Below are 55709 nucleotides of genomic sequence, written 5' to 3' on the forward strand. Positions count from 1 at the left end.
TGATATCGCTCCTTTCGTCGAAGCCGATCTTCACCTTGAAAGTCGTATAACCGAGATCGAGGAAGCGCGTCAGCCGCTCCGAGAGACCTTTGGGATCATTGGTGAAGAGATAGGCGGCGGCCTCGACATTCTTGCGCCAGCGGCCGCCCCACATGGCATAAAGCGGCAGGTTCGCCTGTTTGCCGAGCGCATCCCACATCGCCATTTCCATGGCGCAGATCGCCATCACCGCAGCGCGCTTATGGTGATAGAAGCCGGCGCCGAGCACATGGCGGTGGAAGCGTTCCGCATCCGCGACCGGGTAGCCGATCGCCAGTGGTGCGACGACATCGGCGAATACTGCGGGCACGTTGGCGATCAGCGAGATCGTCTCGCCCCAGCCGATGATCCCGGCATCCGTCTCAATCCGGCAGATCAGCCGGGTCGTGCCGATTCGCCGCCCGGAACCCCAGAGAATGTTCTCTGTGAACGGCATACGGACCAGCCAATGGTCCACTTTGGTAATGCGCAAGATATCCTCCCATGGCCGGCAACTTTCTTGCCGCTTCAGTTTCGCTGTTGACATGGAACTTAGTTCCAAGATAACTCTCTTGGCAAGAGCGAGACGGCATGCTGTGGGAGCAGCACTGAAAATCGTCGTCCAGGGAGAGGGCATGGCCAAGGTGCAATTGGAAGCGATCGACAAGGATGTCGCCAATGATACGGGCGGCGTGCCGGGTGTTCAGGCGCTGACGCGCGGCATCCAGATTGTCGATGCGGTGGCGGCGGAAGCCCGCGGCCTGCGGTTCACCGAACTGCTCGACCAGACCCAGTTGCCGAAGGGCACGTTGCACCGGTTGCTGCAGGCGCTGGTGGACGAACGGCTGCTCCATTTCGATACCCGCGACCAGGTTTACCGGCTGGCGCCGCGGCTGTTCCAATGGGCTCACAAGGTGTGGGACAATTTCGATCTGCGCGGCGCGGCCGAACCGGAACTGGCGCGGCTTCGCGACCTGACGGGCGAGGCGATTCGTCTCGGCGTGCTCGACGGCGGCAGCGTCCTCTACATCGACCAGCGGGAAGTGCCGCAACCGCTGCGCCTCAACAATGGCGTCGGCTCGCGCGCAGCGCCGCATGCGAGCGGCCTCGGCAAGGCGATCCTGGCACATCTGTCGCTCGAAAAACGCCGCGCGCTGCTCGACGGCATCGAACTGGAACGGCTGACCCCGAACACGATCGTCAATGCCGAGGAGCTGAGCCGCCAGCTCGACCTTACCAAGGCACGTGGTTATGCCGTCTCGGTCGACGAGCAGCATATCGGTATTTCCTCGGTCGCAGCACCCGTCCTCAATCATCGCGGCGAACCGATCGGCGCGATCGGCATTATCGGCCCGTCCTTCCGCCTGCCGGTCGACCGGCTGCACGCTTTCGGCCGCGACGTCATCGAGGCGGCGCGCCGCACATCCGGCAATTTTGGAGAGTTTCCCATGTCGCTTGCGGTCAAGCCGCGTCCTCTCGGCCCCGATCGCGCCGACGTGCGCTGCGTCATTCCGGCAAGCACGTTTCTCGGCGAAGGCCCGCACTGGTCGCCCGAGCACAAGAAGCTCTATTTCGTCGATATCCTGGCGCCTGCCGTCCATACCGGCGACCCCGCCAAGGGCACCTATACGTCCATGCAGGTGCCGGAACTGATCGGCTTCGTGATCCCTCGCTCCCGTGGCGGTTTCGTTGCCGCCATGCACGGCGAGATCCGCGGCATCGATCTCTCGACCGGCGACATCACGACGATCTCGCGGCCTGAAGCCGATCGTCCCGGCAATCGCTTCAACGACGGCAAATGTGACCGTCGCGGCAGGCTTTGGGCCGGGACGCTCGCGATCGACACGACGCCGGACCAGGGGCGGCTCTGGAGGATCGACCCGGACGGTCGCTCGCGGGAGATGGATCGCGGTTTCCACGTCTCGAACGGGCTTGGCTGGAGCCCCGACGACCGTACCTTCTACTTCACCGACACCAATCGGCAGACGGTCTATGCCTATGACTTCGATATCGAAAGCGGCGAAGTCGCCAACCGGCGTGTGTTCATCACGGTACCGGAGGCCGAGGGCAAGCCGGACGGCATGACGGTCGATGCGGAAGGTTTCGTCTGGATTGCCCATTGGGACGGCTGGTGCGTTACCCGCTACGACCCGCAGGGCAAGGTGGAGCGGGTGATCAACCTGCCGATCCCGCGCCCGACGAGCTGCGTCTTCGGCGGTGCCGACATGCAGACCCTGTTCGTGACATCCGCCCGCATCCGGCTTTCGGCAGCGCAGCTTTCCGAAGCGCCGCTCTCGGGCAGTGTGTTTTCCATCGATACCGGCATCAAGGGCCAGGCAGCCCAGATGTTCGCGGGCTGAGAACTCAAGAGATACCCATGGCCAAGCTTGAACTCAAAGACATCCGCAAATCCTTCGGTTCGGCCGAAGTCCTGAAGGGCATCGACCTGATAGTCGAGGACGGCGAATTCGTCGCTTTCGTCGGTCCGTCCGGCTGCGGAAAATCGACGCTCTTGCGGCTCATCTGCGGCCTCGACGAAATCACCTCGGGCAAGATGGCGATCGACGGGGAACTGGTGAACGATGTGCCGCCGGCCAAGCGCGGCATTGCCATGGTCTTCCAGTCCTATGCGCTCTATCCGCATATGACGGTTGCCGAGAACATGGGTTATGCGCTCAGGCTTGCCGGTACGCCGAAGCCGGAGATCGATGCCCGCGTCGTCCAGGCAGCCAAAAAACTCCGCATCGATACCTATCTGGAGCGCAAGCCCCGCCAGCTCTCCGGCGGCCAGCGTCAGCGCGTTGCGATCGGCCGCGCCATCGTGCGCGAACCACGGATATTCCTGTTCGACGAGCCGCTTTCCAACCTTGATGCCTCGCTGCGCGTCGAGATGCGCATCGAGATCGCCCGGATGAAGGATACGCTCGGCACGACGATGGTCTATGTGACCCACGACCAGATCGAGGCGATGACGCTGGCCGACAAGATCGTCGTGCTCAATTCCGGCCGCGTCGAACAGATCGGTTCGCCGCTCGATCTCTACAACAAGCCGGTCAACCGCTTCGTAGCGGGCTTCATCGGATCGCCGCGGATGAATTTCCTGAGCCTCGGCGCCAGGAAAGGCGAAGGCGTCTTTACTGTTCCGGGCGGAGAAGTGCGTCTGCCGCGCGACCTGTCCTCCACGCCGGCAGAGATCGGCATCCGGCCGGAGCATGTGGAGCTGGTGAGCCGTGGCGCCCCGGATTCGCTCGCTGGGACCGTCACCATGACCGAACATCTCGGCAGCGACACCTATGCCTATGTGGCGCTCGAAGGCTCCGATGAGATGGTCGTCGTGCGCCTGTCCGGCGATCGCGCCGTCAAGCGTAGCGAGCCGATTGGCGTCCATGTCGACCCGGCGATGATCCACGTCTTTTCCGCCGCCGGCCTTTCGCTTGCCTCCGCGCGTCCCGTTGCCCTGGAGGCCGCATGACCATCCATCCCGAACTCATTGCAAAGGTTGAGGTCGAGGCCGCGACATATCCGAGCCTCAAGGGCATGGGCGTGCTGATCACCGGCGGCGGATCGGGCATTGGTGCTTCGCTGGTCGAGCATTTTTGCGCCCAGGGCTGCAGGGTCGGGTTCCTCGACCTTAATGCCAATGTCGCCGACGAGACGGCCGAAACGGTTGGCAAAAGGACCGGCAATACCCCATTCTATCGTGCGGCGGATCTGCGCGACATCGACGCCCTGAAGCACGGGATCGAGGCGCTGCGATCCGAGATCGGCCCTATCCGGGTGCTCGTCAACAATGCCGGCAATGACGACCGCATGCCGCTCGAAGAGGTGACGCCGGACTATTGGGACGAGCGGTTCCAGACCAATTTGCGTCACCAGTTCTTCGCGGTCCAGGCGGTCGTGCCGGAAATGGCGGAGGCCGGCGGCGGGTCGGTCATCAACATGGGCTCGATCTCCTGGATGCGTGGTGCTGCCGGGCTGATCTTCTATACGACCGCCAAATCCGCCGTCATGGGCATGACCAAGTCGCTCGCCCGCGAATTGGGGACACGCAATATCCGCGTCAACTCGATTGCGCCCGGCTGGGTGCTGACCGAGCGTCAGGTGGAGCGCGCCAAGCGTGTCTACCAGGGCAAGTTTTCCGAATACCTCGAGGTTCAGTGCCTCAAGGAGCACCTGCTGCCGCCTGATATCGCCCGCATGGCGCTGTTCCTGGCGGCAGACGATTCCCGCCTCATCACGTCACAGACATTCATCGTCGATGGAGGCGTCGTCTAACGAGGGCAAGGCGGATACGGCGCTCGCCGCTTGACCTTTTTCGGGTTGAAACAGAGTTCCATCATCATCGTTTCGGGAGGATCTGATGAATACCTTTACCAGACTGATCGGCACCGCCGCCGTCGCGCTTGCGCTCGGCTCGGGTGCCGCCAAGGCAGCCGACCTGAGCTTCATGAGCTTCACGTATGCGGAAGAGGCCAACAAGGCGATCGTCCAGGGTGTGCTGGACAATTTTCAGAAGGCCGAGAAGCTGACGGTCGAGCCGCTCGGCTTCGCCTGGGGCGACATGCAGAAGAATATCTTTCTGCGCGCCCGGTCGAAGACCCTGCCCGATATCGCCCAGCTTTCCGAACGCTGGCTGCCGACCTTCGCGAGCCTCGACAATCTTGTCGACCTGAACACGGTCTACGGCAAGGACAAGCTCCAGGCGGCTTTCGCGCCGGATGCGCTCGCCATGGGCAATATCAACGGCAAGCAGCTTGCGCTGCCGCTTCTGTCCGGTTCGATCGGCATGGTGGCCAATAAGGAAGTGCTTGCGAAGGCCGGCATCAATGACGTGCCGAAGACCGTTGACGACTTCAAGAAAGCTCTGATCTCGGTACGCGACAAGGTGCCCAACTCGGTGCCGTACTCCATGGCGACCAAGAACAACGGCTCGATCCTGATCGACTTCATGGTCTGGAACTGGGTACATGGCGGCCGGATCATCGATGACGCCGGCAAGGTCGTCGTCGACAGCCAGCAGAGCCGCGATGCGCTCGGCTTCATGGTCGGCTTGCTGAAGGACCGCCTGGCGGCTCCGGAAATAGACCGCCCGGATTCGCGCCGCCTGCTGGCGCAGGGCGCTTCAGCGTTCTATCTCGACGCGCCGCAGACCCGGACTTTCCTGCGCGATTTCTCCGGCAAAGGCCAGGCCTTCGATGCCAACGTGCTGCCGATGCCGACACCTGTGCTGAAGGCTGGTGACAAGTCTGTTTCTGTCCAGTGGGGACATCTGCTTGTGCAATTCGCCGCCGGCGGCAAGGCCAAGGCCGACGATCCGGCCGATAAATTCCTGACCTACATCATTTCTGACAAGGTGCAGACGGACCTTCCGTTGAAGATGAGCGCGCTGCCGGTCACCAAGTCCGCCCGCGCGGCGGTCGCCGACGACGCCTATCTCAAGAACTGGTCGGCTGCGACGGGAGACGCCCGCCGCAACGAAGTCGGCATCTGGTCCAATGCCGCCGACCTCACCAACATCATCGGCGAGGAAGTGCAGAGCGCGCTGCTCGGCCAGAAGTCTGCCGACGATGCCATCAAGTCCATGCAGGCTCGGCTGACGACCAGCATGGAGAAGGCGAAGAAGTCGGAATAGTTGAGGAGATCCCCCTCACCCGGCCTCCGCTTCGCTCGGCCACCCTCTCCCCCAGGGGAGAGGAGGAACGGAGACGCTACGGCAGGCTCCTTCTTCTCCCCAGCGGGGAGAAGGTGGCCCGAAGGGTCGGATGAGGGGGTGGCTTCCATGCATGGAAGCCTTGGAAGAACCATACTTAGGAAATGAACCCATGGCCGTGATCGAAAACAATGTCGGTGCCTATCCGGTCTCGCCGCATGCGAACCGCGGGGGCCTGAAAGCCGGGCAGAACCGGATCGGGCTGCTTCTGCTGCTACCGGCGGCGATCGCCTTTGCCGCGGTCATCCTCTATCCGTTCCTGTCGGCGCTCGGCCTGTCGCTGTTCGAATACACCGTCGAGATGATGGAGCCGCGCTTCATCGGTTTCGAGAATTTTTTAAAGATTGCGTCGGACCCGGATGTCTGGGCGGCGTTCTGGACGACGGCCATTTACGTGGTGTTGACGACAACGGGCACGCTGGTCGCCGGTCTCGGCTGGGCGCTGATCATGAACCAGCAGTTTGCCGGCCGTGCGCTGCTGCGATCGCTGTCGCTGCTGCCCTGGGTGCTGCCCTCGACGGTCAGCGCCTTCATCTGGGGCTGGATCTTCAATTCCCGTTACGGCGTGCTCAACGCCTTGCTGATGGAACTGGGGCTGATCGACTACCCACAGGCCTGGCTGTCGACGCCTGAAGGCGCGATGCTCGCCGTGGTGCTGACCAAGATCTGGCTCTCCATCCCACTCTTCATGTCCTTCTTCCTGGCCGGCCTGCAAAACCTCGACAAGGAGCAGATCGATGCCGCCCGCGTCGACGGCGCCGGAAACTGGGCGGTGCTGCGCGACCATATCCTGCCGCACCTGCGCCCGGTCCTGATGATCGTCGTGGTTCTCGGCGTAATCGGCAATCTGCAGCAGTTCGATACGATTTATGCGCTGACTGGCGGCGGACCGGTGCGGGCGACGACGGTTCTCTCCGTCGAGGTCTATCGCCGCGCTTTCGAGCAGTGGGATATCGGCTTTGCCTCCGCCGTCGGCGTGCTGTGGGTTGCGGCGCTCCTGCCGCCTGCCTTCCTCTATCTGCGCATGCTGGTGAAAGGAAACTGAGATGTTCGACCTTTCCTCCCGTCAGGCAAAAATCGTCTTTTTTGCCGCCCTTGCGGTGATCGGCTTCTTCCTGTTCTTCCCGCTCTACTGGCTGGTGATCTCGTCGCTGAAGGCGAATGCCGAGCTCTACCGGGTGGTACCGACGCCGTTTCCGACGATGCCGAGTCTCGAGCATTTCATCCGGGCGCTGACCGCCGGCAAACTGCCGATGTACCTGATGAACAGCCTGATCACTTCGACCTGCAGCGCCGCGCTGGTGACGCTGCTGGCCCTCTATGCCGGCTTCAGCTTCGCCAAATATCGGTATTTCGGTCGCCAGCCGGTGATGCTGTTCATGCTCTCGGCGCAGATGTTTCCGTTCGGCCTGCTGCTGATCTCGATCTACCCGCTGATGAGCGAGCTGAACCTGCTCGACACCCGGCCGGGACTGATCCTCAGCTATATCGTCTTCGCGCTGCCGGTCTCGACCTACATGCTCTACAGCTACTTTACCCAGGTGCCGGACGAGCTGATCGATGCGGCGCGGGCGGATGGTGCGAGCGATCTCAGGATCTTCCACACGATCGTCATCCCGATCTCGATCCCGCCGATAGTCACGGTATTCCTCTATTCCTTCATGTGGTCCTGGAACGACCTTCTCTATTCGATGACGCTGATCGTCTCGGACGAGAAGCGCACCATCGGGCCTGGTCTGCTTCTCACCTATCTCAACGAGGTCAATTCCGACTGGGGCGGCGCCATGGCGGCATCGCTGATCGCGTCTGCGCCCATCGTCGCGGCCTTCATGTTCCTCCAACGTTATTTCATTCAGGGCGTCACCGCCGGAGCAGTCAAATGAGCAAGATCCTTGCCGGGGCTTTCCCCGTTCTTCCCACACCCTTTCGCGACGACGGATCGATCGACGAGGCGGACTTCCTGTCGATCATCGATTTCGCGCTGGAGAGCAACGTGGACGGCGTCGTTTATCCCGGTGTCGCCAGCGAAGTGGACACGCTGACGCCGGAGGAGCGCAAGCGCCAGGTGGAACTGCTGGCGGAGCGCATCGGCGGGCGCATTCCGATCATTATCGGCGCCAGCGATCCGGATCCGAGGTCTGCGGCTAGACATGTGGCGCAGGCGGCCGAGATCGGGGCAGGGGCGGCCATGGTGATGGCGCCGCTTTCGCTCGGGAACGACATCGCCGCGCAGACTGCTTATTTCAGGGAAGTCGCTGCCAATGCCGGCGTGCCGATCATGCTGCAGAACCAGCCGAAGCCGATCGGCGCGGGGCTGACGCCGGAAGAGGTGGCGGCGGTTGCCAATGCCGTGCCTGAAATCCGCTACGTCAAGGAAGAGACCGCGCCCTGCGGCCAGCATCTGACCCGGATCAAGGCGGCGGCCAACGGTTCGCTCGACGCGATCTTCGGCGGTGCCGGCGGGCGATATGTCACCGACGAACTGGCGCGCGGTGCGGCCGGCACCATGCCCGCCGCCGAGCTTGCCGATATCCACGCTCAGATGATCCATGCCTGGCAGAAGGGCGATGTCGCGACGACACGAAAACTCTACAACGTCTCTCTGCCGCTTCTGAATTTCCAGGCGATCTTTCGCATGCATATGACCAAGGAAGTGCTGCGCCGCCGCGGTGTCATCAAGCACACCTTCGTGCGCGGCAAGGGGCCGAAATTCGACGAGGGCGATGCCAGGGAACTGGCGTTGCTTCTGGCGGAGGCCGATCTGCCCTATACCAATCACAAGCCCAATTGAGCCGGAACCCATGCCGAAAAACGTCGTCGATGCGATCGTCTCGGTCGAGACCTTCATCATCTCCATTCCCCGCGAGGTGCCCTATCTTGGGCCGCTGAAAGAGGGCGAGGCGATCAACGCGCGCGGTTACCTGATCCGCAAGGGCAACCGCACCATCTATCCCTCGACCGACATGACGCTGCTGATCAAGGTCACCGGCGAAAGCGGCAAGGTCGGCTGGGGCGAGTGTTATGGCATCGTCGCGCCAGAGGCGACCAAGGCGATCATCGACGACGTGCTCGGCCCCGTTATCATCGGCCGCGATCCGGGCGATGCGGCGGTCATCCATGAGGACCTCTACGACCTTATGCGGGTGCGCGGTTTCTTCGGCGGTTATTATCTCGACGCGCTGGCGGGTGTCGATATCGCCCTCTGGGACCTGACCGGCAAGAACCTGAATGTGCCGGTCTCGACGCTGCTCGGCGGGCGGCGGCACGATACGATCCGCGCCTATGTCTCCGGGCTGCCGAAAGCGACGCTGAAGGAGCGTTGCGATCTGGCCGTCCATTGGGTCGGCAAGGGCTACAAGGGCATCAAGTTCGCGGCGGTGGTCTCCGAGGAGGATATCGTCAAGGAAATGGCGGCTCTGCGCGAAGCGGTCGGCCCCGATATCGACCTGATGGTCGACCTGCACTGGAAATTCGAGGCGGGCGAGGCGATCCGCATCATCCGGCGGCTGGAGCCCTACAATCTCTATTTTGCCGAAGCGCCGGTACAGCCGGAGAACCTCGAGGGGCAGGCGCGGGTTGCGGCCGGCATCGGCGTGCCGCTGGCGCTCGGCGAGGAATTGCGCACCACCTATGAATACAGGCCACGGTTCGAAAAGCGGGCGATGAGCATCGTGCAGCCGGAAATGGGGCATACGGGCATTACCGAGTTCATCCGCATCGGCCAGATGGCGCAGGCCTTTCACATGAACATCATGCCGCACGCGTCTATTAGCGTCGGCATTTTCATGGCGGCGAGCCTGCAGGCGTCGTCGGCGCTGCAGAACGTGCCCTATCACGAATACCAGCACTCGATCTTCGACCGGAACCTCACCTATACGAAGGGCGACATGGCGTCAGGCGAGGGCACCTATGTGGTGCCGACCGGTGCCGGTCTCGGCGTCGAGCCGAAGGAGGAAGTGTTCGAGTTTGTCGTCAGACGGTGACAGGATCGACGTCGACTGTTGAAGGGGCTGTCGCCGGACGGCGACTGGGCGCAGCGCCTGAGATCATCACCGTGCGGCATCGCGGAACGCTTCGAAGATCACCCGGTGGCCGGCGTCGTTGGGGTGGGTGATGTCGGGCGAGGCGAGAAGTCCGTCGCCGTGCTCCATCATCCTTTCGTAGACCGGGGCATAGAAAACCGGGAATTGCCGGGCAAGCTCGCGGACCGCTTCCACATAACGCTCAAAGCCCTGGCGAGTCTGGCCGGTGAACCCTGCGCTTCCAACCGAGAACCCGGCATCCGGAATATAGGGCGGGCTGCCGATCGCGATCCTTTGCCCATGTCCGGCGGCGATCAACGCCTTCAGGATACGGCTATAATCCCGCACGAAGCCTGCGACGTTCATGGTCTCCGGAGCCGCGGTGTAGCGGGCGTCATTGTAACCATAGAGGATCAGGATCGCGTCCTCGTGCGGCCGATCAAGAAGTGATTCAAAAAACCTCCCGACTCCATTGTTCGGCCTCGGCTTTCCCTCGGCGAACCTTGAGCCCTGCAACACCGTTCCCGGGATGGCGTGATTGCGGATCGGGAAGCCATCGACCGCACCGGCAAACAGAGCCGGCCAGGCGAGTTCGGGGCGGGAGGCGTTGAAGCCGGCGGTGATGCTGTCGCCGAATACGCGGGTGCCGGAAATTGAAAGCGATTTCAGATGCTCCGCAAATATCATCAACTTTTCCTTCATTTTCCCGCTTGACAGCAGCCGGTGCAATCTTGTTTATACGTATTAGCTGCTAATACGCATTAGCAGTCAAGAGGAGACAGGGAGGATGTTGCGTGGCTGCGCCTAAGCGTTTGACCCAGCACGATATTGCGAAATTGGCCGGCGTCAGCCAGGCGACCGTTTCGCTTGTGCTGAACGGCGCACCGACAGCTCTGGCGCGTATTCCGCAGGAGACCCGCGAGCGCGTCCAGCAGGTCATCCGCACCACCGGTTATGTTGCCGATCCCATCGCGCGCCGGATGGCGAAGGGGCTCAATCGCATTCTCGGCGTGTTCACCTACGAGCCGGCGTTTCCAAGCGCCCAGGCAGACTTCTTCACGCCCTTCCTGCTCGGCATCGAGGAAGAGGCGCAGATCCAGAATTACGACCTTCTGCTTTTGACAGGGGCCGGCGTCGGGCAGGATCGAAAAATCTTTGCCGACGGCAACCGCCTGAGGATCGCCGATGGCTGCCTCGTGCTCGGCCGCGAATTCGACCGCGCGGAGCTGACGCGACTTGTATCCGGCGACTATCCGTTCGTGGCGATCGGCCGACGCGAGGACGCCGGCGGGCCGGTCCCCTATGTCGGCGGCGATTATGCGAACGGCACGCGGGCGCTCGTCGAGAAGGCAGGGGCGCTCGGGCATTCGAAGCTCGCCTATATCGGCCCACCGGGACCGGCGGAATCGACTGCCGATCGGTGGTCGGGCTTTGACGGTGCTCTCGGCGACGGTCTCGAGCTTGTCCTGCATATCGAAACGGCGGGACGTGCGGCAGACGAGATACTGGACGCTCTTTTCGGCAGCGGTGCGACTGTCGCCTTCTTTGTCGAGCTCGCCGATGCGGTGCGTGTCGAGGCGGCTGCGCGCGCGCGTGGCCTGTCCATCCCCGGTGATTTTTCGGCCGTCGTGCTCGGTAGCCATATCCGCGCGGAACGCAGCCATGTGCAATTCACCGCCTTCGACATCCCCCGCGAGGAGATGGGCCGGCAGGCGACAGCCATGCTGGTGCGCCGCATCGAGAGCGGCGATGCCGGCCAACAAATTCTTCTGACCTGTGAACCGGTCGAGGGGGAAACCCTTGGACCCGCAAAAAGACGGACATGATCAACGTGACAGAGATGCATACGGATATTCTGGTGGTAGGCGGCGGTCTCGGCGGTGTTGCGGCAGCACTTGGTGCATGCCGGGCCGGCCGCAGCGTGATCATGACCGAGGAGTTCGACTGGATCGGCGGCCAGCTGACCAGCCAGGCAGTGCCCTCCGACGAACATACCTGGGTCGAGCAGTTCGGCATCACCCGCTCTTACCGGAAGCTGCGGGAAGGCATCCGCCGGTATTACCGCGACCACTATCCTCTGACCGAGGGCGCCCGCGCCTGGGGCGACCTCAATCCCGGTTCCGGCTGGGTCAGCCGCATCTGCGCCGAACCGCGCGTCAGCCTTGCGGTCATGGAAGCGATGCTGATGCCTTATCGCGGCGCCGGCAAGCTGAAGGTGCTGCAGCCCTATCGCCCTGTCGCCGCCGATGTGGACGGGGATACGGTTCGCTCCGTTACCGTTCGGCGCCGCGACACCGGACGGGAGATCACCATCTCCGCCGCCTATATCCTCGATGCAACGGAACTCGGTGATCTCTTGCCGATGACCGGCACCGAATATGTGAAGGGCTTCGAGGCCCAGTCAGACACCGGCGAGCCGAGTGCGCCACCGCAAGCGCAGCCGGACAACGTCCAGGCCGTGTCGATCTGCTTTGCCATCGATCACGTCGACGGCGACCAGACGATCGACAAGCCGGAAAACTACGATTACTGGCGCGCGTACCAGCCGCATTTCTGGGGCGGACCTTTGCTCGGCTTCACCGCCCCGCATCCGCGCACGCTGGATTTCACCACCCGCTCGTTCACGCCCAATCCCAATGACGATCCGCTCGCCGTCGATGCCGACCAACGCAAGGGTGGCGGCGACGAGAACCTGTGGATCTTCCGGCGCATCGCGGCGCGCAATAACTTCGTGCCCGGCGCCTACGCCTCCGACATCTGCCTCGTGAACTGGCCGATGATCGACTACATGGAAGGCACGATCATCGACCTTTCCGAAGAGGACAAGGCGAAACAGCTCAAATCGGCTGCCGACCTCTCCTATTCGCTGTTCTACTGGCTGCAGACCGAAGCGCCGCGCGTCGATGGCGGCCAGGGTTTTCCGGGGCTTCGCCTGCGCGGCGACATTACCGGCACCGAACACGGGCTTGCCATGGCTCCCTATATCCGCGAGAGCCGCCGTATCAAGCCGGTGACCCGCATCGTCGAGCAGGACCTGTCCTATTCGGTGCGCGGGGAGAAGGGCGCGGTCAACTACCGCGACAGCATCGGCATCGGCATGTACCGGATCGATCTGCATCCCTCGACCGGCGGCGACAACTATATCGACGTGCCGTCCTGCCCGTTCGAGATCCCGCTTGGTGCACTTCTGCCTGAGCGGGTGAAGAATCTCATCCCGGCCGGCAAGAACATCGGCACCACCCACATCACCAATGGCTGCTATCGGCTGCATCCGGTCGAATGGAATATCGGCGAGGTCGCCGGCATGCTCGCCGCCCATTGCCTCGACAAAAATCTTACGCCGCATCAGGTCCAGGAAAACGACGAGAAGCTCCAGAATTTCCAGAGAGAGCTCGGCCGTGAAGGCATCGAAATGCGCTGGCCGGATATCGCGGCCTACTAAGGGACGGCCAATGGACTGTCTATCAAAACCAACCTTTGGAGGAGGAACGGGAATGAACTATCATCGGACTTTGAAATCTGCGGTCGCGGCATTGGCCGTGGCCGTGCCGCTCTGCTGGAGCGGCCTCGCCAACGCCCAGGACGCTGTCAACCTGCGCATGACCATCTGGAGCGCCAACGAGGCGCATCTGAAGCTGTTCAGCGACATCGCCGCCGGCTTCAAAAAAGACCATCCGAACGTGACGGTGACCTATGAGTCGCTGCCCTTCGATACTTATACGACGGCACTGACGACCCAGATCGCCGGCGGTAATGCGCCCGACATGGCCTGGATCTTCGAGACGGCCGCCTATGACTTCGTCAATTCCGGCGCGCTCTATTCGCTGAAGGATACGCTCAAGTCCACCAAGGGCTATAACGCCGAAGAACTGAGCGCCACGGCCGCCGAGCGCTGGACCAAGGACGGCAAGCTGTTTGCCTATCCGTTCTCGACCTCGCCGTTTGCGATGTTCGTCAACAACGACCTCATCAAGGCTTCCGGCGCCAAGACCCCGGCGGAAATGATCGCAGCCAATCAGTGGACTTGGGACAATGCGATTGCCACCGCATCCACCGTCGGCAAGACTGGCAAGGGTGGCCTGATCGTCCGCGACTTCAACTATCAGATCTGGCAGAACCTTGCCTCCGTCTGGAACGGCTGGGGCGCATCGCCATGGAGTGCTGACGGCAAGACCTGCACGATGACCGAAAAGCCGATGGTCGACGCGCTGACCTTCATTCATGACGCCGTCTTCAAGAACAAGGCGATGCCGGGTCCCGGTGAAAGCGTCGACTTCTTTGCCGGCAATGCGGCAATGACGATCACTCAGATCAGCCGCGCCTCGTTGCTGCCGAAGGACAAGCCGTTCGCCTGGGATCTCGTGCCGCTGCCGAAGGGTCCGGCCGGCAATTACGCGCTGATCGGCCAGGCCGGCGTCGGCGTCATGCAGTCGGGCAAGAACGCTAAGACGGCGGCCGAATTCGTCGCCTATATGACGAACCCGGAAAACTCGGCCAAGCTCAGCCAGTTCTTCCCGTCGGCCCGCAAGTCGCTGCTGAACGCCGAAGTCCTGAAGAAGACCAATCCGCTGCTGAGCCAGGAGCAGATCGACAAGGTCGTGATCTCCGGCATCGCCACCGGCAAGGTCATTCCGGGCCATACCGGCTTTGCGCAGATCCAGCAGGTGGTTCGTTCGGGCCTCGATGCCGTCTGGCGTCCGGATGCGAATATCCCGGCAGCCCTCCAGCAGATCTGCGGCCAGATCGGCCCGCTTCTGAAGCGCTAAGGGAATAGCTGATGGCTGTCGTGCAGCAAACCGCCCATCCGGAAGGCCGCTCCTCATCGTCGTTCTGGACGGTCGCGCGGCGCGACAGCCTCGCCGGCTTTCTCTTCATCGCCCCGCAGCTGATCGGGATCACGCTCTTCGTGCTGACCCCGCTCTGCCTCGTCTTCTGGTATTCGCTGCACGAGTGGAACGTGCTCGCCAATACCTTCACCTATACGGGCCTCGCGAACTACCAGATGCTTCTCGAAGACACGAGCCTGCCTTCGGTGCTCGGGGCGACGGCGATTTTTTCCGCCGGGCTGGTAATCTTCAACCTGAGCCTAGCACTGCTGCTTGCCGTGCTGCTCAACCAGAAGCTCGCCGGCATCACCATCTTCCGCACGCTGTTCTTCTCGCCGGTCGTCGTGTCGCTGGTCGCCTGGACGATCGTTTGGGGGTTCCTGTTGCAGAAGAACGGCGGGATCAACGGTGTGCTGCTCGTCTTCGGCATCGATGGGCCGAACTGGCTGCGCGAACCGGTAACGGCGATGATCTCGGTCATCGTGGTGCAGGTGTTCAAGAATGTCGGACTCAACATGATCCTGTTCCTCGCCGCCCTCCAGGGGGTGCCGAACGAACTCTACGAGGCGGCCCGTATCGACGGTGCGCCGCGTTTCAAGCAGTTCCGCCGCATCACCCTGCCGCTGATCAGCCCGACCATCCTGCTGACCTCGATCATCACCATCGTCGGCTCGTTGCAGGTGTTCGCGCAGATCGCGGTGCTGACGCAAGGCGGGCCGGGCCTCACGACCACGGTGCTGGTCTATTACCTCTACCAGCAGGCCTTCCAGTTCCATTTCTTCGGTTACGGCTCGACGCTGTCGATCATGCTGTTCGTGATCGTCGCCGTGCTGACCTTTGCTCAGTGGCAGATGCGCAAGAGGATCGTTTTTTATGAAAGCTGAACTCTCCCCGCGCAGACAAGTGTTTCTCTACGGCCTGCTCTGCGTCCTCCTGATCCCCTTCGTTTTCCCGACGTGGTGGATGGTGACATCGTCGGTGAAACCGATCAGCGACATTTTTGCGTTTCCGCCGCAGCTCATGCCGGAAAGCTACGACTGGACGACCTATGCCAAGGTCTTCGAACTGCAGCCCTTCGTGAAGCAGTACTGGAACTCGGCCTACATCGCGGCGCTGGTGACGATCGGAACCATGATCGTCTCCTCCATGGCCGGATACGCCTTTGCGCGGATCAAATTCCCCTTCGCCAATACGATCTTCATGGTCGTGCTGCTGGGGCTCTTGATCCCGTCGGAAGTGACGATCGTGCCGCTTTTCCAGATGTTCCTGAAGGCGGGCATGGTCAACACCCATTGGCCGCTGATCCTGGTGCCTATCTTCGGCGCGCCGAGCGTATTCGCGACATTCGTGATGCGGCAGTTCTTCATCGCGCTGCCTGTCGAACTCGAGGAGGCGGCGCGGGTCGATGGCCTCGGGCGTTTCAAGATCTTTCGCAAGATCGCCTTGCCGCTTGCAAGGCCGGCGCTCGCGTCGGTCGCGATCTTCACCTTCCTGCATTCCTGGAACCTCTATCTGGAACCGATCGTGTTCCTGTCGAGCGCCGACAAATTCACGCTGCCGCAGGCGCTGACACAATATACCGACGCCTATGGCGGGCCGATGTGGAACATCCAGCTTGCCGCGGCGACCCTGACGGCGCTGCCCGTTCTCATCGTCTTCATCATCGCGCAGAAGCAATTCGTCGAAGGGCTCGCGCATACCGGCCTCAAGGGTTGAAAAACTCACCTTTTGAAACACTGGGGCTGAAGAAACGGAAATCTGATTGATGGCTGAAGTTACCCTTTCCAATGTCCGCAAGAGCTATGGCGCCGTCGACATCATCCACGGCATCGACCTCGGCATCACCGACGGCGAGTTCGTGGTGCTGGTCGGCCCGTCCGGCTGCGGCAAGTCCACGCTGCTCAGGATGGTTGCCGGGCTGGAGACAATTACCGGCGGCGAGGTGAATATCGGCGGCCGGGTGGTCAACGACCTCGATCCCAAGGACCGAGACATCGCCATGGTCTTCCAGAACTATGCGCTCTATCCTCATATGACCGTTGCCACCAATATGGGCTTCTCGCTGGAGCATCGCGGCGGCAGCAAGGCGGAGATCGCCGAACGCGTCAAATGGGCCGCCGACATCCTTGGCCTTGCGCCCTTGCTCGATCGCTACCCGCGCCAGCTTTCCGGTGGCCAGCGCCAGCGCGTTGCGATGGGCCGGGCGATCGTGCGCGATCCCAAGGTGTTCCTGTTCGATGAGCCGCTTTCCAATCTTGACGCGAAACTACGCGTCGTCATGCGCGGCGAGATCAAAAGCCTGCACCAGAGACTGAAGACGACCACCATCTACGTCACCCACGACCAGGTCGAGGCGATGACCATGGCCGACAAGATCGTCGTACTGAACGGCGGTAAGGTCGAGCAGATCGGGGCACCACTCGACCTTTACGACCGGCCGGCCAATCAGTTCGTTGCGGGCTTCATCGGCTCACCGTCGATGAATTTCCTCACCGGCACGATCACGACCGAAGGGTTCTCGGCGCCCGGCATCATGCTGCCGCTGCCTGAGGTAGCGCACGAGCACAAGGACCGAAAGGCGGTCTACGGCATTCGTCCCGAACATTTCGCCCTGGACGAGAACGGCGTGCCGGCGGAAATCGTGCTGGTCGAGCCGATGGGCTCCGAGACGCAGGTAACGATGAAGCTTGGCGAGACGCTGGTGACCGGCGTGTTTCGCGAGCGGGTATCGTTGTCGCCGGGGGCAACGATCCGGGTGCGGCCGGAACTCGGCAATATCCATCTCTTCGCCGCCGATGGCGGCCAGCGTCTGAACTGAGGCCCGTGATGCCGAATTACCCCGAAACCAAGCTCACCAAGGCGCTGCGCGGCGGCGAATTTCCGGTCATCGTCTCGCTCGCCCGCCACGACCTCGATCTTGCCAAGGCGGCGATCGGGGCGGGGGCATTTGCGATCAAGGTGCATCTCAACGCCTATCATCGCGCGACCGGCACGACATTCGGCAGTTTTGCCGAGGAGCGGCCGTTTTTCGAGACGCTGGCGCCGCTCGGGGTGCCGCTGCTGGTAATGGCCGGCCAGGAGACGGTGCCGACGCCGGGCGAGCTCGATGCCTTGGCGGATCTTGGTTTTGAAGGGTTCAATGTCTATTTCGACCATCTTCAGCCGCATCTGCTGCAGTCGAAGCTCCGCCCGATCCCGGCGCTCGGCGAGAATAGCACTGACGAGGACTTGAAGACCATCGTCGCCATTCCCGGCGCGATGATGGAGGCGTCTGTTGCGTCGTTTGCCGATTACGGCAGGCCGCTCGACGAGACCGATCTTGCCCGCTACAGGGAAATCACCTCGAAGGCCGGTATTCCGGTCATTGCGCCGAGCCAGAAGCGTTTCGTGGCCGCCGATATGGCAAGGCTGAAGGCGGCCGGCATCGCGGCGCCGCTGCTCGGTGTCATCGTCACCGGCACGACGCCGAAGAGCCTGGAGGAGGCGGTGCGTCCGATCGTCGAGGCGGCAACTGGCTGAGTGGCGACGATGGATTGAATTTCTTCCGTCGGATCGCCATTTTAGGTGCAAATCCAAAACCGAAGGAGGAAAGCATGACGACGTCTACCGAACGGGCCGTTCTGGCCGGAGGTTGTTTCTGGGGCATGCAGGACCTGATCCGGCGTCTACCTGGCGTGGTGTCGACCCGTGTCGGCTATAGCGGCGGCGATGTGCCGAATGCGACCTACCGCAATCATGGCACCCATGCCGAAGCGATCGAGATCATCTTCGATCCGGCCAAGACCAGCTATCGCGATATTCTGGAATTCTTCTTCCAGATCCACGATCCATCGACCAAAAACCGCCAAGGCAACGATGTCGGCATGAGCTACCGCTCGGCGATCTATTACGAGAACGATGAACAGAAGCGCGTCGCCGAAGACACCATCGCCGATGTCAACGCATCGGGCTTATGGCCGGGCAAGGTGGTGACGGAAGTGGAGCCGGTTGGTGATTTCTGGCAGGCCGAACCGGAGCATCAGGATTACCTGGAGCGTTATCCGAATGGCTATACATGCCATTTTCCGCGCCCGAACTGGAAGCTGCCGAAGCGCGCCAGCGTTGCTGCTGAATAACCCGTCTTATTTCACGAATTGAAGGCGCTGCCATCTCGAGATGGCAGCGCCTTTTTTTTGTTACGCGAGCGTATAGGCGGTCTTCACCACGGTGAAGAACTCGGCAGCATACTTGCCCTGTTCGCGCGGGCCGAAGGACGATGCCTTGCGGCCGCCGAACGGCACGTGGAAATCGACGCCTGCCGTCGGCAGGTTGACCATCACCATGCCGGCTTCCGAGTTGCGCTTGAAATGCGTCGCGTGCTTGAGGCTGGTAGTGGCGATACCGGCCGACAGGCCGAACGGCGTGTCGTTGGCGGTTGCCAGCGCTTCCTCGTAGTTCTTCACCCGGATGACGGAAACGACCGGTCCGAAGATTTCCTCGCGCGAAATCCGCATCTGGTTGGTCGCTTCGGTGAACAGCGTCGGCTGCAGATAGAAGCCGGGCGTGTCGCGCTTCACGAGTTCGCCGCCGAAGGCGAGCTTGGCGCCCTCGTTCTTGCCGATCTCGATATAGTCGGTGTCCTGCTTCAGCTGCTTGTCGTCGACGACCGGGCCGATATGGCTGCCGGCCTTCATGGCGTTGTCGACGTTGAGCGTCTTCAGCTTCTCGGTGAGTGCTGCGACGAACTTGTCGTGGATGCCTTCCGTCACGATCAGGCGCGACGAAGCGGTGCAACGCTGGCCGGTCGAGAAGAAGCCCGAATTGGCGGCCGCTTCGACGGCGACGTTGATGTCCGCGTCATCGAGGACGACCATCGGGTTCTTGCCGCCCATTTCGAGCTGGAACTTGCGGTTATGCTCGATCGAGGCCAGCGCAACGCGCTTGCCGGTGCCGGTGGAGCCGGTAAACGTGATGCCGGCGAGATCCGGGCTGTCGAGCATGGCCTGACCGACGACCGAGCCGCGGCCCATGACGAGGTTGAGGACGCCCTTCGGCAGGCCGGCGCGGTGGAGGATGTCGACGATCGCCCAGCCACAGCCAGGTACGAGATCGGCAGGCTTGAAGACGACGGTATTGCCGTAGCAGAGCGCCGGCGCGATCTTCCATGCCGGAATGGCGATCGGGAAATTCCAGGGCGTGATGATGCCAATGACGCCGAGTGGTTCGCGGGTGATCTCGACACCGATGTTCGGACGTGCGGACGGCACCAGTTCGCCGGTCAGGCGCAGCGCTTCTCCAGCGAAGAAATCGAAGATCTGGGCGGCGCGGGTAACTTCGCCGATCGCTTCGGGAAGGATCTTGCCTTCCTCGCGGGCGAGAAGCGCGCCGAGTTCTTCCTTGCGGGCGAGGATTTCGTCGGAAGCTTTCCGGAGAATAGCGTGACGCTCCAGGATGCCGGAACGTGACCAGGCCGGGAAAGCGGCCTTGGCGGCTGCTATCGCCTGCTTGGCGTCTTCGGCATTGCCCTGGGCATACATGCCCACGACATCGTTGGTATCGGACGGGTTGATGTTCTTGGAAGCGTCCGAGCCGACCCATTCGCCGGCGATCAGGTTCTGGTAGATGGTCATGGACCTCTCCTCTCATGTGAAAGGTCCCGCCAAGCGGCGGGACCGTCAGATAAAGCTTGTTCAGTCGCTCATTTGAAAACGTTTGGGAGCCAGAGCGACAAGGCAGGGATATAAGTCACGAGCAGCAATACTGCGATGCTGGCTCCGAAGAAAGGCCAGATCGTGCGCATCGCTTCACGTATCGTGATGCCGCCGACCGCGCAACTGACGAAGAGCACGGTTCCGACCGGCGGCGTGTTGAGGCCGATGCCGGCATTGAGGATCATGATGACGCCAAAATGGACGGGATCGATGCCGAAGGCTTTGACGACCGGCAGCAGAATCGGGGTCGAGATGATGACCATCGGCGCCATGTCCATGAATGTGCCGAGCACCAGCAGGATGACGTTGATCATCAGGAGTACGATAATCGGATTGTCGGAGATCGCTCCGATCGCCGCGATGATCAGCGTCTGGACCTGCAGGAATGCCATCAACCAGCCGAACGAGGCCGCGGTGCCGATGACCAGCAGTACCATCGCGGTGGTGCGCACGGCGCCCATGACGGCTTCGACAAAACCTTCCCAGTTCAGCTCGCGATAAACGAGCATGGCGACGAGGAAGGCGTAGAGGACCGCGATGCAGGAGCTTTCCGTTGCCGTGAATACGCCGGAGCGGACGCCGCCGAAGATGATGGCGATCAGCAGGATGCCCGGCAGCGAGGCCAGCAGATAATAGCCGACGCGGGCGAAGCCGGGGAAGGGGTCGGCCGGATAACCGCGTTTTACGGCAACCCACCAGGCGGTGAACATCAGCGCTCCGGCGAGCAGCAGCCCGGGGATGATACCGGCGGTAAAGAGGTCCGCGACGGAGACGTTGCCGCCGGCTGCGATCGAATAGAGGATCATGTTGTGCGAGGGCGGGATCATCAGCGCAATGATGGCGGCGTTGGCCGTCACGTTGACCGCATAGTCCCTGTCATAACCGCGCGCAGCCATTTGCGGAATCATCAATCCGCCGACAGCCGATGCGTCCGCCACAGCCGAACCCGAGATGCCGCCGAACAGCGTCGAGGCGACGACGTTGACCTGGCCGAGACCACCGCGCATGTGGCCGACAAGGCCTGCTGCAAAGCGGATCAGCCTCTGTGCAATGCCGCCGCGCACCATCAGGTCGCCGGCGAAGATGAAAAACGGGATCGCCATCATGGCGAAGACGTTCATGCCGGAATTCAGCTGCTGGAAGACGACGATCGGCGGCAGGCCCATGTAGAGGACCGTTGCGAAGGACGCGATGCCAAGACAGAAGGCGATCGGCATGCCGATCAGCATCAGGAAGGTAAAGGAACCGAAAAGAATGGCGTAGGCCATTACGCAGCCTCCTGCACGAGGACATCAGCAGCAATTTCTTCGCCGATGGCGACGTCGACGAAGCGCTCCAGAGCAAAAAGGGAGATCATGGCGCCCCCGACGATCATCGGGATGAAGTCGGTGCCGCCGGGCCAGCCGAGAACGGGAATGGTCGCCGACCATGTGCCAATGGCGAGTAAGGTCGAATAATAGGCCATGCCTATGCCGAACAGCACGATCAGGCCGAGGCTCAGGAGGTCCATCGCCTTCTGGATTGCCGGCGGCATGACGTAACGGACGATATCGAGCCCGAGATGCACACTCTCGCGCACGCCGACGGCGGCTCCGAGCATGATGAACCAGGACATCAGGTAGAGCGACAGCGGCTCGGACCAGCTAGGCGAGTCGTTCAGGATATAACGGCCGAAGACCTGCCAGCCGACGATGAGGGTCATGGCGATCATGCCGATGCCGGAAATATAAAGCGATAGGCGGCTGAGGCCGCCCAGAATTGGTTTGATAGCCAACATGAAGTTTCTCATGAACCTGTCCTCCACGACCCGGCGACGTTGCCCGGTGCCGGAAATGAAAAAGCCGGCCCTCTGATCAGAGGGCCGGCTTTTTTCTCAACTTACTTGACGGCCTGGATCTGCTCCAGCAGAGCCTTCTGGGTCCCATCCGTGACGAACTTGTCATAGACCGGCTTCATGGCTGCCGAGAACTCGTCCTTGTTGACCTTGATGACGTTGACGCCACCGGCACGAACCTTTGCTTCCGAGGACTTTTCGCGGGCAGTCCAGAGTTCGCGCATCTTGACGACCGAGTCCTTGGCGGCCTGGCGGAAGATCTTCTGGTCTTCCGGGGTCAGCTTGTCCCAGGAGATCTTCGACATGACCAGAATTTCCGGGTTCAGCGAATGTTCGGTCAGCGTGTAGTTCTTGGCGACTTCGTAATGACGGGCAGACTCGTAGGACGGCCAGTTGTTTTCCGCGCCGTCGACCACACCGGTTTCGAGCGAGGAATAGACTTCACCCATCGGCATCGGGGTCGGGTTGGCGCCAAAGGCCTGCATCATGGCGATCCAGAGGTCGGACTGCTGGACGCGGATCTTCATGCCCTTCAAGTCAGCAAGCTTGGTGATCGGCTTCTTGGTCGTATAGAAGGAACGCGCGCCGGAATCGTAATAAGCGAGACCGATCAGGCCGTGCTTTTCGAAGGCGGCGAGAATCTGATCGCCGATCGGTCCGTCGACGACCTTGTGCATGTGCTCGGTCGAACGGAACAGGAAGGGCAGGCCGAGAACGGTGGTTTCCGGCACGAGGTTGTTGAACGGCGCGGCGTTGACGCGGTTCATATCGATGACGCCGAAACGGGTCTGCTCGATCGTGTCCTTCTCCTGGCCGAGAACCGAGTTATTCATCACCTGAATCTTGATGCGGCCGTTGGTGCGCTGGGAGACCAGTTCGCCCATGTATTTGACGGCATCGACGGTCGGATAGCCGTCCGGATGGATGTCGGCAGAACGCAGGGTGACCTGCGCATTGGCGGCGGTCGCGCTGAGTGCGAGACCGAATGCGAGGCCGAGCAGTTTCGTGAGTTTCATGTTGTCCTCCTCCGTTGATCGCCGGGGCCTCCGCGCCCCGGTCGTTTGAACTATCAGTCTCCTCAGGCCCGCCTTGCCGTTTATTAGGCAGGCAGGCCGTAAAGTTCTTCAGGGTTTTTGACGAGCGCAAGTTGGCGCGCCGCATCGTTCGGGAACCAGCCGAGCACGGTGTCGGTCAGCGCCACGTCATCCGGATAATCGGCCTGTTCGCGGGCGAGATTGTGCGGCCAGTTGGTGCCCCAGACGATGCGTTCCGGTGCATATCTGGCGATCTCGCGGGCGACGGCTGCGACATCGGCATAGTCCGGGCCGCCGGCCTTTGAAGACTCGTAGACGCCGGCGAACTTGAACCAGCATTTTCCACCGTCGATCAGCCGCTTGACCGCTGCGACCTGTGGGCTGTCCGGTGTGACGCCTGAAAAGAACTTGCCATGATGATCGAAGACCCAGCGGGACTTCAGATTCTTCAGTCGTTCTTCGTGGTCGAGGATGTTGCTGCCGTCGAACTGGACGGCGACCATCCAGTTGCGGGACGCAGCCTTGGCGTCGACAGCTTCGAGTTCCGACAGGTTCACCGCGCCGCCTGGCAGGTCCATGATGCGGGCGCCGACATTGCCGGCTGCTGCGAGGCTATCGAGTTCGGCTTCCGATGTGTTGCTATCGATGACGCAGACGCCGCGTGCGATCGAGCCGAACTCCGCAAGGCAGGCGTTGAGATTGGAATTGTCGCGCTGCTGGGCATTGCCCTGGGTGACGATGACCCGATCGATGCCGATCCAGCGCATGAACTGGAGATACTGGGCGGGTGTTGGCAGGTCTCCGGCAGGAAGGCCCGGACCGCCGGGCAGAGAGGGAAAGCCCGGCAGATAAGCATGCATCTGAGTGTCGATCGCGCCCTTGGGCAGCTTGGTCTTGGGGGGAGTGCCGGAAAGGGTGCGGACGAGCATCAGATGTCTCCCATGCGGAATTCTTTGAGCGCATCGCGGTTGATCTCGATCCCAAGGCCGGGGCCGTTCGGGATCTGCACCACGCCGCGCTCGTGTTCGATCGGGGTTTTGATCACCGCCTGACGGAACGGGTTATGGGTACGGTCGAATTCGAGGATCGGTTCGATCGGATTAACGCGAACCGGGCTCGGGATCATCGCCGCCATGAACTGCAATGCGGCGGCGATATGGACAGCGGTGCCCCAGACATGCGGCACGACGCGGATGCCGTGAAGGGCTGCCAGATCGGCGACGCGCTTGGCTTCGGTAAAGCCGCCAACGCCGGCAAGGTCCGGCTGCAGGATGTCGACGGCACGGGTTTCCACCGGCTCGCGCATGCCCCAGCGGCTGTGCCAGGTCTCGCCGCCGGCAACCGGGATCGGCTGGCGGGCGCGGACTTCGCGGTAGGCGGCAAGCTGTTCCGGCACCACGGGTTCCTCGAACCAGTCGATATTGAGTTCAGCCGCCGCCTGGCCGAATTTGATCGCCTCGATGGCGTCGTAACCGTGGTTGGCGTCGACCATCAGGCGCATGTCAGGACCGACGGCGTCGCGCACGGCACGGATGACGCGCAGATCCTCCTCGACGCCGAAGCCGATCTTGATCTTGCTGGCGTGAAAACCCTGTTGCCAATAGCCGGCGACGTCGGTGGCATTGTCTTCCACGCGGTCGACGCCGTCGCGCTTGAAGCTGCCGGTCGCGTAGGCCCTGACGCTCTCGCGGAAACGTCCACCGAGCAGGATCGAGATCGGCACGCCGAAATGTTTGCCCTTGATATCCCAGAGCGCGATGTCGATGCCGGACAGTGCCGTGACGGCAAGGCCGCGCTGACCCTGATCGCGCAGCGCATTATAGAGCCGCGCCCAGATCTTTTCGGTTTCGAGCGGATTTTCGCCGATCAGCCAGTTCGCATAGGTCGCGACCACGACCGCATTCGGCCGGGCCGGGCCGAGGCATTCGCCCCAGCCGATCGTGCCGTCATCGCACTCGATCTCGACGAGCACATGGGCGCGGCGATCGAAGCGCATCGAGGCGCTTTCGAAGGCGACGTCGAGCCTGTGTTCGAGAAGGTGGGTGCGAACCGAAGCGATCTTCATGGATTAGCGCTTCCAGGGGCCGATGAGCTTCAGAAGCATGTCTTCTTCTTCCGCCGTCAGGTCGTCGAGCGGCGGACGCACCTTGCCGGCGTCAAAACCCTGCAGGCGCACGCCGGCCTTGATGGCCGAGACGGCATAACCCTTGCGGCGGTTGCGGATAGCCATGAAGGGGTAGAAGAAGTCCTTGAGGATTTCCTCGCAGCGGGTGCGGTTGCCGGCGCGCAGCGCCTTATAGAACTCGACGGCAAGGCCCGGCACGAAATTGAAGACAGCCGAGGAATAGGTGGTGAAGCCGGCGCCGAGATAGGCTTCGGCGAAGAGCTCGGCAGTCGGCATGCCGCCGAGATACATCAACCGGTCGCCCATGGTGGCGGTGATCTGCCGGACAAGCCCGATATCGCCGCTTCCGTCCTTGAAGCCGATCAGGTTCGGGCATTCGTCGCAGAGGCGCTTCAGGGTGTCCACCGACAGGATCGAGTTGTCGCGGTTGTAAACCATGACGCCGATGCCAACTGACTGGCAGATGCGTTTCACATGCTGGTAGAGGCCTTCCTGCGGTGCATCGATCATGTAATGCGGCAGCAGCAGGATGCCGTCGGCGCCGGCCTTTTCGACCGCGCGGGCCATCTCGACGCCCACATGCGTGCCGAAACCGCAGCCGGAGACGATTGCGGTCTTGCCGGCGGCCTCCTTGGCGGCGGAAACGATTGTAGGGACCTCATTGGGAGACAGCGAGAAGAATTCGCCCGTGCCACCGGCGGCAAACAGGACCGGTGCATCATAGCCCGACAGCCATTCGACATGGCGGCGATAGCTTTCCGGCTGGAACTGGCCTTCCTTGTCGAAATGGGTGACGGGAAAGGACAGCAGGCCGGCACCAAGTGCGACCTTGATTTCTTCAGGCGTCATCATGCGGATTTCCTTTGTAAGCGTCTCCTCCAGACAAAAATTGTCGTACAGGTTGCGCTGACTTGTGTCAACAAGTCATCTTACAGCTTCCCGAAGCTCTCGGAGGAGGGTGCGATAACGCAGCTGCGCACCCCGCAGATGCCGGCGCATGGCGTCGCGGGCACGGTCTTCGTCGCCGTCGGAAATCGCCACGACAATGGCATTGTGCTCCTCGTCGAGCAGCTTGATATAGGCTGCCTGGTCGGCCTCCGAATCGTCCGGGCGTAATGCTGCGCGCGGGATCAGGCTGCGGCCGATCATCGTCAGGAATTCTCGGAAACGGGGATTGTTGGTGGCTTCGGCAATGGCAAGATGCAGCGCAAAGTCTGCCTCGCTGGTCGGTTTTGCGGCCTCGAGACAGGCGCGGACCGCATAATGGCGATCGAGAATGACCTCTTCCTGTGCAGGGGAGCGGCGAAGGGCCGCAAGCCCTGCAGCCTCGACTTCCACCGCGGTTCTGAGCTCCAGGAGCTCGATCATCGAGGATACGCGGGCAAGATCGATATTCGAGAGGGAGAGCATGACCGGCTGCACGTTGCGCGAAGGCTCTAGCACGAAGACGCCGGCGCCCTGACGAGCTTCCACAAGGCGGTCGGCGCGTAGCGATGCGATGGCCTCGCGGACGACCGTGCGGCTGACGCCGTGCGCCTCGGTCAGCTGTGCTTCGCTCGGCAGGCGCGAGCCCGGCGGAAACTGACCGGCTGCAATCGCCTGGCGCAGCGTTTCTCCGAGGCGAGAAACTAGCGTCCTCGATCCCCTGCCGGTATCGAGTCTGGTTTCTACGCTCATTTCATTCCTCCCTGCTCGGCGGCGCATCACAATATCGCGTCAACCCACGTGTCAAGCTTAGGCGACCGCGCCAAGCCGGCTCCGACTTGTTGACCGAGCTTTCTCAACATGTATGATAAGTATTGAAGCTTGTCACGAACAAGTTGGCCAATGAACTGGATTGCCGCGGCCGACGGGCCGCTTTCGGAGGATGATTTCTTGAAAAGACTTTTGATCACCGGTGCCGCCGGCGGCCTCGGACGCGCCATGCGTAGCCGTCTTGCCGGGTTCGCCGAAACGCTTCGCTTGTCCGATATCGTCGATCTCGGCACTGCCGGCCCAAATGAGGAGCTGGTCGTCTGCGATCTCGCGGATGCAGATGCGGTCATGGAGCTGGTCGAGGGCTGCGACGGTATCCTGCATCTCGGCGGGGTTTCGGTGGAGGACAAGTTTTCGAAGATCCTCAATGCCAACCTGCTCGGCCTCTACAATCTCTACGAAGCTGCCCGGGCGCATGGGCAGCCGCGCATCCTGTTCGCCAGTTCCAACCATGTCGTCGGGTTTTACCGGCAGGACGAGCATATCGACGTCAAGGCTCCGATGAAGCCGGACGGGCTTTACGGCGTTTCGAAATGTTTCGGCGAGGCTCTGGCGCGCATGTATTTCGAGAAATTCGGCCAGGAGACAGCGCTGGTCAGGATCGGCAGCTGCTTCGAAAAACCGATCAACCACCGCATGCTGTCCGGCTGGATGTCACATGACGACTTCGTGTCGCTGATCGGCTGCGTCTTCCGGACCCCGATGCTCGGCTGCCCGATCATCTGGGGCATTTCCGACAATGACAGCAAGTGGTGGGACAATTCGCATGCGTCCTATCTCGGCTGGAAGCCGAAGGACAATGCAGAACGTTATCGCGCCGAACTGGAAGCCAGCGTTCCGCGTCCGGCACCGACCTCGGCGCTTGCGGTTTACCAGGGCGGCATGTTCACCCAGGACCCGATCTTCGCCGAGGATTGAGCTCGCACGACGGGTTCTTGTTTCTGCCTTTTAGGCCCACCACATCAGCTTCTTCTACAACCTTCCCTTTTCCGAGAAGGTGTTTTCCGGAGTTCTTGTGATGGGATTTATTGATATCAATCCTCCCGTCCCCGAAGATAGCGTGCTTCTCGACGCCTATTCGGAGACGGTTGCCGGCGCGGTCGACCGCGTCGGTCCTGCCGTAAGCCGCATCGAGCGGCTGGGCGGCGTTGCCGGCCAAGGAGGCCACGGGTCGGGCTTTGCGATTTCGCCCGACGGCCTGATCATCACCAACCACCACGTCGTTTCCGACGCCAAGACCGTCCGTATCCGCAGCGCCAACGGGGCAGTCGGGCAGGGCGCTGTTCTCGGCCGCGATGCCGATACCGATATCGCGCTGGTGCGTGCCGACATGGACGTTCAGGCCTGGGCACGGCTTGGCGATTCCCAGAAATTGCGGCGCGGCCATATCGCGATCGCGATCGGCAATCCGCTCGGTTTCGACTGGTCGGTGACATCGGGCGTCGTATCTGCGCTCGGCCGATCGATGCGGTCGTCCACCGGCCGGCTGATCGACGACGTCGTACAGACCGATGCGGCACTCAATCCGGGCAATTCCGGCGGACCGCTGGTGTCTGCCTCCGGTGAGGTGGTCGGCGTCAACACGGCGGTGATCCGCGGCGCGCAGGGCATCGCCTTTGCGGTTGCCTCCAACACGGCCAATTTCGTCGTCTCGGAGATCCTGCGCTTCGGCCATGTGCGGCGTGCCTTTATCGGCATCGTCGTCGATACGACCGCTCTACCGCGCCGCGTCGCGGTGAAGGCCGGCATGTTGCAGGAGACGACGGTGCGTATCCGCCGCATCGATCCCGGCAGCCCGGCCGATCTGGCGGGGTTGAAGGAGGGCGATTTCATCCTGGCGATCGACGGCCAGCCCGTCGGCGGCGCCGATGATCTGATCCGTTTGCTGGACGGGACCCGGATCGGCAAGCAGACGCCGATCTCCGTCTACGACCTCGAGGCGCGGATCGTCGACCGCGTGCTGGTTCCAGCCGCACGGCCGCAGAGCTGAGCGCGGCGTTTCTCTTCGGGCCCTCGTCCTCGAGGTCCTAAGCCAGCCGGTTGCGAAGCCTTTCCCGTGCGGTTTCATCGAGGCCGAGCGAAGAGAGATAGACCTCGATGCCGCCATGGCGATAACGGATATGGTCCAGCGCTTGCCGCATGCTGCGCGGCTCAGAGGCAAGAACGATGTCCACCAGCTCGGGCGCCGTGCCGCGGCCGAGGGCTCGGTCCCTGAGGCGCGCGATCAGCGGCCCGGAGATGGTCGCCGTCAGGGCGTAATCCTCGACAATGGTCGTCTCATCGACGCCGGCATTGGCAAGCAGCAGGGCCGAGATCACACCGGTGCGGTCCTTGCCGGCGCTGCAATGGAAAAGCACGGCTCCATCAGGTGCATCGGCGATAATCTTCAGGACTTCGGCGATCGCCGGCTGGCAGTCGTCGATTGCCTGGCAATAGCGGTCGCCCATGTCGAAACTCACCACGGCGTTTGCCATCATCTCGACTGGCGCCAGCGCCGAAAACAGCGATGTATTGTGGTAGTGGACCCGGGCGTGACTGGTGAATGGGTTGGCTTCGGCGGCGATCTCGTGGGCGTTGCGCAGGTCGATGACGGTGATCAGGCCGTTGTCCAGCAGGGTGTCGATATCGGCCTCGCTCAGGCGGTGCAATGCGTCGCCGCGCAGGATCGCGCGCCAGCGCGTCTGGCCGCCGTTCGAGGTCTGGTAACCGCCGAGGTCGCGGACATTGTGGGCGCCTTCCAGCGCGATCAGGCGTTCGTAGGCTAACATCTCAGCGGATTCCGGATTTCATGAAGGATTCGATCACGTGGCGCTGCAGGACCAGATAGATGATCAGGATCGGCAGGCTGGCGAGTGCGGCGGCCGCCATCAGCGGCCCCCAGAGATTGCCCTCCTGGGTCATGAACATCTGCAGGCCGATCTGGACGACGGAGTTCTCCGGCTTGCGCGACAGCAGCAGCGGCCAGAAATACTCGTTCCAGGCGGAGATGAAGGCGATGATCGACAGGGAGGCGATCGGCGCCCCCATGTTCGGCACGACGATCTGCCAGAGGATCTTCCAGCTTCTGGCGCCGTCGATGCGCGCCGCTTCGAGGATTTCGGTCGGGAAGGAGCGCATCGCGTTGAAGAGCAGCAGGATCGCGAAAGCATGCGCCGCATTCGGCACAATCAGACCGGTCAGCGTATCGAGGAGGCCGAGCCGCGAGGCGAGCACGTAGTTCGGGATCATCGTGACCTGGAACGGCACCAGCCAGGAGAGCGCGATAAGCCCGTGGATGACGCCGGAAAGGCGCATGCGCCAGCGCACCAGCGCATAGGCCGCGAATAGGCCGGTCACGACCTGCAGAAGGGCGGTCGCTGCGGATACGATCGTGGTGTTGACCAGCATGCCCATCATCGGAATGCGGGTCAGCACGAAGATATAATTTTCGAACGACGGGTTGGACGGCCAGAGCGAGGTGGAGAAGATCTCGTTTTCCGGCCGAAGCGAGGTGACGATCATCCAGTAGATCGGAAAGATCGACAGGAAGGACAGGAGGATCATCACGGCATGCACGGCAAGCCGGCGGGCGCCGCCGGACTTTGGACCGCCGGAAGCGAACGCGATGCTGTCGGGGGAGGCGTCAATTGTCATAGACCGCGAACCTTTTCGTGAGCCACATGCATCCCGCCGCGATGACCGCAAAACCGGCAAAGGCGATCATGCCGGCCGCCGAGCTCCAGCCGGCGGACATGGTCTGGAAACCGTATTCCCAGAGCAGGTAGAAGATGTTGGTGGTCGATTTCAGCGGGCCGCCATTGGTGAGCACGTTGATATAGGCAAAGCTCCACTGCGCCCCGAACAGGATCGTCATCATAGACAGAAGCAGGATGGTCGGCGAAAGCAGCGGCAGGCGGATATCGCGGATGATCCCCCAGCGGCTGGCGCCGTCGATGCGCGCCGCCTCGATATAGGAGGAATTGATGCCGGCATTGGCTGCGGAAAATAAGAGGGTGGAAAAGCCGATCAGCTTCCAGCCGGTGATCCAGGTCAGCGTTGCAAGTGCGTATCTCGGGTCGGTCAGGAAGCCGATGCGGCCGAGACCGATCGTCTCCAGGCCGAGCGTGATGAGGCCCTGGTCCTCGTTGAGCAGCCAGCGCCAGAGGATGGCGGCGACCACGGGGGCTACGATCATCGGCACGAAGATCAGCGCGCGATAGATGGTCCGGGCGCGGCCTTCGAGATCCTGGGTCCAGATCGCCACGAAGAGCGGAATGATCACCGACATCGGGAAGAGGCCGAGAATGTAGAAAAGCGTGTTCCAGAGGGCGGCGCGCATCTCGGGCAGGGCGAACAGGCGCTGGTAGTTGGTCAGGCCCACATAGCGCTGCGGCGCGCTCGGCAGCATGTTCCATTGGTAGAAGGAGAGCTGGAATGCCTCGACCAGCGGCACATAGGTCCACATCATCAGGAGGCAAAGCGCCGGCGCGAGATAGAGCCAGGGCTGGATGGTGAATGTGCCGCGCTGGCGCGCCGTTGCGGGCGCTCGGGCAAGGGTGAGCGGTCTTGCGAGATCGGCCTGGATATCGGTCATGGAATTTTCCCCGAAAGGATACCTAGGGGACAACGATGCCGGACGGAAAGCGAGATCCGCCCGGCATCTCCTCGTAACGGTTACGGCATCAGGTCCTGGCCCTGATCCTGGGCGGCTTTCAGCGTGGCGATCGGATCGCCCTTGCCGAAGACGGCTTCGCGGACCGAGTCCATCATCATCTTCTCGACCTGGCGGTAGTTCGGGCCGGGGAAGGCGACGTTGGCGGTGAGGCGGTTCAGCTGGTCCAGGTTGGCGCGGAACATCTGGTTCTCCTTGACCCACGGGCCGAGGTAGTTCGGATCGTCGACGATATCGAGACGCAGCGGCAGGTAGCCGATCTTGCTCGTGATGATCGTGTAGGCTTCCTTGCTCGTCAGGTATTTGAGGAGCTCGTAGGCCGCACGCTGCTTGGCCGGATCCTTGCTGAAGACGAACAGGGCGCTGCCGGAATTGGTCGGAGCGGTCGGCTTTTCGCCGAAGGAGGGCATAGGGGCGATGCGCAGGTCGAACTTGCCCTGGGCGGCCTTCTTATAGGAGCCAAGCACCGCAGTCGTATAGACGAACATGCCGAGATTGCCGGCGGCAAAGGTGTCCGAACCGCTGGCCGGATCGATCTTGGCGTGGGCGCCGCTATCGACCATGTCGCGCAGCATTTTGACCGCCTCGGCGGCATTCTTGTCGGCGAATGTCAGCTTGTTGCCGTCGCGCACCTTGCCGCCGTTCGACATGACGATCGCCTGGTAGACGAAGGTGCCGTCGCTCGGGCCATAGGCGCCCGGGAAGAAGCCGTTCTTGCCGGTCTTTTCCTTGATCGCCTTGCCGGCGATGTTGACGTCGGCCCAGGTTTTCGGCGGGTTGTTCGGATCGAGACCGGCCTGCTTGAAGAGGTCGCCGTTGTAATAGAGGACAGGCGTCGAGAATGTGTAGGCGAGACCATAGGTCTTGCCGTCGACCTTGCCGAGTTCGAGACCCTTGGGGATCATGCCGGCGAGATGCTCTTTCAGTTCCGCCGGCTTCACCATGTCCTCGAGCGCGTTGCCGCCAAGGTCGCTGGCGATGAAGATCAGGTCGCGGAAGGTCAGCTGGGCGACGTCCGGCTGCTTGCCGGCGACGATATCGGCCTGGACCCGGTTGATGATCTCGTTCGACGGTACGGCCACCGTCTCGACCTTCACGTTGGGGAATTTCTTCTCGAAGCCGGCGATCAATTCCTTGGTGGCCTCGGAGCCGATGCCGGCGGAGGCGAGGTTGTAATTGTAGAAGCTGATGGTGACCGGCTTGTCGACCGTGGCGGGCATTTCGGCAAGAACGCCGAAAGGAAGCAGCGAGGCGGCGGTAAGCGTTGCCATCAGCTTGAGCGTGGTTCTGCGCAGCATTTGCGTGTCTCCGCGTGAGGGTTATTCAGCGGCGACGGGCGTTGCCCGGGCCATCAGAAGTTCCAGCGGATAGGTATTGAGTTCGGCGCGGTCGGACGGCAGCGGCACGAAGGCCATGGTGAGGCCGGACGGGCGGATGGTGCCGATCCCGAAGGAGGCGCCGCGCACCATGCGCAGGATGTCGGTGCGCAGGATGTCGGTGGCGGCGTGCTGGCCGGTGCCGACGACGACCGGGATGCCATGCCAGACCGAGACGCGGTCGTGATGGATATGGCCGCTCAGAATGCCGATGATGTTGCGGCCCTTCAGCAGTTGGCGGAAACGTTCCGACTGGGGGAAATGGATCGTCCGCCAATGGGCGGCATCGGCTTCCTCGCCGAGCGCCGGCGGGTGGTGGATGACGATCAGCTTCGGCAGGTCCGGATGGCTGTCGAGCGTCGAGGCGAGCCAGTCGAACTGTTCCGGATCGATCGTGCCGCCGATCAGGCCCGGCGTCGTCGAGTCGATGGTGATGATGTGGATGCCGTCGATGATCGTGTCGTGGTCGTATGGCGCATCCGGATCGTCGATCTCGATGCCCATGCCTTCGTAAAAGCCGGGACGGGTATCGTGATTGCCGAGCGCATAGATGACGGGGACGTCGATCCTGGCGTCGATGATCTCCTTCAGCCGGCGAAAACTGTCCGCATCGCCGCGGTTGGTGAGGTCGCCGCTGGCGATCACGAATTGCGGCTTCGGCGTTACGGTCGCGACGAGATCGAGCACCTGATGCAGCGTCTCGGTCGTGTCGCTGTGCAGATGGCTGTCGTCGGCGGTGCCGATATGCAGGTCGGTCAGATGGATGAATGTCGTTTCGCGTCGCACCGGATGCCTCCATGGATGACGATTTCGTCAGGAGGACCGTTAGAAGGGGTTTGTTTCCTGCTCGTGACGGATTTCGAATGCCGTTCGAAACCGTTTCAGCGGCGGAACATCGGTGCGATCACCTCGACCATGCGGGCGATGACGATCTCCGGATCGTCGAGGTCGATGCCGTAATTGGTCAGCACTTGCGTACGCGACCGGGAGCGGGTGACCTGCGAGCGGATGCCGAGCGCGCAATTGAGCCGCCAGCCTATACCGACCTCGTCGAGCCAGGGCGCGATCCGCTTCAGATGCGGAACGAAAGCCCGGTGATGTTCGACATCGTCGATGATGCGGCGGTAGTGCGGCGCGCGTTCCCGGTGGGTCTTCGCCATCGAGGTGAAATGCGACAGGACCCGGTAGCTGGAGGTCGGGTCGAGGCTCCAGCGGATCGACGGGCCAACCAAAGCCGCGATGACTTCATCAAGGTCGGGCGGATCGGGCGCCCGCCGGTCGACGGCTTTGCGAAGCAGGGTCAACCGCTCGGCATTCAGCCGCCGGTAGACACGCTCTGCGACCGCCGCCACCAGTTCTTCCTGCGAGCCGAAATGATAGCTGATAGCGGAAGGGGTCGCATGCGCTTCGATGGCAATCCGCCGCGCGGTCAGATCCTCGAAAGCCTCGGCTTCGCAAAGCAGATGCTCGCAGGCATCCATGAGCCTCATGGCTGTGAGATTGGCGCGGCCGTGCATGAACTCACCCTCGACGATCGCAAGTCTAAGGCGCGTTTGTGTATGGTGGATGACAGTGCGAAGAGGGCCTAGGACAAGTCGGGGGCCAAGTCGGGGCGGACCGTCTTTTTGTCGGGCTCGCGGGCGAAGGGCGCGGGCCAGCTGTCTCTTTCGTCATCCGCATCCTCGCCATCCCGAAACTCGTCCATGCGGTGTTTGATGGCAAGGGCGTAGATCGTATCGAGGATGTTCTTGTCACGAAGGTGCGGGTCGGTCAGTCCCAGCAGCGCTGCCCGGACGATCTTCTTGCTCGATGTCTTTGGGCAGCGTCTGGTAACGAACTTGAACAGAGCGTCGTCGGTGAGGCCATCCATCGCGCCGTCGACCAAGGCCTCATAGACCTTTCGTTTCTCTCCCATTCAACTCCCCCATGCCAAGTCAAACACTTAGTCACATAACTGTCATCATCCATTTTGAAGGAAATATGGCAAGGGCCCGGAACAAAAGTCGTGATGGACAGCGTTCACGGAAAACAAGTTTGACGAATTGAAACGGCGCTGTGGCATCTCTAGGTTCGCCGCAGCAACGCGATTGGGAGGAAAAGAGTGAAGATAGGTGCAGGAATTCTGGCGGCCCTCTGCCTTGGGATGGCGCCCATGGAGGCGTCGGCGCAGAGCCAGTGGCAGCCGGTCGAGCAGGTCCAGACCTATCCCATCACCGGCGATTCCGGCGTCGATCTCTACGCTTCCATCGGACAGCGCGGACCGAAGATCGGAAAGGAGGTTCGCGCCATCGCGCACACCAATTTCAAGCTCACCTGGACCCGTGACTACCGGCCGCAGCCAGACGGCGCCTGCACGCTGGTTTCGGCGCGGCCAAAGCTGATCATCACCTATACGCTGCCGAAACCCGCATCGGCGCTTGCTCCCGATCTGAAGAAGAAATGGCATGTCTTCATCGCCGGTGTCTACAAGCACGAACTGGTCCACGGGGTGATCATCACCGACATGGTGAAGGAGATCGAGCGGGTGAGCGTGGGTCTCAGTGTCGCCGACGATCCGCAATGCACGAAAATCAGGACAGAACTGACCGTTAAGCTCGGCGAGATCTCGAAGGCGCAGCAGAAGCGCAGCAATGACTACGACCGGATGGAAATGAGCGAGGGCGGCAATGTCCACCAGCTCATCCTGCAGCTGGTGAACGGCACCGGCAAATAGTCTGCTGCAGGATTGATTCATCAACTCGCTGAAAGGCGCTGTTTTTCCGATGAATTCTGGGGAAGCTATCTCTTGCGCATCACATTGACGATGAGCACGCCAAAGATCGCCATGATGCCGCCGATCGCGCCGATCAGGGTCGGCACCTCGCCGAGCCACAGGAAACCGATCAGGGTTGCGGTCGGGGGAACGCCGTAAAGGAAATTGGAGGCACGGGCGGCGGATAGGCGCTTCAAGGCGATCGCCCAGGTGACATAACCGATCGCAGTCGGGAAGAGCACCAGATAGACGATGCCCCAGTTCACCTCTGCCGGGGCGGCGGCAAGCGCCTGCAAGGTGGACGGTACCTCCGGCAGCAGCGGAATGGAACCGATCAGCATCAGCCAGGCGGTGACCGCCAAGGCGGGCATGCGGCCAAGGATCGGCTTCTGCAGCACGCTGGCAATCGCCGAGCAGAGGGCGGCGCCGAGAATGAGGATCGCATTCGGATCGAGATCGAAACCGTCGTCGCCGGAGGCAGCGATCAGCGCCACGCCGGCAAAGGAGATCGCCGTTCCGAACCAGCCCCAGCGGCCGAACCGTTCGCCGAGCGCGAAGGTGGCGATAAGGGCGGTGAAGACCGGCATGGTGTTGATGATGAAGCTCGCGGGGCCAGCCGCCACGGTTCGCTCGCCCATATTGAGGAGAACGGCATAGGCGGCGATGAAGAGCACGGCCGCGACGCCGAGTCGAAGCAGATCGCTTCTGGCCGGAAGGGCTGGTCGGGCAGCGACAAAATAGACTACGGCGATCAAGGCGGCCGGGACATAACGTGCCGTCGCAAGCTCGATCGGCGTCAGCGGCCCGAGCGCGATGCGGATGACGGCGAAGGACGAGGCCCAGAAGACGATGGTCACCAGGATCGCCAGGAAGGCGATCACATCAAATCCGTGTCTCTCGTCCGTTCCTGTACTCATGGCGACCGTGCTCATCTCTTTCTCCCTGGAAGCTTGGAAGTCAGGATCTAGCGCCTCTTATCCGTGCTTGAAAAGCACCGTAATCGATGATCATATGTGCTTATGGTTCACAGCTCGCAGACTTTGCCACCACTTGATACGCTCGAGACCTTCGCCCGCGCCGCGCGTCTCGGATCGTTTTCCGCGGCGGCGGAAGAGGGCGGCGTAACCCATGGCGCGGTCTCCCGGCAGATATCCCGGTTGGAGCGCTGGATGGGCGTGCGGCTTTTCTCCCGCGAGGCCCGCGGCGTGACGCTGACGCCGGAAGGCACGCGGTTTTTCGCCCGCGCGGAGGAAGCGTTGGCCCTGCTCGGGGATACGGACGAGCGGTGGCTGCCCCGCCGCAACAAGGCGGTCGTCCGGCTTTCGGTGACGCCGTCGGTCGCCTCGCTCTGGCTGTTTTCGCGGATGCCGAAGCTGGAAGCCAGCGACATCCATCTGGAACTGATCCTGGAACATCGGCTGGCGGATTTCAGCGAGGGCATCGACCTGGCAATCCGTTGCGGCAAGGGGCCATGGGCCGGTGTGCGCAGCCTGCCGCTGTGGCAGGAGAAACTGGTGCCGATCGCCGCTCCGGCAGTCGCCGAACGTCTCGGTGGAAGATCGGATGCGAAATCACTGCTGGAACTACCGATCCTGCACGATTCCAATGTCGAGGCCTGGCGGCGCTGGCTGGCCGTCGAAAATCTCGATTACGTGCCGCGCGGGCAGGACCGGCGGTTCGAGGATTATAACCTGGTGATCGACGCCTGCGCGCATGGCCTCGGCATCGCGCTCGCCCGGCCGCCGCTCGCGGACGCAGCGCTTGCCTCCGGCCGGGTCGTCGTCGTGTCTGAGAGAGCCATCGATCACCACGTCGCCTTCCACCTGATCCGTCCGAACGACGCGATGAAAGCGTCCGCCTCCGAGTTTTCCCAGCGTTTCCTGCTGGAGGCCGGGCTAGACGAGGCGGCTATCACTGCCTTCATCGCGCCTGGGCGGGGAAGAGGTTAGCGGCCCCATTGGCAAATGCTGCTCCGGCTCTAGTTGCTCCGAAAATTGGATATGAGGAGCATCCCATGAGCACAAAGGCGACGATTGCGAGGATCTGGCGGGGGCGTACCCGTGCCGCGATAGCCGACGAATATGAGGCCTATCTACTCGAAACGGGCATTCCGCCACTCCTCAAGACCGCGCTTGCGGTCCAGCTCTTCCGAGAGGACCTCGGCGACGAAACGGAGTTCGTGACGACCTCCTACTGGCCGGACTTTCAATCCATGGCGACGTTCACCGGCGGCGATCCGAACAAGGTGCATCATCTCGATCGCGATCCGCATTATCTGGTCGAACTGCCCGAGCGGGTGGCGATCATGAAAATCCTCGTCGACCGGAACTAAGGGGTCAGCGGACCCACTGGAACCCGTCGATCTGGATGTACCTTCCGGGACGCATCACGCACCACCATTCTCCTTCGCGAAACGGGCGATATCCGCATGGGTGGCGAACCAGACGCCCTCGTGGCCCTGGATGTGCCTGATCAGCTCTTCCAGTACAAAGATGCGCGAGCGGTAACCGGACACGTGCGGGTGCATGGTCAAAAGGAACAGTCCGCCTTCGATATAGGCGCGGTCGAATTCGCGCTTGAAGATATCGAGCACGGCGGTCGGCGGGGTGTAGGGGCGGAGCGCGGTAAAGCGGTTCATGTTGAAATAGACGGCGTCATCGCGGATCCATTCGACCGGCAGTTCGACCATGCCGGTCGGCTCACCGTCCTCGACCAGTTCGTAAGGATCGTCGTCGGCCATCAGCGAGGAATCGTAGATCAGCCCGAGCTCGCGCTCGATCTTCAGCGTCTCATAGGAAAAGTCCCAGGAGGGCGTGCGCATGCCGACCGGGCGGATGCCGGTGATCTTTTCGAGCGTATCGGCAGCGCGGAAATGCAGTTCCCGTTCCTTGTCGGCGGGCACCTTGGTGTTCACCTCGTGAATCCAGCCGTGCAGGCCGATCTCGTGGCCCTCGGCGATGACGCGCCGCTGTTCGTCGGGATAGAGGAGGGCCGCGACGGCCGGCACGAAGAAGGTCGCCGGAACTCCGGCATTCTTCAGCGTCTCGAGGATGCGCGGCACGCCCATGCGGTTGCCGTATTGCCCCTGCGACATGCGGCCGATCGATTCACCGCCGTCGCGAAGCTCGTTGGTCTCGTGGTCGCTGTCGAAGGAAAGGGCGACTGCGCAGCGCGCGCCATCTTTCCAGGCTTTCGGCTTCAGCGAGCGGCCGGCGCGCACCTTGTTGACCTTGCCGCGCCAGGTGGCCTCATCCCATTCCCAGGGTTCCATGTCCCATTCTCCCTTTTGTTATTCGGCAGCTTCCGGCAGGACCGGCACGGCTGCGAGTAGCCGCTTGGTGTAATCGTGCTGCGGATCTGCGTAGATCGTCGACGCCACGCCTTCCTCGACTATTCTGCCGCGATACATGATCGCGACACGGTCGCAGAGGTGGCGGACGACGGACAGGTCGTGGCTGATGAAGATCAGCGACAGGTCCAGTTCGGCGCGCAGGCGGATCAACAGGTTGATGATCTGCGCCTGGATCGAGACGTCGAGCGAGGCGACCGGCTCATCGCAGACAATCACATCCGGCTGCATGGCGAGCGCGCGAGCAATCGCGATACGCTGGCGCTGACCGCCGGAGAACTGGTGCGGGAAACGGTTGGCGAAGGTGGGATCAAGCCCGACTGCCGCCAGCCATTCCTTGACATAGACGGGGGCTTCGGCTCGGGTCACCAGCTTGTGGGCGAGCGGACCCTCGGCGATGATATCGCCGATCCGCATGCGGCCGTTGAGCGAGGCGAACGGGTCCTGGAAGATCGTCTGGATGCGGGTGGTAATTTTTCGCGCATTGCGGCCGTCGCTCATCACGGGCTTGCCGTTAAGGCGGATCGTGCCTGAGGTTGGGACCGTGATGCCTGCCGCCATGCGGCCGAGCGTCGATTTTCCGGAGCCGGATTCTCCGACAAGGCCGAGCACTTCGCCACGCTTCAGCGTGATCGACACGCCGTCGACCGCCTGGACGACCGGCATCGGCTGGGAAATGCCGGACTTGATCGCCAGGTTCCTGAACAGGCCCGCCGGCTTCTCAAAGCGCTTCATCGCGTTGTCGATGACGAGATAGGGGCTGCCGAGCGGCGGCAGGTTCAACGTCGCCGACTTGCGCGGCGGCGGGGCCGCATCCGCGATGCCGCTGCCGCGCAGCAGCAACTGGCCGGGCTTGGCGCGCGACGGCAGCGCGTCGAGCAGCGCCTTGGTGTAGTCGTGCTGCGGGCGGGTGAGCACGCCGAGCGCCGGGCCGATTTCGACGATATTACCGAACCTCATCACCGCGACGCGGTCGGCGATCGACGAGACGATCGCGAGATCATGGCTGATCCAGATCAGCGCGGTGCCGAGTTCGGCTACCAGTTCCTTCATCTCGGTAAGGATTTCCGCCTGGATCGACACGTCGAGCGCCGTCGTCGGTTCGTCGCAGATAATCAGTTTCGGCCGGTGCAGCAGGGCGATGGCGATCGCCACGCGCTGGCGCATGCCGCCGGAAAACTGATGCGGGAAGAAATCCACCTTGCGTTCCGGCTCGCTGATGCGGACCTGGGCGAGCGCCTTGATCGCTCGCTCACGTGCGTCCGATGCGCTGATTTTTTCATGAGCTTCGAGCGCCAACCTGATCTGGGTGCCGATGCTCAGGACAGGGTTCAAGGTCATCATCGGGTCCTGGAAGACCATCGAAATGGTCTTGCCGCGGATGGCGCGCAGTTCATGGGCGGGCAGGCCGATCAGCTCGCGGCCTTCGAGCTTGATCGAACCCTCGACGATGCGGCCGGGTTCGTCGATCAGGCCGATGATCGAGAAGCYGGTGATCGACTTGCCGGAACCGGATTCACCGACGAGCCCGAGGACTTCGCCCGGCGTCAGCGAGAACGAGACGCCGTCGACCGCCTTGATTTCACCGCGGCCGCTCGGAAACCAGGTCCTGAGGTTGGTGACTTCGAGAAGCGGAGCACTCGTCGTTTCGGTCATCGGCGGAGCCTCGGGTTGAGCTGGTCGCGGATCTGGTCGCCGACGAGGTTGAGCGAAACGATGAACAGGATCAGCGCCACGCCGGGATAGATCGAGATCCAGTAGCGGCCGGAGAGTAGGTACTGGAACCCGTTGGCGATCAGCATGCCGAGCGACGGTTCGGTCGGCGGCAGACCGACGCCCAGGAAGGAGAGGGTGGCTTCGAGCGAAATAGCGCTCGCCACCTGCACCGTTGCAACGACGATCAGCGGTGGCAGCGAGTTCGGCAGGATGTGCTTGACCACGACGCGCCAGGGCGACAGCGGTATGGAGAGCGCGGCCTCGACATAATCCTTCTGCCGTTCGGCTGACGCCGCGCCATGAGCGGTGCGGGCGAAATAGGCATACTGCGCGAAGATCAGTGCCATGATCAGCTGGTAACGCCCTTGTCCGAGAAGGGCTGCGATCACGAAGGCGAGCAGGATTGCCGGGAAGGACAGCTGCAGGTCGACGATGCGCATCACCAGACTTTCGAACCGGCCGCCGATATAGGCCGCCGAGCAGCCGACCACCGCGCCGATGACGAAGGCGATACCGCCGGCAATCACGCCCATCTGCAGCGAGATGCGCAGGCCGTAGATGATCGCCGACAGGAGGTCGCGGCCTTGCGAATCCGTGCCGAGCCAATGGGTGTAGCCGCCGGTGCCGACATAACCCGGCGCACGCCGGGCATCGCGCAGCACCAGGCTGGTCAGGTCATACGGGTCCTGCGGGGTGACTAGCGGCGCGATGATCGCGGTCAGGACGATCAGGAGGACGACGACCGCCGCACCTGTCGCGACCTTGTTGCGGAAGAATTCCTCGAGGAAACGGCCAAGCAGAGTATCGCGCATCAGGCACGGCCCTTTCGCAGGCGCGGATCGAGCAGCGCGTAGGTGAGATCGACGATCAGGTTGATGACGATGAACAGGAAGGCGACGAGCATCAGGTAGGCGACCATGACCGGCCGGTCGAGCGAGGTGATGCTGTCGATGATCAGCTTGCCGAGGCCGGGCCAGGAAAAGATGGTTTCGGTGACGACCGCAAAGGCGAGCGTCGAGCCGAGCTCCAGGCCGAAGACGGTGACGAGCGGAATGGAGATCAGCCGCAGTACATGCCGGCTCAGCACCGTGAATTCGGACAGGCCGGCGGCGCGGGCAAATTTCACCGTGTCGCTCTGCATCAGTTCGCGGGTGCCGGCGCGGGCAAGCCGGATCATCAAGGAGAACTTGAAGAGCGCCAGGTTCAGTGCCGGCAGCACGAGATGCGAAAGCCCGTCGCCGGTGAGGAAGCTGAAATCGACGCCGAACAGGTTCACCGTCTCGCCGCGTCCGCCGGCCGGCATGCAGCCGCATTGCACGGCAAACACCATGATCAGCATCAGGCCGAACCAGAAAGTCGGCACCGAGAAGCCGAGGATCGAGATCGCCATGATGGCACGGGAAATCAGGCTATGCGGCCGGTAGCCAGCATACATGCCGATCGGGATGCCGACGAGGCTGGCAAATAGAACGGCTGCCAGCGTCAGTTCCAGCGTCGCCGGCAGGCGGGTGAGGATGAGCTGGCTGACCGGCATGCTGTAGACGAGCGAGCGGCCGAAATCGCCTTCGATCAGCCTGCCGAGAAAGGCGAAATATTGACGCCAGAGCGGCTGGTCCAGTCCGTATTGGGCGATCACCGCGGCGCGAATATCCTGCGTCGCATCCGGAGAGATCAGCACGTCGATGGGATTGCCGACGGCATAGACGCCGCAGAAGACCAGCGCCGACATCGCGATGACCACGATCGCCGCCTGCCACAGGCGTTGCAAGACGAAACCTAACATGTATTCCCCTGTTCTTGTCCCCAGTCCCGTCTTCTGCGGGTTTCGTAGGGTGAGGCGCCCTGAAGGATGCCTCGCCGTCAGTGCCAGTCGTTTTCGAGAAGTTCGCGGGTTTCCGCGACGGCCACGTCCCAGATCGCCAGCATGTCCTCGTCGGGACGCTGGTAGAGGCCGTGATAGTTGCCGTCGCCGAGGAGTGCGCGCTTGCGGGCCGCGTCGACGCGGGCGAGGCCGGCGAAATCCACCTTCGGTTTGGCGTTGGTCGGCTGACGCTGGTCGGTGGTGCGGGTCCAGGGGAAGTTTTCCATCCAGGAGGCGTGCGAGGCGGCGGGATCGGTTTCCTGCACCTTCGCCCAGGTTTTGGGCGCCCGCCACCAGTCATGGAATTTCACAGAGGCATCAGGATGCGCATTCAACCATTCGGAGATGACGGCTGTCACTGGGGTATTGCCGCCATGGCCATTGACGATCAGGATGCGGCGGAAGCCGGAACGGTGGATGCTGTCCATCAGATCGCGGATCACGCCGATATAGGTGGAGAGCGTCAGCGTCAGCGTGCCGGGAAAGGTCGCAAACGACGAGGCAAGGCCATAGGGCACGACAGGGAAAACCGGGATGCCGAGCGGCTCGGCCGCGTCGAGGGAGATCTTTTCGGCAAGGATCATGTCCGTCGCGAGGCTGAGATAGGCGTGCTGCTCGACGCTGCCGATCGGAAGCACGCAGCGGTCATCCTCGACCGTCCGTTCCTCCACCTGCATCCAGTTCATGTCGGCGATCTTCATAAATTTCCACCTGCATCCCTACTGCGCAAAAATTGACCAGGATCTCACGCTTGCGCACAAAAAATGTGCCTTGACAGGCGCTGCGCCGATCAAGTGCAAAGTTCCATACGGAACTAAAAAAAGAGATTGACAGCCAAATAAGCTATCGTCAAGTTCCATACGGAACAAAATCCAGGTAGGATTTCTGCGGGAGCTGACGGCGTTGCAATTGGAAATCTCATCCTTCGATGCGCTCCTCAAGCAGGGCGGCAAGGCGGCCGCCGGCAATCACGGCGTCGATGATCTGGTGTCCGTGAAGCTATGGCAGAACCCCTGCTGGCTTTCCTTCCGCATCAATTTCCTGGCGCTGCTGTTCAACGAGCCGATCTATCGCTGGATCGAAAAAGAGTACGGGCTCGCCCGGCCGGAATTCGTTGTTCTCTATTCGCTCGGCCTTTCCGACGGACTGACCGCAAGCGCCATCAGCAGCTCCTCCGGTTTCCCCAAGAATACGATGAGCCGGGCGATCCAGAAGCTGGTCGACAAGAACATCATCCGGCGCGAGGTCGATGCGGCGGATCTTCGAAGCTTCGTCCTTTACATCACCGACGAAGGAAAGCGCATTGTCGACGAAACCATGCAGCCGATGGTGGAGCGCGAAAAGGTCATGCTGTCGGGGCTGACCCCGGCCGAAAAGCTGATGCTCTCCGAACTGCTGGCGAAAGTCGTCGTGGACTCACCCAACTGGCCCCCAATGATAAATATAGAGGAGAACGAACAATGACGATTTTGAAGACATTCCGCACGGCGGCTCTCGCCGCCGTATTGCTCGGCAGCGTTTCGGGTGCGGCACTTGCCGCCGACCTGACGATCGGTGTGCGCGCCGGCCCATTGTCGGTCGACCCGCATTTCACTGCGGCCGGCACCCATGCCGAAGCGGTCAAGCATATCTACGACTCGCTGGTGAAATCCGGCAACAACCTCGAACTCGAGCCGGGCCTTGCAACCAGCTGGACGGCCGTCGACAGCACGACCTGGGAGTTCAAGCTTCGCCCGGGCGTCAAATTCCATGACGGTTCCGATTTCACGGCCGAAGACGTGAAGTTCTCGATCGAGCGTATTCCGGCCGTTACCGGCCCGAACCCGACCACCATCTATGTCCGCCGCGTGCGGGGCATCGAGATCGTCGATCCGCTGACGATCCGGATCAAGACAGACGGCCCCGCGCCGAACTTGCCGAACGATTTCATCCGCCTGTTCATCGTGTCGCACACGGCTGCCAAGGATTTTTCCGCCAACGCCGACAAGGCTTCGGAAGGCTTCAATTCCGGCAAGGCGGCGATTGGGACCGGCCCCTACAAGTTCGTCTCCTGGACGCCGAAAGAACAGCTCGTGCTGCAGAAGTTCGACGGCTACTGGGGCGAGAAGGAACCCTGGGACAAGGTCACCCGCAAGGAGATCCCGAACGATGCGGCCCGCGTTGCGCAGCTGAAAGCCGGCCAGGTCGATCTGATCTCGCGCATCCCTGCCTCGGACGTCCCGACGCTGGAGAAAGATTCCAAGCTCACAGTCGTGCGCCAGAACAGCGTCTACCTCTTCAATATCGCCTTCGATTTCCGTGAGAAGCCGCCGCAGGTGAGCGCCAAGGATGGCTCGCCACTGCCGAAGAACCCCTTCCTCGATCCCAAGGTGCGCGAAGCTTTCGATCTGGCGATCGACCGCGAAACGATCACCGAGATCGCCATGGAGGGCATGGGCACCGTCCAGTCCCAACTCGTGACGCCGAACATCTTCGGCTGGAACCCGGCCGTCAAATCCACCAAGGCCGATCCGGCAAAGGCCAAGAAGCTGCTGGCCGAAGCGGGTTATCCGAACGGTTTCAAGGTGACCTTCTCATTCACCAACGACCGCTTGCCGGGCGACAAGGATGTGGGCACGACGATCGCCCAGATGCTGACCGCGGTCGGCATCCAGGTGGAAGCGAACTCTCAGCCGGGTGCGGTGTTTTTCCCGGCCAATACGCGCGGCGACTATTCGATGGCGATGTCGGGCTGGGGCACGCTGACCGGCGAGTCGAACTACACGCTGTCGTCGCTCGCCCACAGCAACGACCCGAATACAAAGCTCGGCGCCTTCAACCTACGCGGTTATGCCAACAAGACGATGGACAAGCTGATCGAAGACGCCGCCGTCGAGATGGACACCAAGAAGCGTGAAAAGCTCCTCATGGATGCCAATGCACTGGTCTCGACCGACCGGCCTTATCTAGCGATTGCCTCGACCGTCTCGGCCTGGGGCATGAAGAAGGGCATCACCATCGTTCCCCGTTCCGACGAGGACACGCTGGCCATGAACATCCGCCCGGCGAAATAAGCCATCCCAGCCTGCGATCTACCGGCCGGGCATCTCGCCCGGCCGCTTTTCTGAAGACACCAAGTTCGGATGGGAGAAGGACCGATGGGAAAGATTGCGCTGGCGATCCACGGCGGCTGCGGCGTCATGGCGAAGCTCGATCTGAGCGACGAGGAGTGGGCGGCGGCCCGCGTCGATCTCGGACGGGCGCTGAAAGCCGGCTGGGAAATCCTGGCGGCCGGCGGTGCGGCGCTCGACGCGGTGCAAGCGGCCGTGGTGGTCATGGAGGATTCGCCGCATTTTAACGCCGGTTATGGCGCGGCCCTCAACACCAACGGCAAACATGAGCTCGACGCTTCGATCATGGATGGGCGCACGCTCGATGCCGGTGCCGTGACGCTGGCCCGGCGTATCCGCAATCCGATCAAGGCGGCCCGCAAGATCATGGAAAACGGCGATGCGATCCTGCTCGGCGGCGAATCGGCCGACGATTTCGCCCGCGCGGCGGGGCTCGATATGGTCGAGCCGGACTATTTCACCACCGAGCGCCGCGTCAAGGCGCTGGCGGCGATGAAGGCGCATGCCGCTGCGGGTACAGCGGCGAAAGCCAGCGAGTCTGAAAAGCACGGCACGGTCGGTGCAGTGGCGCTTGACGGAGCCGGGCATCTGGCGGCGGCGACCTCGACCGGCGGCTACAACAACAAGCCGGAAGGCCGGATCGGCGACACCCCAATCATCGGCGCAGGAACCTATGCACGGGACGGGGCCTGCGCCGTTTCCGGCACCGGCAAGGGCGAATATTTCATGCGTTATGCCGTCGGCCATGAAGTGGCGGCCCGCGTCTCCTATCTCGGCGAGAGCCTTGAAAAGGCCGCCGCAAAAGTCATCCAGGAAGACCTGAAGCAGCACGATATCGGGGCCGGGCTCGTGGCGGTCGCCGCCGACGGCTCGATCACCGCGCCTTACAACACGGACGGCATGTTCCGCGGCTGGGTGACGCCGGAAGGCGAATTCCACGTCGCCACCCATGGCGAGGTTTTTCCGATCAATCCTTGAACCGGCAGGGCTTCCGGCACGAAAAGCCCGGCGGAATGACCGCCGGGCCTCGCGCCCTCCGGAGCCGCTCTTTTATTCGGCGGCTTGCTGCGGCTTCAGGACGCCGCGGCGGATCTGGTCTTCTTCGATGGATTCGAACAAAGCGCGGAAATTGCCTTCTCCAAATCCTTCGTCGCCCTTGCGCTGGATGAATTCGAAGAAGATCGGGCCGATCACCGTTTTCGAGAAGATCTGCAGCAGGATCTTGGTCGTGCCGCCATCGACCACGCCTTCGCCGTCGATCAGGATGCCGTGTTTCTTCATGCGGTCGATCGGCTCGTCGTGGTCGTGCACGCGGGTGCCGGACTTTTCATAATAGGTGTCCGGCGGGCCGGGCATGAATTTCAGCCCATTGTCGGCGAGCTTGTCGGTCGCTTCGTAGATGCCGTCGGTGCCGACCGCGATGTGCTGGATGCCTTCGCCTTTGTATTTCTTGAGGAATTCCTCGATCTGGCTGGTCTCGTCCTTCGACTCGTTCAGCGGGATGCGGATCTTGCCGCAGGGCGAGGTGATCGCCCGGCTCACCAGGCCGGTGATGCGGCCGTCGATGTTGAAAAAGTGGATCTGCTTGAAATTGAAGAGCTCGCGGTAGAAGTCCCACCACTTGTCCATGTTGCCGCGATAGACGTTGTGGGTCAGGTGGTCGAGGTAATAGAAACCGACGCCTTCGGGCCTGGGGTTCTTTTCGCCGATCCATTCGAATTCAGCGTCATAGGCCGAACCCTTTTCACCGTAGGTCTCGGTGAAATAGAGAAGCGAACCGCCGATGCCGACGATGGCCGGCACGTCGAGCGTCTTGTCCTTGCCCTCATAAGGCGTCGCACCCTTGGCGACCGCGTGGTCGAAGGCGTGTTTGGCATCGACGACGCGCCAGGCCATCGCCGGTGCGCAGGGGCCGTGCTCGTCGACGAAGCGCATGGCATGGCTGCCCGGCTCGGCATTGACGACGTAATTGATGTCGCCCTGGCGCCAGACGGTGACGTTCTTCGTCCTGTGCCTCGCCACCGGTCTGTAGCCCATGCGGGTGAAAAGCTCTTCCAGCTTCTGCGGCTCCGGATGGGCGAATTCGACGAATTCGAAACCGTCGGTGCCGGCCGGGTTATCTTCGGTAATCTCAGAAACCGGTGCGTCGTGCGGGAAAGGACCCATGGCAAACTCCTCCTGTCATTCGATCATCATGATGATGCAGGACGGACGCATTGTGCTTGCAATCTTGGCGGTGTTCTGCTCGATTTGTGCATGAAGTGTGCGAGATTTATGGATTGGATGCATGATGGACGCGCTGGACGGATATGACCTGAAGATCCTGAGCCATCTGCAGACCGATGGGCGGCTGACCAATAACGAATTGTCGGAACTCGTCGCGCTGTCGCCGTCACAATGTTCGCGCCGCCGGGCGCGGCTCGAGGGCGAGGGGTTCATCCAGACCTATCGGGCGCATCTCAACCGCCAGAAGCTCGGCCTTGACCTCATGGTGGTGATCGCGGTGACGCTCGCCACCCATAACCGCGACAATGCCAAGCGGTTCGCGCGCCTCGTCGAGGACCTGCCGGAAGTGCTCGAATGTTTCTCGCTGACCGGCGAGATGGATTATCACCTGAAGGTGGTGACCCGCGATCTGGCGGGCCTCTCCCATTTCGTCAACGACATATTGTTGCCGCACGAGAGCGTGCAGCATGTCAAAACATCGATCGTTCTCAGCGTGTTGAAGGATTTTGGTGGGATTCCGATTCAAAAAACCGCCAAGGCTTAAAGTTCGCGTAGCTCCGGCGGCTTTACCCTGCCCGAGCGGCGGATGACCTGCTCGATTGCGGCAAGGCCGGTCGACAAAGCCTCGATGCCGCTCTCGCCGAATTCCGCCTCCAGTTCGGTCTGATAGCGGCGGGCGAGCTCGATCAGCTCCCGATAGGCTTGCTGCCCGGCGGCGGTCAGTTCCAGATGCTCGACCCGCCGGTCTGCATCGTCCTGACTGCGCTTCAGCCAGCGGCGTTGTTCGAGCGCGAAGACGGCGCGGCTGACCTTGGTTTTGTGCATGGAGGAATGCGCGCCGACGGCTTTCGAGGTCATCCGTCCGGAACTCCCGAGCGCTGCAAGCGTTCGCCATTCCGGCCGGGTCAGGCCGTATTTCGCCTTGTAATGCGCGGCGAAGCGCAGGCCGACGAATTCGGCGGCGCGGTTGAGCCTGTAGGGGAGAAACTGTTCGAGGGCGAAACTATCAGTCGTCATGACGTTGATCGGGCGTTGATGGTTACAAAAATAATGGTTACGTTTGCAACCATATCGTCATCATGGGAGGAAACAAGCCATGCTGGACAAGATCGATCCGAACGCCACGCAATTCACCGGGGCGAATGTCGAAACGCTCGCCTATATGCCCGGCTTCGGCAACGATTTCGAAACCGAGAGCCTGCCCGGTGCCCTGCCGCAGGGGCAGAACAGCCCGCAAAAATGCAATTACGGGCTTTACGCGGAACAGCTCTCCGGTTCGCCTTTCACCGCGCCGCGCGGCACCAACGAGCGTTCCTGGCTCTATCGCATCCGCCCGAGCGTGCGCCATACCGGCCGGTTCAGGAAGATCGACTATCCGTTGTGGAAGACGGCACCTCACATCGCGGAACATTCGCTGGCGCTCGGCCAGCTTCGCTGGAGCCCTGTGCCGGCGCCGACGGAGGAGCTGAATTTCCTCGAAGGCATCCGCACGATGACGACGGCGGGCGATGCGCTCTCCCAGTCAGGCATGGCGGCGCATGTCTATGTCTTCAACACAGACATGGTGGACGATTATTTCTTCAATGCCGACGGAGAAATGATGATCGTGCCGGAGACGGGCTCGATCCGCGTCTTCACCGAACTCGGCAAGATGGATCTGGAGCCTTCGGAGATCTGCATCATCCCGCGCGGAACCATGTTCAAGGTGACCCGGCTCGGCGAGGAAAAGGTCTGGCGCGGGTATATCTGCGAGAATTACGGCGCCAAGTTCACCCTGCCGGATCGCGGGCCGATCGGCGCCAACTGCCTTGCCAATCCGCGCGATTTCAAGACGCCGGTGGCGGCCTACGAGGACAAGGAAACGCCCTGCCGGGTGCATGTAAAATGGTGTGGCTCCTTCCATGTCACCGAGATCAGCCATTCGCCGCTCGACGTGGTGGCCTGGCACGGCAATTATGCACCCTACAAATACGACCTACGCACCTTTTCGCCGGTTGGCGCGATTCTCTTCGACCATCCCGATCCGTCGATCTTCACGGTTCTCACCGCTCCCTCGGGAGAGGAGGGAACCGCCAATGTCGATTTCGTGATCTTCCCGCCGCGCTGGCTGGTGGCCGAGCATACGTTCCGGCCGCCCTGGTACCATCGCAACATCATGAGCGAGTTCATGGGCCTGATCTACGGCCGTTATGACGCCAAGGAGGAGGGTTTCGTGCCGGGCGGGATGAGCCTGCACAACATGATGCTGCCGCACGGACCGGATTTCACCGGCTTCGAAAAGGCCTCGAACGGCGAGCTGAAACCCGTGAAGCTCGAGAACACCATGGCCTTCATGTTCGAGACCCGTTTCCCGCAGCAGCTCACCAAATTCGCCGCCGAACTGGAGACGCTGCAGGACAATTATGTGGATTGCTGGTCGGGGCTCGAGCGAAAGTTCGACGGTACGCCGGGGATCAAGTGAGGCGGCGTTACATTACGGTTGCCTTCTGGCGCGATCTCCACACATTCTGTGGGCAATACCAACGATAAAACGGGAAACACTCATTCATGAAGCTCGCGACACTGAAGGATTCCACCCGCGACGGCCGTCTGGTCGTCGTCTCGAAAGACCTCACCCAGTGCTCGGAGGTCGGTCATATCGCCCGGACCCTCCAGGCGGCGCTCGACGACTGGGCGTATGTCGGTCCGCGGCTCGAACGGGTGGCAGACGGTATCGAGACCGGTGCGCAGCCGACCATCCGTTTCCACGAACATGATGCGGCATCGCCGCTGCCGCGCGCCTATCAATGGGCGGACGGATCGGCTTACGTCAATCACGTCGAGTTGGTACGCCGGGCGCGCAATGCCGACATGCCGGAGAACTTCTGGACCGATCCGCTGATCTACCAGGGCGGGTCCGACAGCTTTCTCGGGCCGCGCGATCCGATCCCACTCGGCGACGAGGCCTGGGGCGCCGATATGGAAGGCGAGATCGCGGTGATCGTCGGCGACGTGCCGATGGGGGCTTCCCTGGATGAAGCGCGGGAGGCGATCCGTCTCGTGCTCCTCGTCAACGACGTGTCTCTGCGCGGGCTCATCCCTTCCGAACTCGCCAAGGGTTTCGGCTTCTTCCAGTCGAAACCGTCCTCCGCCTTCTCGCCGGTCGCGGTCTCTCCGGACGAGCTGGGTTCCGCCTGGGATGGCAGCAAGCTTTCGCTGCCGCTCAAGGTCGACCTGAATGGCAAGCCGTTCGGCCGGGCCAATGCCGGCGTCGATATGACGTTCGATTTCCCGCAGCTGATCGTCCATGCGGCGAAGACACGCCCGCTGGTGGCCGGCACGATCATCGGTTCGGGCACGGTCTCCAACAAGCTCGATGGCGGACCCGGCAGGCCGGTCGCCGATGGCGGCGCCGGTTATTCCTGCATCGCCGAGATCCGCACCATCGAAACGATCAATCTCGGCGTTCCAAAGACGCCGTTCCTGCATTTCGGGGATACGGTGCGGATCGAGATGAAGGACGACAAGGGTCATTCGATCTTCGGTGCGATCGAGCAGACCGTGACGAAATACGAGAAGGCGGGATGAGCGATACCGTTCTCTACGATTACTGGCGGTCCTCGGCGAGCTATCGGCTGAGGATCGCCCTCAATATGGTCGCCGAAACATTCCGAACCGTCCCGGTTGATATCATCGCCAAGGAGCACCGAGCCGAGAAGCATCTCGCCCGCAATCCGCAGGGGCTGGTGCCGGTTCTGGAGATCGACGGGCATACATTCACCCAGTCGCTGGCGGTGATCGAATATCTCGACGAAACACGCGGCGGCGCCTTCCTGCCGGGCGATTCCGTCGGCCGACAGCGGGTGAGGGCGCTCTCCTACGTTATCGCCATGGACATCCACCCCGTCTGCAATTCGCATGTCGGCGCCCACGTCATGTCGATCACCGGCGGTGGCGATGAAGCTCGGACGGCCTGGATGCAGAAGTTCATCGGCGAGGGGCTTGCGGCGTTCGAGGTATTGCTCGATTCACCTTCGACCGGCGCGTTCTGTCACGGCGACCGGCCGAGCATGGCGGATATCTGCCTCGTGCCGCAGGTCTACAACGCGCGGCGATGGGGCGTCGATCTCTCTGCCTGCCCCAGGCTCGTCGCGATCGCTGATCGCTGCGTCGAATTGAAGCCCTTTGCGAAAGCCCATCCGGACCAGGCTAAGCCTTCAGGTAACTGATCACCGCGTCGGCGATCATGCCCTTGTGGCGCTCCATGGTCGCTGGCTCCGAAAGGTCTCGGCGGAAGATGGTGCCGAATGTGTAGCGGTTGGAGACGCGGAAGAAGCAGAAGGCGCTGATCAGCATGTGAATGTCGATCGGGTCGGCCGTGCGGGCGAATACGCCGGCGGCGACGCCGCGTGCCAGGATCGCGGCAATCGTCTCGATGACCGAGACGTTCAGGTCGCGGATCGCGTCCGAGCGCAGCATGTGGGCGGCGTGGTGGATGTTCTCGATGCTGACCAGCCGGACGAAATCCGGGTTGGCTTCGTCATGGTCGAACGTGGTCGAGATCAGCACGCGCAGCGCCTGTTCCGGCGGCAGGTTGGAAAGCTGCAGGTCCTCTTCGAGCGTGCGGATCTTGCGGTAGGCGCGTTCGAGGACGGCAAGGTAAAGCCCTTCCTTGCTGCCGAAATAATAATAGATCATCCGCTTCGAGGTGCGGGTCTTCTCCGCGATCGCATCGACGCGGCCGCCGGCAAGCCCATGAGTCGCAAACTCCTCCGTCGCGACGTCCAGGATGTTTTCCTGGGTGCGCTGTGGATCGTTTTTCCTGCCGTTTTCGCGTTTCGCCGCCATCCTCAAAGCCGCCTTTGCCGTTGCGTACCGCCCGTGCTTAGAGAAGCGGGCATTGCGGACGCTCGATCGTTCACATCGAATTTCCGCATTTTTTCCAAAGTCATAACGGGCTTGCGCTTCGCTTTCAATAGATCGCGCTTGACATACTCACTAGTTCGTACATTTTATTGTTCTGCCGATCGATCCCTGAGGAGGCGGTCCCGGCGGAGGCTATCTTGTCAAACGGATTGGACGGGTGACTGTATTTGCAGTCGCTACCGTCGCTATCCGATGACGGAGCCTGGGGAGGACTGGAAATGACACGGATCATCGATTTCTTATTCCTTGTGCTGAAGGTCGTCATAGCCCTGCTTCTGGCAGGCATGGTGGTGCTGGTCTTCGGCAATGTCGTGCTGCGTTATGCCTTCAACCAGGGCATCACCATCTCAGAAGAGCTGTCGCGGGTCTTCTTCATCTGGCTTACCTTCCTCGGTGGGGTTGTCGCGATGCGCGAACATGGCCATCTCGGCGTCGATTCGCTTCTGAAGCGGTTACCGCCGACAGGTGCCAGGATTGCAGTGTTGATGGGGCAGGGGCTGATGCTCGTCGCCACCTGGCTGATGATCAGCGGAAGCTGGACGCAGACGCTGATCAACCTGCCAGCGACCATGCCGGCGACCGGCATTTCGATGGGCTGGTTCTACGGCGCCGGCCTCGCGTTCGGGGTTCCGACCTTCCTCATCATTCTCTGGGATGCCTTCCAGGTGGCCACCGGCCGGATCGATATCGCAACCGCCCAACTGGTGCGCGACAGCGAGGAGGAAGTGGCCCTCGACAATCATCCGGAAGCCGCGGTCGCCGCCGGCATCACCAAGGCCTGAGGAGAGGCCGATGACGCTCACCATTTTCCTCGGCGCCCTTCTCGGCCCCATGGCGCTCGGCGTGCCGATCGCCTTCGCGCTCATCCTCAGCGGCGTTGCGCTGATGATGTACATGGACATTTTCGACGCCCAGATCGTCGCCCAGAACGTGCTGAACGGCGCCGACAGCTTTCCGCTGATGGCGGTTCCCTTCTTCCTGCTGGCCGGCGAGGTGATGAATACCGGCGGCCTGTCGAAGCGTATCGTCAATCTCGCCATGGCGCTCGTCGGCCATGTGCGCGGCGGTCTCGGCTTCGTGGCGATCTTCGCCGCCTGCGTCCTGTCGAGCCTATCCGGTTCGGCTGTCGCCGACGCTGCGGCGCTCGGTGCGCTTCTCTATCCGATGATGATCAAATCGGGCCATGACCCGGCACGGACCGGCGGTCTTCTGGCATCGGCTTCGGTTATCGGGCCGATCATTCCGCCGTCGATCGGTTTCATCCTCTACGGCGTCGTCGGCGGCGTCTCGATCACCAAGCTCTTCCTCGCCGGTATCGTTCCGGGGCTGCTGATCGCGGTGGCACTCTGCATCGCCTGGCTGATCGTCGCCCGCAAGGAGCAGTTCGAACTGCCGAAGCGCCAGAGTCGCGAACTCCGAATGAAGGCCTTCGTCGACAGCATCTGGGCGCTGATGCTGCCTGTCATCATCATCGTCGGCCTGAAGTTCGGTGTGTTCACGCCGACCGAAGCGGGCGTCGTGGCTGCCGTCTATTCGCTGTTCGTATCGATGGTCGTCTATCGCGAACTGGCGCCATCCGAACTCTTCAACGTCCTCGTGGCGGCAGCGAAGATCACCGCGGTGGTGATGTTCTTGGTCGCATGCGCGGCGGTCTCCGCCTGGCTGATCACGGTTGCCGACGTGCCCGGCGATCTCGTCAAGCTCATCGAACCGCTGATGGACAACCAAACGCTGCTGCTGCTTGCCATCATGGTGCTGATCGTCGTCGTCGGCACCGCCATGGACATGACGCCGACCATTCTGGTGATGACGCCGGTGCTGATGCCGATCATCAAGCAGGCCGGTATCGACCCGGTCTATTTCGGCGTGCTGTTCATCATCAACAACTCGATCGGCCTGATCACGCCGCCGGTCGGCACCGTCCTCAACGTCATCTGCGGGGTCTCCAAGCTGTCGATGGAAGACCTAATGAAGGGCGTGATGCCCTTCATGATCGCCGAGCTGATCGTTCTCTTCCTTCTCGTCCTCTTCCCGCAACTGGTGACCGTGCCGGTCGCCTGGTTCGGGCATTGAGGCCGGGGAGTTTCTGCCAAGTGCATATCAACCGGCCGTGGGGGACCCGGCCATCCAGTGGGAGGAAAGCATGTTCAACAAGATGATGAAACTGGCGCTCGGGATCGCCCTGCCGGTGATGCTGTTTGCCGGCACGGCGTCTGCCGAAGTCCGTGCGCATACGCTGAAGTTTGCGGCGGCCAACAACAAGGGCCATCCGCAGGTCACCGGCATGGAAAAATTCGCCGAGATCGTCAAGGCGAAGAGCGGCGGCAAGATCGAGATCAAGTTGTTTCCGGGCGGCGTGCTCGGCGGCGACGTGCAGACCGTCTCCGCCCTGCAGGGCGGCGTGGTCGAGATGCTGGTGCTGAACGCGGGCATCCTGTCGAGCAACGTCAAGGCGTTCGGTGCGGTCGACCTGCCGTTCCTGTTCAACAGCGGCGAGGAAGCCGACAAGGTGATGGATGGTGCCTTCGGCAAGAGCCTTTCCGACAAGCTGCCGGCGACAGGCCTCGTCGGTCTCGCCTATTGGGAGCTCGGCTTCCGCAACCTCACCAACAACCGCCGCCCGGTCACCAAGCTCGAAGACATCAAGGGCCTGAAGATCCGCACGCTGCAGTCGCCGATCCCGATCGAGCTGTTCAACAGCCTCGGCGCCAATGCCGTGCCGCTTCCCTATACGGAACTCTATACCGCG

The 55709-nt window shown here is 62.0% G+C and carries 57 protein-coding genes (2 of these 57 running past the window's edge); 31 read left to right on the forward strand and 26 right to left on the reverse strand.

Annotated features, from left to right (window positions below):
- On the reverse strand, nt 1-511 hold the 5' portion of the coding sequence (locus AC1DLT_RS13005; protein WP_477486985.1) for a mandelate racemase/muconate lactonizing enzyme family protein. The gene continues 641 nt to the left of window position 1, outside the view; 511 of the gene's 1152 nt are visible here — the first part of the coding sequence; its start codon is at nt 509-511; its stop codon lies beyond the left edge, outside the window.
- Between the two features lie 142 nt (nt 512-653).
- Here AC1DLT_RS13005 and AC1DLT_RS13010 point away from each other — a divergent pair, with 142 nt between their 5' ends.
- The 8 genes from AC1DLT_RS13010 to AC1DLT_RS13045 all read left to right on the forward strand — a co-directional run bounded on the left by AC1DLT_RS13010 (nt 654) and on the right by AC1DLT_RS13045 (nt 9711).
- Entirely contained in the window at nt 654-2378 is a 1725-nt protein-coding gene (locus AC1DLT_RS13010; RefSeq protein WP_477486986.1) for an SMP-30/gluconolactonase/LRE family protein, read from the forward strand.
- 17 nt (nt 2379-2395) lie between these two features.
- The gene (locus tag AC1DLT_RS13015; protein ID WP_477486987.1) at nt 2396-3490 is read left to right on the forward strand and encodes an ABC transporter ATP-binding protein; all 1095 of its coding nucleotides are present in this window, start codon (nt 2396-2398) and stop codon (nt 3488-3490) included.
- Nucleotides 3487-4293, forward strand: a complete 807-nt coding sequence (locus AC1DLT_RS13020; protein ID WP_477486988.1) for an SDR family NAD(P)-dependent oxidoreductase — start codon at nt 3487-3489, stop codon at nt 4291-4293. Before AC1DLT_RS13015 ends, AC1DLT_RS13020 begins: the two co-directional genes overlap by 4 nt.
- A gap of 85 nt (nt 4294-4378) precedes the next feature.
- Nucleotides 4379-5650 (forward strand): ABC transporter substrate-binding protein, encoded by a 1272-nt coding sequence (locus tag AC1DLT_RS13025; protein WP_477486989.1) that lies wholly within the window; start codon nt 4379-4381, stop codon nt 5648-5650.
- A 190-nt stretch (nt 5651-5840) separates the two neighbouring features.
- Nucleotides 5841-6773, forward strand: a complete 933-nt coding sequence (locus AC1DLT_RS13030; RefSeq protein WP_477486990.1) for a carbohydrate ABC transporter permease — start codon at nt 5841-5843, stop codon at nt 6771-6773.
- A gap of 1 nt (nt 6774) precedes the next feature.
- Nucleotides 6775-7611, forward strand: a complete 837-nt coding sequence (locus tag AC1DLT_RS13035) for a carbohydrate ABC transporter permease (protein ID WP_247032864.1) — start codon at nt 6775-6777, stop codon at nt 7609-7611.
- Nucleotides 7608-8519, forward strand: a complete 912-nt coding sequence (locus tag AC1DLT_RS13040; RefSeq protein ID WP_477486991.1) for a dihydrodipicolinate synthase family protein — start codon at nt 7608-7610, stop codon at nt 8517-8519. The genes AC1DLT_RS13035 and AC1DLT_RS13040 overlap by 4 nt, the downstream gene beginning before the upstream one ends.
- Before the next feature lie 10 nt (nt 8520-8529).
- Nucleotides 8530-9711 carry a mandelate racemase/muconate lactonizing enzyme family protein gene (locus AC1DLT_RS13045; RefSeq protein ID WP_477486992.1) on the forward strand — a complete coding sequence of 394 codons (1182 nt, stop codon included), beginning with the start codon at nt 8530-8532 and terminating at the stop codon, nt 9709-9711.
- Between the two features lie 66 nt (nt 9712-9777).
- On the opposite strand, the gene AC1DLT_RS13050 is transcribed toward AC1DLT_RS13045, so the two are convergent.
- Nucleotides 9778-10437 (reverse strand): SGNH/GDSL hydrolase family protein, encoded by a 660-nt coding sequence (locus tag AC1DLT_RS13050; protein ID WP_247032867.1) that lies wholly within the window; start codon nt 10435-10437, stop codon nt 9778-9780.
- 107 nt (nt 10438-10544) lie between these two features.
- Here AC1DLT_RS13050 and AC1DLT_RS13055 point away from each other — a divergent pair, with 107 nt between their 5' ends.
- From AC1DLT_RS13055 to msrA, 8 genes are all read left to right on the forward strand, one after another.
- Entirely contained in the window at nt 10545-11576 is a 1032-nt protein-coding gene (locus AC1DLT_RS13055; protein WP_038543825.1) for a LacI family DNA-binding transcriptional regulator, read from the forward strand.
- A 14-nt stretch (nt 11577-11590) separates the two neighbouring features.
- Entirely contained in the window at nt 11591-13192 is a 1602-nt protein-coding gene (locus AC1DLT_RS13060) for an FAD-dependent oxidoreductase (RefSeq protein WP_477487238.1), read from the forward strand.
- 52 nt (nt 13193-13244) lie between these two features.
- A complete protein-coding gene (locus AC1DLT_RS13065; RefSeq protein ID WP_477486993.1) occupies nt 13245-14516 on the forward strand; it encodes an ABC transporter substrate-binding protein in 1272 nt (423 codons plus the stop codon).
- Between the two features lie 11 nt (nt 14517-14527).
- On the forward strand, nt 14528-15460 hold the full coding sequence (locus AC1DLT_RS13070) for a carbohydrate ABC transporter permease (RefSeq protein WP_477486994.1): 933 nt from the start codon (nt 14528-14530) through the stop codon (nt 15458-15460).
- Entirely contained in the window at nt 15450-16292 is an 843-nt protein-coding gene (locus tag AC1DLT_RS13075; protein ID WP_477482840.1) for a carbohydrate ABC transporter permease, read from the forward strand. The genes AC1DLT_RS13070 and AC1DLT_RS13075 overlap by 11 nt, the downstream gene beginning before the upstream one ends.
- Before the next feature lie 49 nt (nt 16293-16341).
- Nucleotides 16342-17394, forward strand: coding sequence for an ABC transporter ATP-binding protein (locus tag AC1DLT_RS13080; RefSeq protein ID WP_247136873.1), 1053 nt, complete (start codon nt 16342-16344; stop codon nt 17392-17394).
- Between the two features lie 8 nt (nt 17395-17402).
- Complete coding sequence (locus tag AC1DLT_RS13085; protein WP_477486995.1) at nt 17403-18095, forward strand: hypothetical protein; 693 nt, start codon at nt 17403-17405, stop codon at nt 18093-18095.
- A 74-nt stretch (nt 18096-18169) separates the two neighbouring features.
- Nucleotides 18170-18691 carry a peptide-methionine (S)-S-oxide reductase MsrA gene (gene msrA / locus AC1DLT_RS13090; RefSeq protein ID WP_477482837.1) on the forward strand — a complete coding sequence of 174 codons (522 nt, stop codon included), beginning with the start codon at nt 18170-18172 and terminating at the stop codon, nt 18689-18691.
- A gap of 60 nt (nt 18692-18751) precedes the next feature.
- Here the strand turns inward: msrA and AC1DLT_RS13095 are convergent, their stop codons facing one another.
- From AC1DLT_RS13095 to AC1DLT_RS13130, 8 genes are all read right to left on the reverse strand, one after another.
- Nucleotides 18752-20185, reverse strand: a complete 1434-nt coding sequence (locus AC1DLT_RS13095) for an aldehyde dehydrogenase family protein (protein ID WP_038543809.1) — start codon at nt 20183-20185, stop codon at nt 18752-18754.
- Nucleotides 20186-20253: 68 nt separating this feature from the next.
- Entirely contained in the window at nt 20254-21534 is a 1281-nt protein-coding gene (locus tag AC1DLT_RS13100) for a TRAP transporter large permease (protein WP_477486996.1), read from the reverse strand.
- Nucleotides 21534-22055, reverse strand: coding sequence for a TRAP transporter small permease (locus AC1DLT_RS13105; protein ID WP_477486997.1), 522 nt, complete (start codon nt 22053-22055; stop codon nt 21534-21536). The genes AC1DLT_RS13100 and AC1DLT_RS13105 overlap by 1 nt, the downstream gene beginning before the upstream one ends.
- Before the next feature lie 89 nt (nt 22056-22144).
- Complete coding sequence (locus AC1DLT_RS13110) at nt 22145-23116, reverse strand: TRAP transporter substrate-binding protein (protein ID WP_477486998.1); 972 nt, start codon at nt 23114-23116, stop codon at nt 22145-22147.
- 83 nt (nt 23117-23199) lie between these two features.
- Entirely contained in the window at nt 23200-24063 is an 864-nt protein-coding gene (locus AC1DLT_RS13115; protein ID WP_477486999.1) for an amidohydrolase family protein, read from the reverse strand.
- Complete coding sequence (locus AC1DLT_RS13120; RefSeq protein WP_477487000.1) at nt 24063-25199, reverse strand: mandelate racemase/muconate lactonizing enzyme family protein; 1137 nt, start codon at nt 25197-25199, stop codon at nt 24063-24065. The genes AC1DLT_RS13115 and AC1DLT_RS13120 overlap by 1 nt, the downstream gene beginning before the upstream one ends.
- Nucleotides 25200-25202: 3 nt before the next feature.
- The gene (gene kdgD / locus AC1DLT_RS13125) at nt 25203-26108 is read right to left on the reverse strand and encodes a 5-dehydro-4-deoxyglucarate dehydratase (protein ID WP_247032895.1); all 906 of its coding nucleotides are present in this window, start codon (nt 26106-26108) and stop codon (nt 25203-25205) included.
- A gap of 75 nt (nt 26109-26183) precedes the next feature.
- Nucleotides 26184-26936: a FadR/GntR family transcriptional regulator gene (locus AC1DLT_RS13130; RefSeq protein ID WP_038543797.1), complete on the reverse strand. Its 753-nt coding sequence runs from the start codon at nt 26934-26936 to the stop codon at nt 26184-26186.
- Nucleotides 26937-27134: 198 nt separating this feature from the next.
- Between AC1DLT_RS13130 and AC1DLT_RS13135 the strand changes: the two genes are divergently transcribed.
- Nucleotides 27135-27932, forward strand: a complete 798-nt coding sequence (locus AC1DLT_RS13135; RefSeq protein ID WP_477487001.1) for an NAD-dependent epimerase/dehydratase family protein — start codon at nt 27135-27137, stop codon at nt 27930-27932.
- A gap of 100 nt (nt 27933-28032) precedes the next feature.
- On the forward strand, nt 28033-29004 hold the full coding sequence (locus AC1DLT_RS13140) for a S1C family serine protease (protein ID WP_477487002.1): 972 nt from the start codon (nt 28033-28035) through the stop codon (nt 29002-29004).
- Nucleotides 29005-29041: 37 nt separating this feature from the next.
- On the opposite strand, the gene AC1DLT_RS13145 is transcribed toward AC1DLT_RS13140, so the two are convergent.
- The 7 genes from AC1DLT_RS13145 to AC1DLT_RS13175 form a co-directional block, all read right to left on the reverse strand.
- Entirely contained in the window at nt 29042-29782 is a 741-nt protein-coding gene (locus AC1DLT_RS13145) for a tyrosine-protein phosphatase (RefSeq protein WP_477487003.1), read from the reverse strand.
- 1 nt (nt 29783) lies between these two features.
- Nucleotides 29784-30647, reverse strand: coding sequence for a carbohydrate ABC transporter permease (locus tag AC1DLT_RS13150; protein ID WP_477487004.1), 864 nt, complete (start codon nt 30645-30647; stop codon nt 29784-29786).
- Nucleotides 30637-31587, reverse strand: a complete 951-nt coding sequence (locus tag AC1DLT_RS13155) for a carbohydrate ABC transporter permease (protein ID WP_477482828.1) — start codon at nt 31585-31587, stop codon at nt 30637-30639. Before AC1DLT_RS13155 ends, AC1DLT_RS13150 begins: the two co-directional genes overlap by 11 nt.
- A gap of 80 nt (nt 31588-31667) precedes the next feature.
- Nucleotides 31668-32963 (reverse strand): ABC transporter substrate-binding protein, encoded by a 1296-nt coding sequence (locus tag AC1DLT_RS13160; protein ID WP_477487005.1) that lies wholly within the window; start codon nt 32961-32963, stop codon nt 31668-31670.
- A 21-nt stretch (nt 32964-32984) separates the two neighbouring features.
- Nucleotides 32985-33827 (reverse strand): metallophosphoesterase family protein, encoded by an 843-nt coding sequence (locus AC1DLT_RS13165; protein ID WP_477487006.1) that lies wholly within the window; start codon nt 33825-33827, stop codon nt 32985-32987.
- A gap of 95 nt (nt 33828-33922) precedes the next feature.
- Nucleotides 33923-34558 carry a TetR family transcriptional regulator gene (locus AC1DLT_RS13170; RefSeq protein ID WP_477487007.1) on the reverse strand — a complete coding sequence of 212 codons (636 nt, stop codon included), beginning with the start codon at nt 34556-34558 and terminating at the stop codon, nt 33923-33925.
- Nucleotides 34559-34626: 68 nt separating this feature from the next.
- The gene (locus AC1DLT_RS13175) at nt 34627-34956 is read right to left on the reverse strand and encodes a hypothetical protein (protein WP_038543779.1); all 330 of its coding nucleotides are present in this window, start codon (nt 34954-34956) and stop codon (nt 34627-34629) included.
- A 228-nt stretch (nt 34957-35184) separates the two neighbouring features.
- Here AC1DLT_RS13175 and AC1DLT_RS13180 point away from each other — a divergent pair, with 228 nt between their 5' ends.
- Nucleotides 35185-35754: a DUF922 domain-containing Zn-dependent protease gene (locus AC1DLT_RS13180; protein ID WP_477487239.1), complete on the forward strand. Its 570-nt coding sequence runs from the start codon at nt 35185-35187 to the stop codon at nt 35752-35754.
- A gap of 65 nt (nt 35755-35819) precedes the next feature.
- Here the strand turns inward: AC1DLT_RS13180 and AC1DLT_RS13185 are convergent, their stop codons facing one another.
- The gene (locus AC1DLT_RS13185; protein WP_477487008.1) at nt 35820-36725 is read right to left on the reverse strand and encodes a DMT family transporter; all 906 of its coding nucleotides are present in this window, start codon (nt 36723-36725) and stop codon (nt 35820-35822) included.
- 87 nt (nt 36726-36812) lie between these two features.
- Here AC1DLT_RS13185 and AC1DLT_RS13190 point away from each other — a divergent pair, with 87 nt between their 5' ends.
- Both AC1DLT_RS13190 and AC1DLT_RS13195 read left to right on the forward strand, forming a co-directional pair.
- The gene (locus AC1DLT_RS13190; RefSeq protein ID WP_477487009.1) at nt 36813-37742 is read left to right on the forward strand and encodes a LysR family transcriptional regulator; all 930 of its coding nucleotides are present in this window, start codon (nt 36813-36815) and stop codon (nt 37740-37742) included.
- Between the two features lie 65 nt (nt 37743-37807).
- Complete coding sequence (locus AC1DLT_RS13195) at nt 37808-38125, forward strand: hypothetical protein (RefSeq protein WP_477487010.1); 318 nt, start codon at nt 37808-37810, stop codon at nt 38123-38125.
- 54 nt (nt 38126-38179) lie between these two features.
- On the opposite strand, the gene AC1DLT_RS13200 is transcribed toward AC1DLT_RS13195, so the two are convergent.
- The 5 genes from AC1DLT_RS13200 to AC1DLT_RS13220 form a co-directional block, all read right to left on the reverse strand.
- A complete protein-coding gene (locus AC1DLT_RS13200; RefSeq protein ID WP_477487011.1) occupies nt 38180-39064 on the reverse strand; it encodes a polysaccharide deacetylase family protein in 885 nt (294 codons plus the stop codon).
- Nucleotides 39065-39082: 18 nt separating this feature from the next.
- Entirely contained in the window at nt 39083-40798 is a 1716-nt protein-coding gene (locus AC1DLT_RS13205; protein WP_477487012.1) for a dipeptide ABC transporter ATP-binding protein, read from the reverse strand.
- Nucleotides 40795-41670 (reverse strand): ABC transporter permease, encoded by an 876-nt coding sequence (locus AC1DLT_RS13210; RefSeq protein WP_477487013.1) that lies wholly within the window; start codon nt 41668-41670, stop codon nt 40795-40797. Before AC1DLT_RS13210 ends, AC1DLT_RS13205 begins: the two co-directional genes overlap by 4 nt.
- Complete coding sequence (locus AC1DLT_RS13215; RefSeq protein WP_477487014.1) at nt 41670-42641, reverse strand: ABC transporter permease; 972 nt, start codon at nt 42639-42641, stop codon at nt 41670-41672. The genes AC1DLT_RS13210 and AC1DLT_RS13215 overlap by 1 nt, the downstream gene beginning before the upstream one ends.
- 77 nt (nt 42642-42718) lie before the next feature.
- Entirely contained in the window at nt 42719-43420 is a 702-nt protein-coding gene (locus tag AC1DLT_RS13220; RefSeq protein WP_477487015.1) for a creatininase family protein, read from the reverse strand.
- A gap of 202 nt (nt 43421-43622) precedes the next feature.
- Here AC1DLT_RS13220 and AC1DLT_RS13225 point away from each other — a divergent pair, with 202 nt between their 5' ends.
- The 3 genes from AC1DLT_RS13225 (at nt 43623) to AC1DLT_RS13235 (ending at nt 46807) form a co-directional block, all read left to right on the forward strand.
- Nucleotides 43623-44183, forward strand: a complete 561-nt coding sequence (locus AC1DLT_RS13225) for a MarR family winged helix-turn-helix transcriptional regulator (protein WP_038543756.1) — start codon at nt 43623-43625, stop codon at nt 44181-44183.
- A complete protein-coding gene (locus tag AC1DLT_RS13230; RefSeq protein WP_477487016.1) occupies nt 44180-45772 on the forward strand; it encodes an ABC transporter substrate-binding protein in 1593 nt (530 codons plus the stop codon). The genes AC1DLT_RS13225 and AC1DLT_RS13230 overlap by 4 nt, the downstream gene beginning before the upstream one ends.
- Before the next feature lie 84 nt (nt 45773-45856).
- Nucleotides 45857-46807: an isoaspartyl peptidase/L-asparaginase family protein gene (locus AC1DLT_RS13235; RefSeq protein ID WP_477487017.1), complete on the forward strand. Its 951-nt coding sequence runs from the start codon at nt 45857-45859 to the stop codon at nt 46805-46807.
- Nucleotides 46808-46879: 72 nt separating this feature from the next.
- Here AC1DLT_RS13235 and hppD read toward each other — a convergent pair whose 3' ends face one another.
- Complete coding sequence (gene hppD / locus AC1DLT_RS13240) at nt 46880-47995, reverse strand: 4-hydroxyphenylpyruvate dioxygenase (protein WP_477487018.1); 1116 nt, start codon at nt 47993-47995, stop codon at nt 46880-46882.
- A gap of 124 nt (nt 47996-48119) precedes the next feature.
- On the opposite strand from hppD, the gene AC1DLT_RS13245 reads away from it, so the two are divergent.
- Nucleotides 48120-48599 carry an Lrp/AsnC family transcriptional regulator gene (locus AC1DLT_RS13245; RefSeq protein WP_477487240.1) on the forward strand — a complete coding sequence of 160 codons (480 nt, stop codon included), beginning with the start codon at nt 48120-48122 and terminating at the stop codon, nt 48597-48599.
- Here the strand turns inward: AC1DLT_RS13245 and AC1DLT_RS13250 are convergent.
- Nucleotides 48596-49072: a MarR family winged helix-turn-helix transcriptional regulator gene (locus AC1DLT_RS13250; RefSeq protein ID WP_477487019.1), complete on the reverse strand. Its 477-nt coding sequence runs from the start codon at nt 49070-49072 to the stop codon at nt 48596-48598. The two genes, AC1DLT_RS13245 and AC1DLT_RS13250, sit on opposite strands and share 4 nt — an antisense overlap.
- 79 nt (nt 49073-49151) lie before the next feature.
- Here AC1DLT_RS13250 and hmgA point away from each other — a divergent pair, with 79 nt between their 5' ends.
- The 3 genes from hmgA (at nt 49152) to maiA (ending at nt 52263) form a co-directional block, all read left to right on the forward strand.
- The gene (hmgA, locus tag AC1DLT_RS13255; protein WP_477487020.1) at nt 49152-50516 is read left to right on the forward strand and encodes a homogentisate 1,2-dioxygenase; all 1365 of its coding nucleotides are present in this window, start codon (nt 49152-49154) and stop codon (nt 50514-50516) included.
- Nucleotides 50517-50602: 86 nt separating this feature from the next.
- Nucleotides 50603-51622 (forward strand): fumarylacetoacetate hydrolase family protein, encoded by a 1020-nt coding sequence (locus tag AC1DLT_RS13260; RefSeq protein WP_477482814.1) that lies wholly within the window; start codon nt 50603-50605, stop codon nt 51620-51622.
- Complete coding sequence (maiA, locus tag AC1DLT_RS13265) at nt 51619-52263, forward strand: maleylacetoacetate isomerase (protein ID WP_477487021.1); 645 nt, start codon at nt 51619-51621, stop codon at nt 52261-52263. The genes AC1DLT_RS13260 and maiA overlap by 4 nt, the downstream gene beginning before the upstream one ends.
- Here the strand turns inward: maiA and AC1DLT_RS13270 are convergent.
- On the reverse strand, nt 52244-52882 hold the full coding sequence (locus AC1DLT_RS13270; protein ID WP_477482812.1) for a TetR/AcrR family transcriptional regulator: 639 nt from the start codon (nt 52880-52882) through the stop codon (nt 52244-52246). The two genes, maiA and AC1DLT_RS13270, sit on opposite strands and share 20 nt — an antisense overlap.
- 296 nt (nt 52883-53178) lie before the next feature.
- On the opposite strand from AC1DLT_RS13270, the gene AC1DLT_RS13275 reads away from it, so the two are divergent.
- The 3 genes from AC1DLT_RS13275 to AC1DLT_RS13285 form a co-directional block, all read left to right on the forward strand.
- Nucleotides 53179-53742, forward strand: a complete 564-nt coding sequence (locus AC1DLT_RS13275; RefSeq protein WP_038543736.1) for a TRAP transporter small permease — start codon at nt 53179-53181, stop codon at nt 53740-53742.
- A 10-nt stretch (nt 53743-53752) separates the two neighbouring features.
- The gene (locus AC1DLT_RS13280; protein ID WP_477487022.1) at nt 53753-55033 is read left to right on the forward strand and encodes a TRAP transporter large permease; all 1281 of its coding nucleotides are present in this window, start codon (nt 53753-53755) and stop codon (nt 55031-55033) included.
- 70 nt (nt 55034-55103) lie between these two features.
- Nucleotides 55104-55709 carry the 5' portion of a TRAP transporter substrate-binding protein gene (locus AC1DLT_RS13285; protein ID WP_477482811.1) on the forward strand. Its footprint extends 408 nt past the window's final position, so 606 of the gene's 1014 nt are visible here — the first part of the coding sequence; its start codon is at nt 55104-55106; its stop codon lies off the right edge, out of view.

This window comes from Neorhizobium sp. 05N33 (assembly GCF_056397445.1).

Coding starts and splice junctions, on each gene's coding strand:
- AC1DLT_RS13155 (WP_477482828.1), bottom strand. CDS start 31,587: ATGACCGATATCCAGGCCGATCTCGCAAGACCGCTCACCCTTGCCCGA.
- AC1DLT_RS13145 (WP_477487003.1), bottom strand. CDS start 29,782: ATGTTAGCCTACGAACGCCTGATCGCGCTGGAAGGCGCCCACAATGTC.
- AC1DLT_RS13100 (WP_477486996.1), bottom strand. CDS start 21,534: ATGGCCTACGCCATTCTTTTCGGTTCCTTTACCTTCCTGATGCTGATC.
- AC1DLT_RS13215 (WP_477487014.1), bottom strand. CDS start 42,641: ATGTTAGGTTTCGTCTTGCAACGCCTGTGGCAGGCGGCGATCGTGGTC.
- AC1DLT_RS13260 (WP_477482814.1), top strand. CDS start 50,603: ATGAAGCTCGCGACACTGAAGGATTCCACCCGCGACGGCCGTCTGGTC.
- AC1DLT_RS13025 (WP_477486989.1), top strand. CDS start 4,379: ATGAATACCTTTACCAGACTGATCGGCACCGCCGCCGTCGCGCTTGCG.
- AC1DLT_RS13185 (WP_477487008.1), bottom strand. CDS start 36,725: ATGAGCACGGTCGCCATGAGTACAGGAACGGACGAGAGACACGGATTT.
- AC1DLT_RS13180 (WP_477487239.1), top strand. CDS start 35,185: ATGGCGCCCATGGAGGCGTCGGCGCAGAGCCAGTGGCAGCCGGTCGAG.
- AC1DLT_RS13020 (WP_477486988.1), top strand. CDS start 3,487: ATGACCATCCATCCCGAACTCATTGCAAAGGTTGAGGTCGAGGCCGCG.
- AC1DLT_RS13200 (WP_477487011.1), bottom strand. CDS start 39,064: ATGGAACCCTGGGAATGGGATGAGGCCACCTGGCGCGGCAAGGTCAAC.
- AC1DLT_RS13250 (WP_477487019.1), bottom strand. CDS start 49,072: ATGACGACTGATAGTTTCGCCCTCGAACAGTTTCTCCCCTACAGGCTC.
- AC1DLT_RS13015 (WP_477486987.1), top strand. CDS start 2,396: ATGGCCAAGCTTGAACTCAAAGACATCCGCAAATCCTTCGGTTCGGCC.
- AC1DLT_RS13190 (WP_477487009.1), top strand. CDS start 36,813: ATGGTTCACAGCTCGCAGACTTTGCCACCACTTGATACGCTCGAGACC.
- AC1DLT_RS13110 (WP_477486998.1), bottom strand. CDS start 23,116: ATGAAACTCACGAAACTGCTCGGCCTCGCATTCGGTCTCGCACTCAGC.
- AC1DLT_RS13050 (WP_247032867.1), bottom strand. CDS start 10,437: ATGATATTTGCGGAGCATCTGAAATCGCTTTCAATTTCCGGCACCCGC.
- AC1DLT_RS13220 (WP_477487015.1), bottom strand. CDS start 43,420: ATGAAGATCGCCGACATGAACTGGATGCAGGTGGAGGAACGGACGGTC.
- AC1DLT_RS13105 (WP_477486997.1), bottom strand. CDS start 22,055: ATGAGAAACTTCATGTTGGCTATCAAACCAATTCTGGGCGGCCTCAGC.
- AC1DLT_RS13195 (WP_477487010.1), top strand. CDS start 37,808: ATGAGCACAAAGGCGACGATTGCGAGGATCTGGCGGGGGCGTACCCGT.
- AC1DLT_RS13130 (WP_038543797.1), bottom strand. CDS start 26,936: ATGAGCGTAGAAACCAGACTCGATACCGGCAGGGGATCGAGGACGCTA.
- AC1DLT_RS13140 (WP_477487002.1), top strand. CDS start 28,033: ATGGGATTTATTGATATCAATCCTCCCGTCCCCGAAGATAGCGTGCTT.
- AC1DLT_RS13245 (WP_477487240.1), top strand. CDS start 48,120: ATGGACGCGCTGGACGGATATGACCTGAAGATCCTGAGCCATCTGCAG.
- AC1DLT_RS13080 (WP_247136873.1), top strand. CDS start 16,342: ATGGCTGAAGTTACCCTTTCCAATGTCCGCAAGAGCTATGGCGCCGTC.
- msrA (WP_477482837.1), top strand. CDS start 18,170: ATGACGACGTCTACCGAACGGGCCGTTCTGGCCGGAGGTTGTTTCTGG.
- AC1DLT_RS13065 (WP_477486993.1), top strand. CDS start 13,245: ATGAACTATCATCGGACTTTGAAATCTGCGGTCGCGGCATTGGCCGTG.
- AC1DLT_RS13210 (WP_477487013.1), bottom strand. CDS start 41,670: ATGCGCGATACTCTGCTTGGCCGTTTCCTCGAGGAATTCTTCCGCAAC.
- AC1DLT_RS13010 (WP_477486986.1), top strand. CDS start 654: ATGGCCAAGGTGCAATTGGAAGCGATCGACAAGGATGTCGCCAATGAT.
- AC1DLT_RS13270 (WP_477482812.1), bottom strand. CDS start 52,882: ATGGCGGCGAAACGCGAAAACGGCAGGAAAAACGATCCACAGCGCACC.
- AC1DLT_RS13160 (WP_477487005.1), bottom strand. CDS start 32,963: ATGCTGCGCAGAACCACGCTCAAGCTGATGGCAACGCTTACCGCCGCC.
- AC1DLT_RS13120 (WP_477487000.1), bottom strand. CDS start 25,199: ATGAAGATCGCTTCGGTTCGCACCCACCTTCTCGAACACAGGCTCGAC.
- AC1DLT_RS13230 (WP_477487016.1), top strand. CDS start 44,180: ATGACGATTTTGAAGACATTCCGCACGGCGGCTCTCGCCGCCGTATTG.
- AC1DLT_RS13085 (WP_477486995.1), top strand. CDS start 17,403: ATGCCGAATTACCCCGAAACCAAGCTCACCAAGGCGCTGCGCGGCGGC.
- hppD (WP_477487018.1), bottom strand. CDS start 47,995: ATGGGTCCTTTCCCGCACGACGCACCGGTTTCTGAGATTACCGAAGAT.
- AC1DLT_RS13045 (WP_477486992.1), top strand. CDS start 8,530: ATGCCGAAAAACGTCGTCGATGCGATCGTCTCGGTCGAGACCTTCATC.
- AC1DLT_RS13035 (WP_247032864.1), top strand. CDS start 6,775: ATGTTCGACCTTTCCTCCCGTCAGGCAAAAATCGTCTTTTTTGCCGCC.
- AC1DLT_RS13280 (WP_477487022.1), top strand. CDS start 53,753: ATGACGCTCACCATTTTCCTCGGCGCCCTTCTCGGCCCCATGGCGCTC.
- AC1DLT_RS13075 (WP_477482840.1), top strand. CDS start 15,450: ATGAAAGCTGAACTCTCCCCGCGCAGACAAGTGTTTCTCTACGGCCTG.
- kdgD (WP_247032895.1), bottom strand. CDS start 26,108: ATGACGCCTGAAGAAATCAAGGTCGCACTTGGTGCCGGCCTGCTGTCC.
- AC1DLT_RS13060 (WP_477487238.1), top strand. CDS start 11,591: ATGCATACGGATATTCTGGTGGTAGGCGGCGGTCTCGGCGGTGTTGCG.
- AC1DLT_RS13070 (WP_477486994.1), top strand. CDS start 14,528: ATGGCTGTCGTGCAGCAAACCGCCCATCCGGAAGGCCGCTCCTCATCG.
- AC1DLT_RS13275 (WP_038543736.1), top strand. CDS start 53,179: ATGACACGGATCATCGATTTCTTATTCCTTGTGCTGAAGGTCGTCATA.
- AC1DLT_RS13170 (WP_477487007.1), bottom strand. CDS start 34,558: ATGCACGGCCGCGCCAATCTCACAGCCATGAGGCTCATGGATGCCTGC.
- AC1DLT_RS13040 (WP_477486991.1), top strand. CDS start 7,608: ATGAGCAAGATCCTTGCCGGGGCTTTCCCCGTTCTTCCCACACCCTTT.
- AC1DLT_RS13030 (WP_477486990.1), top strand. CDS start 5,841: ATGGCCGTGATCGAAAACAATGTCGGTGCCTATCCGGTCTCGCCGCAT.
- AC1DLT_RS13175 (WP_038543779.1), bottom strand. CDS start 34,956: ATGGGAGAGAAACGAAAGGTCTATGAGGCCTTGGTCGACGGCGCGATG.
- maiA (WP_477487021.1), top strand. CDS start 51,619: ATGAGCGATACCGTTCTCTACGATTACTGGCGGTCCTCGGCGAGCTAT.
- hmgA (WP_477487020.1), top strand. CDS start 49,152: ATGCTGGACAAGATCGATCCGAACGCCACGCAATTCACCGGGGCGAAT.
- AC1DLT_RS13095 (WP_038543809.1), bottom strand. CDS start 20,185: ATGACCATCTACCAGAACCTGATCGCCGGCGAATGGGTCGGCTCGGAC.
- AC1DLT_RS13150 (WP_477487004.1), bottom strand. CDS start 30,647: ATGACAATTGACGCCTCCCCCGACAGCATCGCGTTCGCTTCCGGCGGT.
- AC1DLT_RS13235 (WP_477487017.1), top strand. CDS start 45,857: ATGGGAAAGATTGCGCTGGCGATCCACGGCGGCTGCGGCGTCATGGCG.
- AC1DLT_RS13115 (WP_477486999.1), bottom strand. CDS start 24,063: ATGCTCGTCCGCACCCTTTCCGGCACTCCCCCCAAGACCAAGCTGCCC.